40 protein-coding genes and 1 pseudogene are annotated in these 48,743 nt (G+C 64.0%); 30 read left to right on the top strand and 11 right to left on the bottom strand.

Annotated features, from left to right (window positions below; all coding sequences use genetic code 11):
• Positions 1-10: 10 nt before the first annotated feature.
• The gene (locus tag DK391_RS28805) at positions 11-1,135 is read right to left on the bottom strand and encodes an FUSC family protein (RefSeq protein ID WP_109481409.1); all 1,125 of its coding nucleotides are present in this window, start codon (positions 1,133-1,135) and stop codon (positions 11-13) included.
• Between the two features lie 501 nt (positions 1,136-1,636).
• On the opposite strand from DK391_RS28805, the gene DK391_RS28800 reads away from it, so the two are divergent.
• The 4 genes from DK391_RS28800 (at position 1,637) to DK391_RS28785 (ending at position 7,815) form a co-directional block, all read left to right on the top strand.
• Positions 1,637-3,229 carry an MFS transporter gene (locus tag DK391_RS28800; protein ID WP_109481408.1) on the top strand — a complete coding sequence of 531 codons (1,593 nt, stop codon included), beginning with the start codon at positions 1,637-1,639 and terminating at the stop codon, positions 3,227-3,229.
• 117 nt (positions 3,230-3,346) lie between these two features.
• Positions 3,347-5,032 (top strand): VRR-NUC domain-containing protein, encoded by a 1,686-nt coding sequence (locus DK391_RS28795; protein ID WP_109481407.1) that lies wholly within the window; start codon positions 3,347-3,349, stop codon positions 5,030-5,032.
• Positions 5,029-7,296, top strand: coding sequence for an ATP-dependent DNA helicase (locus DK391_RS28790; RefSeq protein WP_109481406.1), 2,268 nt, complete (start codon positions 5,029-5,031; stop codon positions 7,294-7,296). Before DK391_RS28795 ends, DK391_RS28790 begins: the two co-directional genes overlap by 4 nt.
• Positions 7,297-7,326: 30 nt before the next feature.
• Positions 7,327-7,815, top strand: coding sequence for an SRPBCC family protein (locus DK391_RS28785; RefSeq protein ID WP_109481405.1), 489 nt, complete (start codon positions 7,327-7,329; stop codon positions 7,813-7,815).
• Here DK391_RS28785 and DK391_RS28780 read toward each other — a convergent pair.
• The 4 genes from DK391_RS28780 to DK391_RS28765 form a co-directional block, all read right to left on the bottom strand.
• Positions 7,810-10,338: a mechanosensitive ion channel domain-containing protein gene (locus DK391_RS28780; protein WP_109481404.1), complete on the bottom strand. Its 2,529-nt coding sequence runs from the start codon at positions 10,336-10,338 to the stop codon at positions 7,810-7,812. The genes DK391_RS28785 and DK391_RS28780 overlap by 6 nt on opposite strands.
• Positions 10,339-10,555: 217 nt before the next feature.
• A complete protein-coding gene (locus DK391_RS28775; protein ID WP_109481403.1) occupies positions 10,556-10,897 on the bottom strand; it encodes an NIPSNAP family protein in 342 nt (113 codons plus the stop codon).
• Between the two features lie 87 nt (positions 10,898-10,984).
• Positions 10,985-12,610 (bottom strand): MFS transporter, encoded by a 1,626-nt coding sequence (locus tag DK391_RS28770; RefSeq protein WP_109481402.1) that lies wholly within the window; start codon positions 12,608-12,610, stop codon positions 10,985-10,987.
• Positions 12,611-12,726: 116 nt separating this feature from the next.
• Complete coding sequence (locus DK391_RS28765) at positions 12,727-14,247, bottom strand: sigma-54 dependent transcriptional regulator (protein ID WP_109481401.1); 1,521 nt, start codon at positions 14,245-14,247, stop codon at positions 12,727-12,729.
• Between the two features lie 1,023 nt (positions 14,248-15,270).
• On the opposite strand from DK391_RS28765, the gene DK391_RS28755 reads away from it, so the two are divergent.
• The 21 genes from DK391_RS28755 (at position 15,271) to DK391_RS28660 (ending at position 32,610) form a co-directional block, all read left to right on the top strand.
• Entirely contained in the window at positions 15,271-15,453 is a 183-nt protein-coding gene (locus tag DK391_RS28755) for a Flp family type IVb pilin (RefSeq protein WP_109481399.1), read from the top strand.
• A 58-nt stretch (positions 15,454-15,511) separates the two neighbouring features.
• Positions 15,512-15,694, top strand: coding sequence for a Flp family type IVb pilin (locus DK391_RS28750; RefSeq protein ID WP_109481398.1), 183 nt, complete (start codon positions 15,512-15,514; stop codon positions 15,692-15,694).
• Between the two features lie 126 nt (positions 15,695-15,820).
• Entirely contained in the window at positions 15,821-16,363 is a 543-nt protein-coding gene (locus DK391_RS28745; protein WP_109481397.1) for a prepilin peptidase, read from the top strand.
• A 353-nt stretch (positions 16,364-16,716) separates the two neighbouring features.
• Complete coding sequence (locus DK391_RS28740) at positions 16,717-17,193, top strand: hypothetical protein (protein WP_109481396.1); 477 nt, start codon at positions 16,717-16,719, stop codon at positions 17,191-17,193.
• Positions 17,194-17,258: 65 nt separating this feature from the next.
• A complete protein-coding gene (gene cpaB / locus DK391_RS28735) occupies positions 17,259-18,098 on the top strand; it encodes a Flp pilus assembly protein CpaB (RefSeq protein WP_109481395.1) in 840 nt (279 codons plus the stop codon).
• Positions 18,099-18,239: 141 nt separating this feature from the next.
• Entirely contained in the window at positions 18,240-20,309 is a 2,070-nt protein-coding gene (locus DK391_RS28730; protein ID WP_109481394.1) for a type II and III secretion system protein family protein, read from the top strand.
• A 36-nt stretch (positions 20,310-20,345) separates the two neighbouring features.
• The gene (locus DK391_RS28725; RefSeq protein WP_109481393.1) at positions 20,346-20,633 is read left to right on the top strand and encodes a hypothetical protein; all 288 of its coding nucleotides are present in this window, start codon (positions 20,346-20,348) and stop codon (positions 20,631-20,633) included.
• Between the two features lie 98 nt (positions 20,634-20,731).
• Positions 20,732-21,478 carry an AAA family ATPase gene (locus DK391_RS45430; RefSeq protein ID WP_239482989.1) on the top strand — a complete coding sequence of 249 codons (747 nt, stop codon included), beginning with the start codon at positions 20,732-20,734 and terminating at the stop codon, positions 21,476-21,478.
• Positions 21,475-21,930 (top strand): hypothetical protein, encoded by a 456-nt coding sequence (locus DK391_RS45425; protein ID WP_239482988.1) that lies wholly within the window; start codon positions 21,475-21,477, stop codon positions 21,928-21,930. The genes DK391_RS45430 and DK391_RS45425 overlap by 4 nt, the downstream gene beginning before the upstream one ends.
• A 40-nt stretch (positions 21,931-21,970) precedes the next feature.
• Positions 21,971-23,347, top strand: coding sequence for a CpaF family protein (locus DK391_RS28715; protein WP_109481392.1), 1,377 nt, complete (start codon positions 21,971-21,973; stop codon positions 23,345-23,347).
• Positions 23,348-23,375: 28 nt separating this feature from the next.
• Positions 23,376-24,356: a type II secretion system F family protein gene (locus tag DK391_RS28710; RefSeq protein ID WP_109481391.1), complete on the top strand. Its 981-nt coding sequence runs from the start codon at positions 23,376-23,378 to the stop codon at positions 24,354-24,356.
• A gap of 59 nt (positions 24,357-24,415) precedes the next feature.
• On the top strand, positions 24,416-25,423 hold the full coding sequence (locus tag DK391_RS28705; RefSeq protein WP_109481390.1) for a type II secretion system F family protein: 1,008 nt from the start codon (positions 24,416-24,418) through the stop codon (positions 25,421-25,423).
• Between the two features lie 21 nt (positions 25,424-25,444).
• Positions 25,445-25,987, top strand: coding sequence for a TadE family protein (locus DK391_RS28700; RefSeq protein ID WP_109481389.1), 543 nt, complete (start codon positions 25,445-25,447; stop codon positions 25,985-25,987).
• 1 nt (position 25,988) lies between these two features.
• The gene (locus DK391_RS28695) at positions 25,989-26,633 is read left to right on the top strand and encodes a TadE/TadG family type IV pilus assembly protein (RefSeq protein ID WP_109481388.1); all 645 of its coding nucleotides are present in this window, start codon (positions 25,989-25,991) and stop codon (positions 26,631-26,633) included.
• Between the two features lie 101 nt (positions 26,634-26,734).
• Positions 26,735-28,132, top strand: coding sequence for a VWA domain-containing protein (locus DK391_RS28690; RefSeq protein ID WP_239482987.1), 1,398 nt, complete (start codon positions 26,735-26,737; stop codon positions 28,130-28,132).
• Positions 28,133-28,304: 172 nt separating this feature from the next.
• Positions 28,305-29,582: a patatin-like phospholipase family protein gene (locus DK391_RS28685; protein WP_109481386.1), complete on the top strand. Its 1,278-nt coding sequence runs from the start codon at positions 28,305-28,307 to the stop codon at positions 29,580-29,582.
• A gap of 120 nt (positions 29,583-29,702) precedes the next feature.
• Positions 29,703-30,209 (top strand): nuclear transport factor 2 family protein, encoded by a 507-nt coding sequence (locus DK391_RS28680; protein WP_109481410.1) that lies wholly within the window; start codon positions 29,703-29,705, stop codon positions 30,207-30,209.
• 42 nt (positions 30,210-30,251) lie between these two features.
• Positions 30,252-31,109: a 2OG-Fe(II) oxygenase gene (locus tag DK391_RS28675; protein WP_109481385.1), complete on the top strand. Its 858-nt coding sequence runs from the start codon at positions 30,252-30,254 to the stop codon at positions 31,107-31,109.
• A 156-nt stretch (positions 31,110-31,265) separates the two neighbouring features.
• Positions 31,266-31,475, top strand: coding sequence for a hypothetical protein (locus DK391_RS28670; RefSeq protein WP_109481384.1), 210 nt, complete (start codon positions 31,266-31,268; stop codon positions 31,473-31,475).
• Between the two features lie 78 nt (positions 31,476-31,553).
• Positions 31,554-31,751: a CsbD family protein gene (locus DK391_RS28665; protein WP_109481383.1), complete on the top strand. Its 198-nt coding sequence runs from the start codon at positions 31,554-31,556 to the stop codon at positions 31,749-31,751.
• Positions 31,752-31,971: 220 nt separating this feature from the next.
• Positions 31,972-32,610 carry a biliverdin-producing heme oxygenase gene (locus DK391_RS28660; RefSeq protein ID WP_109481382.1) on the top strand — a complete coding sequence of 213 codons (639 nt, stop codon included), beginning with the start codon at positions 31,972-31,974 and terminating at the stop codon, positions 32,608-32,610.
• Here the strand turns inward: DK391_RS28660 and DK391_RS28655 are convergent.
• On the bottom strand, positions 32,603-33,034 hold the full coding sequence (locus DK391_RS28655) for a response regulator (protein WP_109481381.1): 432 nt from the start codon (positions 33,032-33,034) through the stop codon (positions 32,603-32,605). The two genes, DK391_RS28660 and DK391_RS28655, sit on opposite strands and share 8 nt — an antisense overlap.
• A gap of 402 nt (positions 33,035-33,436) precedes the next feature.
• On the opposite strand from DK391_RS28655, the gene DK391_RS28650 reads away from it, so the two are divergent.
• Positions 33,437-35,071, top strand: a complete 1,635-nt coding sequence (locus DK391_RS28650) for a PAS domain-containing sensor histidine kinase (protein WP_109481380.1) — start codon at positions 33,437-33,439, stop codon at positions 35,069-35,071.
• Between the two features lie 9 nt (positions 35,072-35,080).
• Here DK391_RS28650 and DK391_RS28645 read toward each other — a convergent pair whose 3' ends face one another.
• Together DK391_RS28645 and DK391_RS28640 are read right to left on the bottom strand one after the other, a co-directional pair.
• Positions 35,081-35,515: a response regulator gene (locus tag DK391_RS28645; protein ID WP_109481379.1), complete on the bottom strand. Its 435-nt coding sequence runs from the start codon at positions 35,513-35,515 to the stop codon at positions 35,081-35,083.
• 44 nt (positions 35,516-35,559) lie between these two features.
• On the bottom strand, positions 35,560-38,046 hold the full coding sequence (locus DK391_RS28640) for an ATP-binding protein (RefSeq protein ID WP_239482986.1): 2,487 nt from the start codon (positions 38,044-38,046) through the stop codon (positions 35,560-35,562).
• Between the two features lie 181 nt (positions 38,047-38,227).
• Between DK391_RS28640 and glgX the strand changes: the two genes are divergently transcribed.
• The gene (gene glgX, locus DK391_RS28635) at positions 38,228-40,399 is read left to right on the top strand and encodes a glycogen debranching protein GlgX (RefSeq protein WP_109481378.1); all 2,172 of its coding nucleotides are present in this window, start codon (positions 38,228-38,230) and stop codon (positions 40,397-40,399) included.
• A 120-nt stretch (positions 40,400-40,519) separates the two neighbouring features.
• Here the strand turns inward: glgX and glgA are convergent.
• From glgA to DK391_RS28620, 3 genes and pseudogenes are all read right to left on the bottom strand, one after another.
• Positions 40,520-42,143, bottom strand: a pseudogene (glgA, locus tag DK391_RS28630) (glycogen synthase GlgA).
• 439 nt (positions 42,144-42,582) lie between these two features.
• The gene (locus tag DK391_RS28625; RefSeq protein WP_109481377.1) at positions 42,583-43,170 is read right to left on the bottom strand and encodes a YSC84-related protein; all 588 of its coding nucleotides are present in this window, start codon (positions 43,168-43,170) and stop codon (positions 42,583-42,585) included.
• Between the two features lie 234 nt (positions 43,171-43,404).
• On the bottom strand, positions 43,405-43,848 hold the full coding sequence (locus DK391_RS28620; protein WP_109481376.1) for a response regulator: 444 nt from the start codon (positions 43,846-43,848) through the stop codon (positions 43,405-43,407).
• Between the two features lie 394 nt (positions 43,849-44,242).
• Here DK391_RS28620 and DK391_RS28615 point away from each other — a divergent pair, with 394 nt between their 5' ends.
• From DK391_RS28615 to DK391_RS28605, 3 genes are all read left to right on the top strand, one after another.
• Positions 44,243-45,727, top strand: a complete 1,485-nt coding sequence (locus DK391_RS28615) for an amino acid racemase (protein ID WP_109481375.1) — start codon at positions 44,243-44,245, stop codon at positions 45,725-45,727.
• A gap of 199 nt (positions 45,728-45,926) precedes the next feature.
• Positions 45,927-46,280 carry a hypothetical protein gene (locus DK391_RS28610; protein WP_109481374.1) on the top strand — a complete coding sequence of 118 codons (354 nt, stop codon included), beginning with the start codon at positions 45,927-45,929 and terminating at the stop codon, positions 46,278-46,280.
• A gap of 115 nt (positions 46,281-46,395) precedes the next feature.
• Positions 46,396-48,537: a phospholipase C, phosphocholine-specific gene (locus DK391_RS28605; protein ID WP_109481373.1), complete on the top strand. Its 2,142-nt coding sequence runs from the start codon at positions 46,396-46,398 to the stop codon at positions 48,535-48,537.
• The last annotated feature ends 206 nt before the right edge of the window (positions 48,538-48,743 follow it).

Genomic DNA, 48,743 nt, shown 5'->3' with positions numbered 1-48,743 from the left:
TCCCCACCGCCTACCTCTCCCTAACCCGCAACGGAAAAATAACCATCGCCGCCACCAGCCCCAGCGCACCGCCAATCAGCGTCTCCCACGCACGCGCCGCGAGAAACGGAATCGAGTGAATCCCATTCACCGCCAGCGTGACGACCAGCGTAAACGCGAACGCCCCGCACGCAACGTCATACCGTTCCGGCAGCGCCATCGAATAGACGATCATCGCGAGCGCAGCGGCGAGCCAGATCAGCAGCGGCACGTGTTCGGCAACAGGCAGGCAGATCAGTCCAAGCGGCACACCGATCAGCGTGCCGATAATGCGCCGCCTCACGCGCTGCACGGTGCCCGTCGCCGATCCTGCGACTACATACGTGCAGGCCGTTATCGCCCACACCGATTCCGCGAGATTCAGCCAAGCGTTCAACGCCACCACGACGAGTGCGCCGCACGCAGCCTGCAGGCCCATCACGAATTCAGGCGATGGCCGTCCGGGGACAGGCTCGGGCCCAGGCGACAGGGCGGCCACGACGGCGGGCCGCTCGGCGGGCCCACTCAACAGCCTCGGCACGATCGAGGCCAGCATCGCAATCGCCCCGGCGATGGCCACGGCAGTCAGATCGGCAGGAACGAGATTGGCGCCGTACGCCAGCAGTTGCCCGATGTAGATCTGCGAGCCGAGTCCGCCGCCCGTCACGCCAAAGCGCTTCAGATAGCCGACCAGAAACGCACCCGAGACCAGCACGAGTTCCGGACCTGCATGCCCGAACACAAGCAGCGAGTGCGCAAGACAGATATACATGGCCGCGCCCAACGCAGCCGCCACACACAGCAGCGCAAGATCCCGGCTCGATTCAGGACGCGTCGAGCGCGCCTCCGCCACGCTCGCCCATAGCGCAAAGTTGGCTGCAAGCAGGCCGACCGACGCGTTGCGCGGCAAGCCGTGCGTCACGTCCTGCAAGGTGCCGAGCGCCGATGCGAGGCCGTACGCCGTCACGAGGCGCAGTCCCTTGATACGGCGGTGCGTGCCGGGATCCAGACGCGCCAGCCAGCCGGCCATCAGCGCAAAGGGACGGCTTGCCGTCGCGGCGATGCGCGTGGTGTCGGACGATGGCTCGTGGTCGGCAGGATCAGTGGACGGTTCCATGTGGCGTGCGGTCGAAAGCAGGCAGACGTTCTGTCCAGACAAATCGGACGATACCCGGCGCACGCGCACGAGGCGCGCGCTGCGGGGACGCAATCGCAGATGATGCGTCTATCGCACGATACCTGCTTGACGGGCTGGCAGGCCAATACGCGCGCTCAATTGCACCACAACATAGAGATTGAAGGCGGCGTGCACCGCGGCCACCAGATCGGCGCCGTTCACGCGATCTCTGGCAGACGGGTGGGGCAAGTCACCTGTCGCGCGGCCGATGGTCGCTGGTTTTTGTCCGGAACGGCAAGAAAAGTATAGGCAGGAAAGCGGACTGTGCCGAACGTGCGTGCATCGTGTCGATACGCCGCCGGCAAGAGACATGCCGGTGCGGGTTAGCAAAGCACCTTGCTATTTTCGGGCGCGCGCATCACTCTCGTAACAGTGTCGCGCCCGGCAGAAGCCCGGGACGAAAGCCCGCCACGCGCGGACGCCTTTTGGGTGGAGCAAGCCATGATGTCCGCCATCCCCGATCACGATCCAGGCCGGCAACTGCTGCCGTTCCGCGAGTCGCTGCTCGCGATGCTCGGCATCGCCTTCGTCACGATGCTGGTCGCGCTCGACCAGACCATCGTCGGCACGGCGTTGCCGCGCATCGTGGCGGACCTGAAGGGCTTCGATTTCTACGCTTGGGTCGCGACCTCATACATGCTCGCGTCGGTGATCACGATTCCCATCTTCGGGCGGCTCGGCGATCTGTACGGCCGCAAGCCTTTTCTGATCGCCGCGATCGTGCTGTTCACGCTGGCTTCCGTGCTGTGCGGCCTCGCCAGCAGCATGCTTTTTCTGATTGCCGCGCGCGGTTTGCAAGGCATCGGCGGCGGCATTCTGATCGGCACGGTGTTCGCCACGGTCGCCGATCTGTTCCCCGATCCGAAGCTGCGGCTGCGCTGGCTGGTGTTCGTCACGTCGTCGTTCGGCCTTGCGAATATCGTCGGGCCGACGCTCGGCGGCATGCTCACGCAGATGCAGGGCTGGCGGCTGGTGTTCTTCGTCAACGTGCCGGTCGGCATCGTGTCGCTGATCTTTGTGCAGATGTTTCTGCCGAAGCTGCGTCACCTGAAGGCGAGTGGACCCATTCAGCTCGACTGGCTCGGCGCATTCGTAGTCGCGGTGACGTTCGGCGCGCTGCAACTGCTGATCGAGTTTCTGCCGCGCGAGGGAATCAGCGGCACGACGATGCTGCTGTTCGCCGTCACGATGGTCTGCGGGCTGACGCTGTACTTCTGGGAAAAGCGTATGGGCTACCCGGTCGTTCCCGTCGACGTGCTGCTCGCCCGCAAGCTCGCGGCGCTGTTCGCGATGTCGGTACTCGGCGGCTTTGCGCTGTTTTCGATGGTGTTCTACGTGCCGCTGCTGTTCCAGGGCGGCTACGCGATGTCGCCCCACGAGTCGGGCATGCTGATCACGCCGCTGCTGCTCGGCACGTCGGTGGGCAGCGTGGTGAACAACCGTATCGTCACGCGCATGCGGCGCGCGAACGGCTTGATGTATATCGGCTTCGCGTTGTTCGTGATCGGCTGCGTGTCGCTGGTGTCGTTCAAGGGCCACGAGCCGCACGCGGTGTGGATGGCGTGCATGGGCGTGAGCGGACTCGGGCTGGGCCTCGTGGCGACCAATCTGACCATCTGCTCGCAACAGATCGTCGCACGCGATCATCTCGGCGCAGTGACGGCGCTGATGCAATCGCTGCGGATTTTTGGCGGCATGCTCGGCACGGCGATCACGGGCGCGCTGCTCGGACATCTCTACACGCAAGGCGTGACGCGCTCGCTCGATTCGTATCAGGCGACGCAATGGCTCAAGTCGTTCGCCAGCCCCGACGTGCTGGTCGATCGCGCGGAGCAGTCGGCCTTGATCGAGCATCTGGTGGCGGCCGGCCATTCCGGCGATCCGATGATGCACATGGCGCGCGAGGCGCTGGTCGCGTCGATTCACATCGGACTGTCCGTCGCGGCGCTGGCTGCGCTGATCGGGCTGTGCCTCGCGTGGTTCGTGCCGGCCGTGCAGGTGACTTATCCCGACACGGAAGTGCGTAGCGTGTAGCGCGTGTGCGCGTTCTGTCTCGGCGGGCGGCCTGGTTTTGCTATGATGGCTGTATAAATATACAGCCTTCCTGTGTCCATGGCCGTGCCGACCGACGCTCCCGATCCGTTCTAGTACCTGTCGAATTTCGAGCGCGCGCTCGCGTGGATCGCCGAACGTTACGACGATCTGCTCAGCAGCAGCGAGCGCGATTTTCTCGATGCTTTCCTGCGCGACGGCGCCCGTCTGCCCAAAGCGTCGCGCGCGCTGCTCGTGCGCATGCTGATGCGCAAAGGCACGCTGTTTCGCACGGCGCGGCTTGCGTATGCGGAAATCGGTTGTCCTGCCGCGGCCGCTGCGCCGCTTGCCGCGCTCGGCTGGGTTGACGCGGACGCGGAAGTCTCGCTCGACGAACTGTTCGCGCTTGCCACACGCCCCGAACTGCAACGCGCATTCGCCGCGACGCCTGCTTTCAAGGGCTTGCGTAAACCCGACTGGCTGGAAGCGCTGCGCGCGGCGGATGCTGCGCACGCCCAGCCAAAGCGTTATGTCGATTGGGATGCGCAAGCCGGCGAAAGCGCCGTGCGCGTACTCGTTGCACCGCTGTGCGAGCGTTTGCGGCTGATGTTCTTCGGCAATCTGTATCAGGACTGGTCCGAGTTCGTGCTCGCCGATCTGGGCGTGTATCAGTACGAACGCGTGGCGTTCGCCCCATCGTCGCGGGCGTTTCAGCAGCGCGAAGATGTCGACTGTTATCTTGCGTTGCATGCGTGCCGCGAACTGCTCGAACTGACGGACGGCGAAGCGCTCGACCCGCTGCTCGAAGCCGTCGATGCTATCGATACGCAGCACAACGCGTGGCTGGCCTTGCGCCGCGCGAAGCTGCTGTTCGCCATCGGCTATCAGGCCGAGCGGCGACACGACTGGGACGCGGCCTTGCGAATCTATGAACGTTGCACATGGCCGGGCGCGCGCCATCGTCGCATGCGCGTGCTGGAGCGCGCGGGCCGCGATGCGCAAGCGCTCGAACTGGCCATGCAGGCTGCCGTCGCGCCCGAAAGCGAAGAGGAACAGCAGCGTATTGCGCGCATGCTGCCGCGCCTGCAAAGGCGGCTCGGTGGTGCTGTGCGCAAGCCCGAGTCCGCACGCGCCGCACAGCGCGGCATGATCGAATTGCTGCGCCCGCTCGATCCGATCGCCGTCGAATACGCGGTGCGCGACCATCTGTCGACGGATGACGCGCCCGTGCATTACGTCGAGAACGCGCTGATCAATTCGCTGTTCGGCCTGCTGTGCTGGGAGCCCGTTTTCGAGGCCGTGCCGGGCGCATTCTTTCACCCGTTCCAGCGCGGTCCCGCCGATCTGCACGCGCCCGATTTCCGCGTGCGCCGCGCCGCGCAGTTCGACATGTGCTTCGCGCAACTGGACAGCGACGCGTACCGCGAGACGATTCTGCGCCACTTCGAAACCAAAGCCGGGCTGCAATCGCCATTCGTGTTCTGGGGCATGCTCACGCGCGAACTGCTGACGCTCGCGCTCGACTGTCTGCCCGCCGCACATCTGAAACTGTGGTTCGAGCGGCTGCTCGCCGATATCCGCACGAACCGCTCCGGCTTGCCCGATCTGATCCGCTTCTGGCCGCACGAACGGCGCTATGAACTGATCGAAGTGAAAGGGCCGGGCGACCGGCTGCAGGACAACCAGATCCGCTGGCTCGCGTACTGCGTGCAGCACGGCATGCCTGTGCGCGTGCTCGACGTGCGCTGGACCGAGCGCGACGGCGCAGCACATGTCGATGATCTGACGGACACGGAGGCGGCATGAGCTACATCGTCGCCGTGCGCACGCTGTGCGAATTCACCGCGCGGCGCGGCGATCTCGATCTGCGCTTCACGCCCGCGCCGTCGGCGCTCGAAGGCATTGCCGGGCATCAGGTGGTGACGGGGCGCCGCGCGTCCGGCTACGAAACGGAAATCACGCTGACGGGCACACACGGCAACCTCACAGTGCGTGGACGTGCAGACGGCTATGATCCGGCGCTGAACCGGCTCGAAGAGATCAAGACGCATCGCGGCGATCTCGACCGGATGCCCGCGAACCATCGCACGTTGCATTGGGCGCAGGCACGCGTGTATGGACATTTGCTGTGCGAGACACGCGCGCTCGATGCGTTGACCGTCGCGCTGGTGTACTTCGACATCGCTTCACAAAAAGAAACGGTGCTGACGGAACAGCATACGGCGGCATCGTTGCGCGCATTCTTCGAAGACCAGTGCGAGCGCTTCGTTGCATGGGCCGCGCGCGAAGCAGCGCATCGCGACACACGCAACGCCGCGTTGAACGCGCTGCGTTTCCCCTACGGCGAGTTTCGCAGCGGACAGCGCGAGCTTTCCGTGGCCGTGTTTCGCGCGGCACGCGATGGACGCTGTCTGATGGCGCAGGCGCCGACGGGTATCGGCAAGACGCTCGGCACGATTTTTCCGCTGCTCAAGGCGTGCGGGGCGGATCATCTCGACCGCGTGTGCTTCCTGACGGCCAAAACGCCGGGCCGCGCGCTGGCGCTCGATGCCATCGAATCCCTGCATCGCAGCGACACGCCGCTGCCGTTGCGTACGCTCGAACTCGTCGCGCGCGACAAGGCGTGCGAGCATCCCGACAAATCCTGCGATGGCGAATCGTGTCCCTTGGCGCGCGGCTTTTACGACCGCTTGCCTGCCGCACGCGATACGGCATTGCAGACGCGCACGCTCGATCGCGCGACCGTGCGCGAGGCGGCGCTCGCGCACGACATCTGTCCGTACTATCTGGCGCAGGAAATGGCGCGCTGGTGCGACGTCGTGATCGGCGACTACAACTACTACTTCGATAGCAGCGCGATGCTGTACGCGCTCACGCAGATGAATGGCTGGCGCGTCGCCGTGCTCGCCGACGAAGCGCACAATCTGCCCGACCGCGCCCGCCGCATGTATAGCGCGACGCTCGATCAGCACGCGTTTCGCGGCGTGCGTCTTGTTGCGCCCGCAGCGCTGAAAAAGCCATTCGACCGGCTGAATCGCGAATGGAATGCGCTGAACCGCGAGCGCAATACGGCGTATGAAGTGCTGCCCGCCGTGCCGCCAAAGTTTCAGTCCGCGCTGCAGAACCTGCTTGCCGCAATCGGCGATCAGCTTGCCGAGATGCCGCATTCCGTCGATGAAAACGCATTGCGATTCTATTTCGACGCGCTGCATCTGATGTCGCTGGTCGAGCAGTTCGGCGATCATTCCATCGTCGATGTCACAGTCGCTGCGCAACATGGCGCATCACGCGCGAAGGCTTCGACCGATATCTGCGTGCGCAACGTGATTCCCGCACCGTTTCTCAAGCCGCGTTACGCCGCTGCGCGCGCGACCATCGTGTTTTCCGGCACGCTCAGTCCGCAGCATTTCTATCGCGACATGCTCGGCTTGCCCTTCGACACCGGCTGGCTCGATGTCGAAGGACCGTTCCGCGCCGAGCAACTGGACGTGCATGTCGCGCATCATGTGTCGACGCGCTGGCGCGACCGCGAGCGTTCGCTGGAGCCGATCGTCGATCTCATCGCGCGGCAGTACGCGGAACGGCCCGGCAACTATCTCGGCTTTCTGAGCAGCTTCGACTATCTGCAACGCGTCGCGGGTTCGATGCGTGAGCGGCATCCGCATGTGCCTGTCTGGACCCAGGAGCCGCGCATGGACGAAGCGGCGCGTGACGCGTTCCTCGCGCGCTTCGCGTTGGATGGCAAGGGCGTAGGTTTCGCGGTGCTGGGCGGCGCGTTTTCGGAAGGCATCGATCTGGTCGGCGAACGGCTGATCGGCGCATTCATCGCGACGCTCGGCTTGCCGCAGATGAACGACGTCAACGAACAGATGCGCCGCACGCTCGATACGCAGTTCGGCAATGGTTACGATTACGCGTATCTGTTCCCCGGCATGCAGAAGGTGGTGCAGGCGGCAGGGCGCGTGATCCGTACCGAGCAGGACGCGGGTGTCGTGCATCTGATCGACGACCGTTATCAGCGCGCAGAGGTGAGACGGTTGTTGCCGCGCTGGTGGAAAGTGCAGACCTGATAGCGAGCAGGGCAGAACGGGAGACACCTCATGCCCGCAGACGAATACCGCTTCACGACGATCTGGCGGATCGACGCGCCCCTGCAAGCCGTGTGGGATGCGATCCACGACCCGGCGCGCTGGCCGCAATGGTGGACCTGCGTCGAGCGTGTGATCGAAGTGGAGCCAGGTGGAAGCGACGGCGTCGGCGCGCTGCATCGCTATACGTGGAAGGGGCGCTTGCCGTATCGCGTGGCGTTCGATATGCGCGTGACCCGCGTCGAGCCGCTGGTGCTGCTAGAGGGCGAGGCGGGCGGCGATGTCGAGGGAACGGGGCGCTGGCAGTTCTCAACGCAGGGCGAAGCGACTGTGGTGCGCTACGAATGGCGCGTGCGCACGAAGCGCGGCTGGATGAATCTGCTCGCGCCGCTCGCGCGCCCGTTCTTCAAATGGAATCACGATTACGTGATGCAGCAGGGCGGCGAAGCGCTGGCCCGTCTGCTCGACGCGCAACTCCTTGGCGTCGAGCATTCATCATGAGTCCAGTTGCCGCGTCGCTTTCGTCGATGGCTTCTCTGCAGCTGCGGCGTCCTGCTTGTTCGAAGGGCGCGGCGGCCCTTCGAGTTCGTCGTCCACGGAATCGCCGGTGCCAGCCGAGGGGGTGACGGGAATCAGCATGCTGCGCTGAGGATTGGCAATCTCGATGCCCTTCGCGCGGAACGAATCGAAGATGCGCCGGTTGAACTCACGCTGCACCGGCCAGCGCGACGAATCGCGGCATTGAATCTGCCCGGCGAGCGTCACGGCGGCGCCATCCACGGCAGCGACGCCCCAGAAGCTGAAATCCGACAGGATGCCGTCCTTGAAATGCTCGTCTTCGCGCAGCGCGGCGCCAATGTCCTTGAGCGTCGCAATGGCGAGATCGACGTCCTGGCCGAACGCGATGCTGACCCGCACGGCCGCATTGCCGAGACCACGGTTCGTGTTGTTCACGGTCGATACCGAACTGAACGGCACGGTGTACAGCGAACCGTCGCCGCCGCGCAGGCGCACGGTGCGGATCGACAGATATTCGACCGTGCCCGACACGCCTGCGAGCGTCACCCAGTCGCCGACCTGCATCGCGTTTTCCATCAGCAGGAAGATGCCCGTGATGAAGTCCTGCACCAGTTTTTGCGAGCCAAAACCGAGCGCGACGCCGAAGATACTCGCGCTCGCCAGCAGCGGCGCCGTGTTCACGCCCAGTTCGCTCAGGCCGGTCATCACCACGACCAGCGCGATCACCACGAACAGCGCGGAACGCAGCATCGGCACCAGCGTGCGCAGCCGCGCGGCACGCATCAGGTCGCCGCTGCGTGTCCATTGCGCAAGGCGTTTTTCGACGGCGACATTCGCAATCTCCCACACCACCAGCGCGAGCACCGCCGACACGCCAATCGTCACGAGCGCCGACGTCAGCCGGTGACCGATCGCGCCGGGCCGGAAGAATTGCCAAACATCGAAGCCCCACACCTGCAGCAGCACCAGCGCGGTGACGAGCACCACCAGCGTTGAGATCGCGCGCCGGATCAACGGATAGTAGCGGTACGCATGCTGATGGATCAGCGAACGCTCCTCGCCTTCATCGACGTGAAAGAGCCGGCCGAGCGCGCCGAACAACACGATCGACACCACCCGCGCCGCCACCAGCACAGCCAGCGACAGGCCGCCCAGATGCAGCAGCGTGCGATAGCCGTTGTGGACGTCGAGCGCCCACACGAACCACAGCGCCATCACGATGAACACGGCCACCCACGCCCACATGTCGATCAGGCCGTGCGCAAGGATGGTCACGGAACGCTGGCTGGCGCTCTCCGCTGTCTTGTTGAGAGTGCGCTCGCGCAGCAGCGCCGAAACGGGCGCGCGGCATTGCAGGATCATGATGGACACCATCACGTGTCCGACCAGCGCGAGCAGCTTCACGAGCGGCAGGTGCGCCGCATCGCTCAGGCCGAGCGCGGTGGCGATCTCGATCAGCGCGCCGCCCGCGCCGATCACGCTGACCACGCGGATCACCCAGCGCTGCATGAACAGCGCCCAGCTGTCGGGCAGCCGCAGTAGCCGCAGTCCCGGTGCGTCCGGCTGCAGGAAGAAGCCCGCTGCGATCACGATGGCGCGACAGATCATGTACAGATCGATCAGGCCGTCGAGCGCCATATCCGGCACGGTGCCGTCGCGGGTGAAGGCCGACATCAGCGCGCTGGCGGCGGCGACGAACACCACCAGCGGCAGCATGCGCAACAGCAGTTGCAGCGCGGCGCTCGGCAGGCGCTGGAGCGTGGTCCAGTGATGCTCCGCCTGGCGCTGGCTGCGCGCTTCCTTTTGCTGGCTGTCGACATTGGGCGCGGCAGCATCGGCAGCCGCCGATGACGCGGGTGGCGTCGACATCGACGACGCAGCCGCTTCATGTGCCAGTTCGTGCGCCTGCTCGTGCGCTTCCCGTGCCTCACGCGCCTGGCGACGCGCGATGATGGCCGCACGCGCCCGGCGCAGCAATCTGCGCGTGAGCCATTCGAGCGCGATGGCGGGCAGCAGTGTGCCGATCAACGCGAGCAGTACGCCGAACACTTTGGCGCGCTCGTGCGGATCCGAGAGTTGCACGTTCCACCAGTAGCGTGCCGACGACGTATCGAGCAACACCGCGACCGAGCGCTTGAGCGACATCCCGCCCACCGTGATCCAGTGCGCGCCCTGGCGCACCAGTTGGGACGCGAGCCCATTCGATTTGAACGCGGCCGCCACGCTAGCGCCGGATGCGGGTTCGGCGGCTGCCGTGGCGGAGGCGGCGGACGCGGGCGTATCGGGTGTCGCGAGCACGCCGGCGGCGGCGATGGCCGTCAGAGTGTCTTCGATCTGCGCCCGCTTTTTGGGGTCGTTCAGCACCTGCAACGCCTGGCGCGCCTGATCGGGTGTCAGCGTGACGGTGGTGGCGGACGCGCCGGACGCACTGGTCGTGGCCGTCACGGCGGAGAAGGCTGGCGCGCAGAAAAGCGCGAGCAGACAGATAACTAAAAATTTGCGCATGTAGGGCCGGTGACCGACGGCGATGCGCGTACAGCGGGACGCGATGCGATGCCGGAAGCCACCTCGTTTCGACTGAGTAAAATTAAGCGACCCCGGCGAAGCGCAATTAGTTCCGCAATACGTGAAAATCGAAGATTCCACGCGCATCTGAGCGTGCGATGCGCGCTTTTTCGTGTGTTTTTGTGCTAGATGACAATGAAATGACGCGGCTTTCGCGTTATACGTCAAGCGGGCGCGCGGGCTTGCCGAGCGTGCCGTCCACCACTTCCGTGAAGGTCCGTTCTTCGCGCAGGATAAATCGCTGCTCCTGCGCCGTACGGAAGTTCGCCACCGACGCCGGATCGGTGCGCAGCCGCGCACGATACGCCTCGTACGCCGCGAGGCTGTCGAACGCGATCAGCCCCCACGCGATGTCGTTGGTCCCTTCGTGCGGCAGGAAATAGCCGAGCAGATGGCCGCCGCAGCGCGGAATGATGTCGCCCCAGTTCTGCGCGTATTGCCGGAACGCGTCGCGCTGGAACGGATCGATCTGGTAGCGGATAAAGCAGGTGATCGTCATGGCAATTTCCGTCGTCGTTGGATGGATGACGGTCAGTATCGGCGCACCGTTGCATGCGATGTTTCAGGCTGACAGGAAATGTCGATGTCACGGGTTCGGAGCCGGGCGCTGGCGTGAGCCGATCATCGCCGCTGCGCAGGCTGCGCCGAGCAGCGCGCAGGCTGCCGACACCAGTGCGACGGCACGCAGCCCCGCATCGAGTGCATCGGCTTGCGCGGCGACGATCTCGCTGGGCACGGCATGCGTGCCCGCCATGATGTCAGGCGCGAGCAGTTGTCCCGCGCGATGCAGATCGGCGGGAATGTGCAACTGCTCGAGCCGCGTCGACAGCGCCGCATCGTGCGACCACACGAACACGATGCCGAGCACGGCGATAGCCAGCAGGCTAGCGATCCGCGCGACGGCGTTATTGATGCCCGACGCGACACCCGTGCGCGCGGCCGTCACGGACATCATCACGGTTGTGGAAAGCGGCGCTACCGTGATGGTCATGCCGAGGCCGAGCACGGCCAGGCCGGGGAAGAAGCTGGTCCAGTAACGGGTCTGGTCGAAATCGAGCCATCCGGGCAGCACGATCAGCATGAAGCCGGCGGCGGCGATCGCGGGGCCGACCGTCAGCAGCATGCGCGGACCCCAGCGCGACGACAGGCCGCCCGTGAAGCGCGACAGCACGCCGATCACGACCGGCACGGGCAACAGGGCAGCGCCCGCTTCCGTCGCCGAATAGCCGTGCGCGCGAATCAGCGTGTAAGGCAGGAAGAACATGGCCCCGCTCATGCCGAAATAGACGAGCAGGGTGACGAGGTTTGCGCCGCTGAAATCTCGCGAATGAAACACATCGAGCGGCATCATCGGATCGTGGCTGCGTGCCTCGATGACGAAGAACACGCCGCACAGGATCAGCCCGCCGACGATGCTGCCGATCACGACGGTGTCGGCGAAACCGTCGGACGAGGCGAGTGTCAGGCCGTAGGTCAACAGGCCAAGCCCCAGCGCCGCCGCCAGTGCGCCCGTCCAGTCGAGGCGCTGCAACGTCACGCTGTCCCGGCTGTCGGGCACGGACGACAGCGCCAGCGCCACCGTGATCGCCGCGATCGGCACGTTGAGGTAGAAAATCGCCCGCCACGAGACCGCGTCGCCCAGCCAGCCGCCCACGACCGGCCCGCACGCCGAGGTGCTCGCGCCGATGCCCGCCCACGCGCCGATGGCGTGGCCGCGTGCAGGATCGTCGAACACCGAGCCGATGATCGCAAGGCTGCTCGGCACCAGCAGCGCGGCGCCCGCACCTTGCACGGCGCGCGCGGCGATCAGGGCGCGTGGCCCAGGCGCAAGCCCGCACGCTGCCGACGCCACCGTGAACAGCACGATGCCCGCGATGAACACCGTGCGCCGTCCGAGCCGGTCTCCCATCGCGCCACCGATCAGCACAAGCGACGCCAGCAACAGCAGATACGCGCTGCCCACCCATTGCATCTCCGCGACGCTCGCGCCGAGTTCGGTCTGGATGGCAGGCAACGCGACGTTGACGACGGAGCTGTCGATGAACGCCATGCTCGATCCGAGGATCGTCGCGGCGAGCGCTAACCGTTTGCGGCGGCAGGGAAGGTGGGCCAGAGGATGCGCGCGGATCGCGAGATCGTCGCACGGGCTCGCCTGAGCGGGAAAGGCGTGCGGTTTGTCACCTGAAGCGGCGGGAGAAGCGTAGTCCGGCATGACGGGTGTCCACTCCATTGCGAAGCAATCGACAATGCAATGGACACCTCAGGCGGCCAGCCGTTCAGCATGAGCCGCGCGGCACCGAAGCAATGGTGTGATGCAGAAAACGAAACTCAGCCCGCCGATGCTGTCGCGACGCTGCGGGCCCTGTGCGAGCCCGCGTCGCTGTCGTCGCCATCGTCGCCGCTGCTGCCACCCGACGGACCCTCGGCGCCACCGTCCGCACTGCCTTCCGTACGGCCTTCGTTGTTTCCGCGACGCATGGTGCGCATGCTGTTCGCGTCCGGCGTCATCCGGTTCGCGTTCATCAGCCGGTAGAGCGTCGCGCGCGACACACCGAGATCGGCGGCCGCGCCCGACAGATTGTGGCCGTGCCGGCGCAACGCTTCTTCGATGGCTTCGATTTCCGCCTGGGTGCGGATTTCGGCCAGCGTCTTCGTGCGCGCGCCCGTCACTTCCGGCAAGCCGAGATCGGTTTCCGTGATGAAGCGGCCTTCCGCCATCACGACGGCACGGCGCACGCAGTTGATCAGTTCACGCACGTTGCCGGGCCAGTCGTAGTTCGACAGCGCCACCACGGCGCCGCTCGAGAAACCGCGAATCTTGTGCGTGCCGTCCTGGCGATACATGCTCAGCGCGTAGTCGGCGAGCAGGCGGATGTCGCTGCCGCGTTCGCGCAGCGGCGGCTCTTCCAGCCGCAGCACGCACAGCCGGTGATACAGGTCGGCCCGGAACCGTCCGTCCTTCACGGCGGCTTCGAGGTTCACGTGCGTCGCTGAGATCACGCGCACGTCGACCTTGATGGGCGTGTTGCCGCCCAGCCGTTCGATGGTGCCTTCCTGCAGGAAGCGCAGCAGCACGGCCTGGCATTCGTGCGGCATGTCGCCGATTTCATCGAGGAACAGCGTGCCGTTGTTCGCATGCTCGATACGGCCGATCTTGCGCTGCAGCGCGCCCGTGAACGCGCCGCGTTCGTGGCCGAACAGTTCGGCCTGCAACAGGGTTGGCGGAATCGCCGCGCAATTGATCGCGACGAATTCCTGCTGGGCGCGGGTCGAGCCGTCGTGCACGGCGCGTGCCGTCAGTTCCTTGCCCGTGCCCGATTCGCCTGCGATGAAAACGGGCGCATCCGTCTGCGCGCACTTGTCGATGCGGCGATACAGCTTTTGCATCGGCTCGCAGTGCCCGACCATGCCAGGCGCACCGAGCGACGGCTGTGGCCGGAAGCTCGCGCGCCGCAGGTTCGACAGGCCATGCGCGTGGCCGAGCGCGAAGATCAGCCGGTCGTTCAGGCAAGGCGCCGTGACGAAGTCGAAGCAGTAATCGAGGATGAAGCGGCTGGTGAGTTCGTCGGTAGCCTGGCCCGGCGCGATCTGCGCGATCCAGTTGGCTTCGCCATGCCGCATGCAGGCTTCGAGCGCCGATAGCTGCTGCTGCGTGACGTCGTCGGGCAGCGTGACGAGACCGACCTTGATGTCGCCGCGATCGAGCAGCTTCTCCGCTGCCGCGGTGTTTCGGGCGTGCACGACCTGCCATCCGGCGGCGCCGAGAAAGGCGGCCAGTGCTTCGTCGGGCGTCGATGCGACACAAAGCACGGTGCGGTCGGAAGCGCCGGTTGTGCTAGAGGAATTCATGTTACCCCCGGTGTTGGACGTTGCCCTCGTGCATGACGCTAATGATGCGACAAGGCCAGTGATCCTTGTACTACGGCAGAACAGTCTGGTCTTTTGAGGGTCCGTCTATGCGAACCCAAGTCTTTTTCGTGTTTTTTTACATGCGGGTCATGTGTGCCGCAATATCGCGCAAACGTTGCGCCGTACACATGCTTCGCAACGCGAACTTATCGTCGCACGAAATGCACCATAAAAACAAAGATAAATGAAAACGACAGCTGCGTTATATAAGCGTAAATCTGGATGCGTTGAGCCACTGAAGCAATTTGTACCGGTGCCTTAAACGTTTGCTTCTCGCGATACGAAGCATTTTCCTGCCGGGCCGATGCAACGCGTTGACGCTTGCCACGCAAGGCTGAGGCGCTTTTGCCAGGATGCAGCGGCGACCGTCTCAAGTCTGCGACACATCTGACGATCGGTACTTCCGTCCCCACTACGCCCTCCGCTTGCCGGTAGTTCTGACCGGAGGCCCGCATTCATCGGGCTTTTGCGCCCGATGGCAGGGATTTTCTACGGCATGCCGATGCTTGTGCGGCCCGTCGAACGTATGCCCGCCGATTCGATTTGACGTTTCGCGTTCGCAACATCGCCGGCCTGGCGCCCCTCGAAATTCGCATGACAAAACACCGCGATCACGGTGCGACAAGGGTTTGAGGGTGCATGGCACACCCGTTGCGATATGGCAGTCACGACGAAAACGTTGCTGCCGGAAAGCAAGGCCAAAGGAAGTCTCCGTCAGCAACACAGAACTTCGCAGTCGCGGCCAGGGTTAGCCAATGCGACTGTGGGGGCGGCGGAGCCAATGGGGGGCGGACGTCGGTAGAAAGTGGCGCGAATGGTTCGTACGGTGTACGGCCATTCGCGACCATGACGCCACCTTCAGCAGCGCCAGCCGGTTGTACCCGCCTATAAGGGCGGTTTTGCCAGGCCAAAGCGCATGGGGCGCAGCGGCGATGTGACATCTCATTCTCTACGGGGGAAACCATGAAGAACGCAATCAACCAGTTTCTGCGCGAAGAAGACGGCGTATCGGCAATCGAATACGGTCTGCTGGCCGGGCTGATCGCAGTGGCGATCATCACGACGGTCACGACGATCGGCACGAACCTGAATACCGTCTTCGGCTACATCAAGACGAAGCTCGCCGGCATCGCCGCACCGACCTGAAATCGGCTGCATCCCTTTCGCATTGTTCGCAGTGGTCAGACTCATCACAGGAGAAAACATGAATCGCAAGATCCAGCAGTTCCTGCGCGAAGAAGACGGCGTGTCGGCAATCGAATACGGCCTGCTTGCCGGGCTGATCGCCGTCGCGATCATCACGACGGTGACCGCGATCGGCACCAACCTGAACACGGTCATGGGTTACATCAAGGACAAGCTGGCGGGCGTCGCCGCGCCGACCTGATCCTGACCCTGTCGCGTTCGGGACGCCCTGACCGCCGCCTGGCCTCGACTGGCTGTAGCGCGAGGCAGGCAGCGGCAACCAGGGATGCTGAAACGAATGATGTTGTTTTAACCAGCGGAGCTTTCGATGAACGGTGTGCCTTTTCCGGTGGGTCCCTGTGTGGTGGCGCTGGTCGTGATGGCAGCGATCTACGACATTCACGCACGGCGCATTCCGAACTGGCTGGTCGTCATCGGTCTGGTCGTGGGACTGGCCGTTCAGAGCGCGCTGCACGGCGCAATGGATGGGCTGCAGTTGTGGGTGGGCGGCGCCCTGGCGGGCGGCGCCGTGCTCCTTCCCGGCTATCTGCTGAGGATGATGGGCGCGGGCGACGTGAAGCTGATGGCAGCCGTCGGCTGTTTCTGCGGGGCGAGCGGCGCATTCGAAACCGCGCTGGTGGTGTGCATGGTCGGGGGTGTATGGGCGCTAGTCGAGATGCTGCGGCATAAGCAGATGCGCGCCGGGCTGCACAACATGGCGGCCGTGTTGATGGACGTGTCGATGCCGTCGGGCGATGCGATCCGCGACAACGAGACAGGCAAGAGAACCAGACGGGCAACGACGGGCACGCTGCCGTACGGCGTGGCCATCGCGATCGGCACGACGCTGACGCTGATTGCGAGCGTGTGACGAAGCAACAGAACGATAGACGAACCAGCAGTACCGATAAGACACGAACACCAGATTTGTTACGGGGAAGTAGCAGCGAGCGGGGCCAGGCAGTAAATCAGGGCAGGGCGATAACGACAAGAAGGCAGTAACAGGACGTCAATAACAGCAGTGCATAACAAACGGGTGAACGGCGGCCAACAGCCGTAGCTCGATAACACGCAGCAAATGACGCAGCGGTGGTGGCAGGGGAAAAAGCAGTGAGCCTTCGCAGAAGGGCTAAAGAAGCAATGCCAGGAACGGGGTGTGGACACGGGGTTGTTCACCTGGAGAAAGAGCCTTCGCAGGAAGGCCGGCCAGATACGGGGGAAGTGATGAAGACGAACGATTCAGGCCGCTCGACGGCCAACAGGCAGGAACTTCGGGGGAGCCGCTCCGCATCGGCGGATCACGGCAGCGGCAACGAGGCCGGCAGCATGAACCGGCCGCGCCGCACGGAGGCCGCGTCTACAGCGTACGCCATGTACTACGTGGACGCGGCGCCGGCATTGCGCCACTCGGCCAACCCGGCAATCCATCTGCGCCAGCAGGCCGTGCTTGCACTCGCAGGCCGGCGCCATCGCGAACGCGAACTGCTTGCGCTGCTCGACGAACTGGTCATCGCACAGTGGGTGGCGAAGCGCGACGCGCAACGCCGCGCGCAAGAGGCGCAGCAACCGCGCCTTGCCCTGCAGCTGCCGATGCCGACGCCGCAACGCGCAGCCTGGGCGGAAGCAGCAGACGAAGACGACGCCAGCAGCCCGCGCGATCGCAACTATCGCGGCTACGGCGACTTCGATCTGCCGGACTGACCCTCTCATTCCCGAAACACGATCCCTAGAGCGCCGTCATCGACGGCGCGAGTCAGGAGAACGACATGAAGAACGCTCGCGCGTTGATGATGTTGCTCGTCGCGACGGCGGCCGGTCTTGCCGCCGTGGTGTTCGCGTCGCGCTGGATGGTGCAGCAGTCGTCGACCACGACGACCAAGGTCGTGATCGCCTCGGCCGACATGAGTCTCGGCCAGCGCGTCTCGCCCGACATGCTGAAAGTGTCCGACTGGCCCGCCGGCAGCGTGCCCGCCGGCACCTTCAACGACGTGAAGAAGCTCGAAGGCCGCGTGCTCAAGACGAGTCTCGCGCGCGGCGAACCGGTGCTCGAGGCGAAGCTCTCGCCCGTCGGCACGGTGGGCGGTCTGTCGGCGGTGATCAACGAAGGCAAGCGCGCAATCACGGTGCGTGTGAACGACGTGATCGGTGTGGCGGGCTTCGCGCTGCCGGGTAACTACGTCGACATCCTCGTCAATACCGAGAAGGACAACCGCGACGGCGCCATCGCGGGGCGCGACCAGAACATCTCCAAGATCGTGCTCGAAAAGATTCTCGTGCTCGCTGTCGCGCAGGAAGCCGGCCGCGACGAAACCAAGCCGAAAGTGGTCGACGCCGTGACGCTCGAAGTCACGCCGGAACAGGCGGAAAAGATCGACCTCGCGCGCAGCATCGGTTCGCTGTCGCTGGTGTTGCGCAACCAGGTCGATCCGCAGGACGCGACCACGGCAGGCGCGACCAAGGCATCGCTGCTGAAGATTCCCGTCGCCGCGCCGCCTGCACCCGCCGCACCCGCGCCGAAGCCAGTCGTGCGCAAGGTGGCGGCACGCGCACCGTCGAACTGCGTGAGCGTGATCGACGGATCGCAGGCCAGACAGGAATGCTTTTGAGCAGCAGATCGACCAGCCAGACCAGCCGGTAATCACACATATGCAGGCCAGAACCGCGCGATAGCCGCCAGCCGTGACGAGACCAGACAACGGCGCTAAATACGGTCAACGCGGACAACACGGGCAATACGGGGGAAGCACATGAATGCCACAGAGAACCAGCGCGCGCGTGCCAGGCGTGAGCGCGACACGACGCAGGGACAACGCAGCGTCCGCCACGCGCGTCTGAAGCAGGCAGGCGCCTGCGGGCTGATCGGTGCAGCGCTGTGGGCGCTGCCCGCCGCGCAGGCGGTGAGCCAGGAAGCCGGCCAGGTGCCGCTGCCGATGAACATGGCGTCGAACGGCGGTGCCGTGCATCTGACCATCGGCATGAGCGGCACGGCGCCGATGGCTGCCGCCGGCGGCATGGCGGCAGCACAAGGCGGCCGCGGCCCGAACTGCACGGGCACGATCGCCGATCATCAAAGCGTGACGATTCCCGTCGGCAAGTCGACGATGGTCAACATCCGCGAATCGGTGAAGACGCGCACGGTCGGCAATCCGTCGATCGTGCAGGCGATGCTCGTATCGCCGCAAACACTCTATCTGCTCGGCACGGATGTCGGCACCACCAACATGATCGTGCAGGGCCGCAGCGGTTCGTGCACGATCATCGACGTGGCCGTGGGCGCCGATCCCGGCGGCCTGCAACAGACGCTCGCCGTGCTGATGCCGGAAGAATCGGGCGTGCAGGTCAAGGCCGCCGCCGACACGCTGGTGCTGACAGGCACCGTGTCCGACTCCGTGATGGCCGAGCGCATCGTCGAACTGGCGCGCGCCTATGTGGCGCGCTCGGCGACGCCCGTGCCCGTCGCCGCGCCTGCCAATGGGGCGGGCGCACAGGGCGGCGCGATGATTCCCGCCGTGCTGAAGACAGCGGGCGCATCGGGTAACGGCAACAACGAACGCATCATCAACATGATGCATGTGGCCGCGCCGCAGCAGGTGATGCTCGAAGTGAAGGTGGCCGAAGTATCGAAGACGCTCATCGACCAGCTCGGCATGTCGGCCAACATTCAGGGCAGCGCGGGCAGCTGGACCTTCGGCTTGCTGGCCGATTTCCTGTCGGGCGGTCTGGGCGCCATCGGCGGCGCGAAGTCGGGCAGAAATCCCATCAACATCAACTTCGACGCACAGAAGACCGACCAGCTCGTCAAGGTGCTCGCCGAGCCGAACCTGATGGCGATCAGCGGCCAGGAAGCGAGCTTCCTCGCGGGCGGCAAGGTGTTCATCCCGGTGCCGCAAAGCAACGGCGCGGCAGGCTCGACCATCATCCTGCAGGAAGAAACCTTCGGTGTCGGCCTGACCTTCACGCCGACCGTGCTCGATAACGGCCGTATCAACCTCAAGGTGTCGCCGGAAGTGTCGGAACTGTCGCCGACGGGTGTCGCCGTGACGGCAGGCACTGTCAGCACGACGGCCGTGCTGCCGCTCATCACCACACGCCGCGCGTCGACCACGCTGCAGGTCTATGACGGCCAGAGCTTCGCGATCGGCGGCCTGATGAAGAGCAACGTGACGGGCACGCTCAAGGGTCTGCCCGGCCTCGGCGAAGTGCCTGTGCTCGGCGCACTGTTCCGCAGCACCAACTTCCAGGAAGACAAGACGGAACTGGTGTTCGTGGTGACACCGCGTCTCGCCAAGCCGCTGCCGCAGAACTATCCGCTGCCGACCGATCACTTCGGCAAGGTCACGGAAGCCGGCGTGTACTTCACGGGCAACATGGAAGGCACGAAGCCGCAGCCTGCACCCGCGATGCCGTCGACAGGCGCTGCGATTCCGTCGCCGATGCCGGTGAAGGGCGGTGCGATCGCGACGACTGGCGGCGCGGCTCCCGTGGTGCTGACACCCGTGATCACGTCGCAAGGCACGACCACGCCGCAACCGGTGCCGGCGCCCGAACGTACGCAGCCGGCAGCAGATGCCGTCCGCGCTCCTGCCACGCAGCGCTCGCCGGAGAACAGCAACGGCGGCGACGGCAGCGATGGCCTCGCGCCCGTCACCCGCAACGAACCAGCCGACGCGACCGTGCATGCCGCTGCCGTGCAGACGGCCAGCGTGAGCGCGCAGCCCATCGCAGCGCAAGCCGTGCCTGATGCAAAAGCTGCAGCGGCGGCAACGACAGCGACGCAGCAGGCCCGCGAAGCCAACGATGAACACCGCACGCAGTAAGCGCGACGCGCATCCGACGAACTCCTGGAGACTGACATGAAAACCATCCAGACATTGATCCGCGCGTCGCTGTGTGCGGCGGCGAGCCTGACGCTCGGCGGCTGCCTGACCTCGACGCCGCACTGGGACGAGACCTTCGGCAGTTCCGTGTCGCAGCTCAAGGAAATGCAGACGCTGAACCCGAACGCGGGCATGAACACCGACCCGGTGGCAGGCGTCGACGGCAATACGGCTTCGGCGATCCAGAAGAACTACGCGAAGTCGTTCACGGCGCCGCCGCCGCCCATCAACGTGTTCGCGGTCGGCTTGCCCGGCTCGAACTGAAGCACTTAACCGAAGCACGCGCGGGCCGTCCTGCCGCGCGCCTGCATAACGCCACACACGACGTACGCTAACCCAAGCCCCGCACGCGGAGACTGACCATGATCGACATCCTCCTCATCTCATCAAGCCCGGACCGCTCGCACCTGATCGAGCAACTGCTTGAGGGGTGCGGCGTTGCGCATCGGGTGCGGACCGCGCACGGCACCGTGCGGCAACTGCGCTCGCACGCGGCGGCCATCAAGACGGCGGATCTGCTGATCGTCGACGACATCGATCTGGAACCTGCCGATATGGCGTCGATCGAGGAAGCCGTCGCGCACGTGCCGCAACTGAACACCATGCTGGTCACGCCCACGCCTGCCACCGCGCTGCTGATGGCCGCGATGCGCGCCGGCGTGCGCCACGTGCTGCCGTGGCCGCTCGATGCGCAGGCGTTCGCCGCCGAGCTGTCGCACGTTTGGGGCAAGAAGACAGCGGGTGCGCGCCGCGAAGGCCGCATCGTGTCGCTGACGTCGTGCAAGGGCGGCACGGGCACCACCTTCGTTGCGATGAATCTCGCGCACGCGCTCGCCACCGAGCGCGGCAAGCGCGTGCTGCTGGTCGATGCGAACCAGCAGTTCGCCGACGCGAGCCTGCTGGTGTCCGACCAGACGCCCGCCGCGACACTCGCCGATCTATGCTCGCAGATCGACCGGCTCGACAACGCCTTCTTCGACGCCTGCGTGATGCACGTGAACGACAACCTCGACGTGCTGGCAGGCGCAGGCGACCCGATCCGCGCAGGCGATCTGCGCCCCGCGCAACTCGACCGCGTGCTGGCGCTCGCACGCAATACGACGCGGTGATCGTCGATCTCGGCCTCGGCATCAATCCGCTCGCGATCCACGTGCTGGACCAGAGCGACCGCATCTGCATGTTGGTGCGTCAGAGCGTGCTGTATCTGCGCGCAGGCCGTCGCATGCTCGACATCTTTAACGAGCTTGGCTACGCGACGGGCAAGGTCAGCGTGCTGGTGAACCAGTTCGACAAGCACGCGCCCGTCAATCTGCAGGCATTCGAGCAGAGCTTCGGCATGAGCGTCGCGCATCGTTTCGCACGCGACGACAAGCACGCGGGCGCAGCGCTCGATCAGGGTCTGCCCATCATGAGCGTGGCCAAGGGCAGCGCGCTCGCGCACGACATCGTGGACTTCGCGCACTCGCTGTGGCCTGCGCCGAAGCAGGAAAAGAAGAGCGGCCTCGCGCGTCTCTTTGCGGGCAAGCCGCGTGAAGTCCCGCAACTGAAGACCAACCATTGACGCGGCGCACGCCATACAACGGGAACCGGGGAGCGACATCATGTCATTGCGCGATCAACTGAAACTGCAAAGCGGGCTGATGCCGTCGGATGCGGTGACGTCGGCGGCAGCGGCCAACACGGCCGAAAGCATCGCCGCGCGCCGCGCGTATCAGCAGCTGAAAATGAGCGTGCACGAAAAGATCATCGATCGCGTCGAACTCGACAAGCTGCAACGCCTTACGCCCGAACAGACGAAGCGCGAACTCGCGCAACTGGTCGAGCGGATCGTCGATGAAGACAAGATTCCGATGAACGAACTCGAACGCCGCCGTCTCGCGCAGGACGTGCACGACGAAATGTTCGGCCTCGGCCCGCTCGAACCGCTGCTCGCCGATCCGACCATCTCGGACATTCTCGTCAACACGTCGCAGCACGTGTATGTGGAGCGGCGCGGCAAGCTGGAGCAGACCGACATCACGTTCTTCGACGACGCGCATCTGATGAAGATCATCGAACGCATCGTGTCGCGCGTTGGACGGCGCATCGACGAATCGACGCCGATGGTCGATGCGCGCCTGCCCGACGGCTCGCGCGTGAACGCGATCATTCCGCCTTCCGCGATCGACGGGCCGCTGGTGTCGATCCGGCGCTTCGCGGTGAATCCGCTGAAAGTGGACGACATGGTCAAGAATCAGAGCTTCACGCCCGCAATGGCGCAACTGCTCGAAGCGCTCATCAAGGCCAAGCTCAACGTGCTGATTTCGGGCGGCACGGGCAGCGGCAAGACGACCATGCTGAACCTGCTGTCGGGCTTCATTCCGAATGACGAACGCATCGTCACGATCGAAGATGCGGCTGAACTGCAACTGCGCCAGGAGCACGTGCTGCGCCTCGAAACGCGTCCGCCCAATATCGAAGGCAAGGGCGAAATCTCGCAGCGCTCGCTGGTGAAGAACGCGCTGCGGATGCGTCCCGACCGCATCGTGCTCGGCGAAGTGCGCGGCGCGGAAGCGCTCGACATGCTGCACGCGATGAACACGGGCCACGAAGGATCGATGGCGACACTGCACGCCAACACGCCGCGCGACGCGTTGACACGCCTCGAAAACATGGTCGGCATGGCGGGCCTGACGATGCCGATCAAGGCGATGCGTCAGCAGATCGCCTCGGCCATCACGGTGGTCGTGCAGGCTTCGCGTCTGACGGACGGCCGCCGCAAGCTGATGAGCATCCAGGAAATCACCGGGATGGAAGGCGAGATCATCAACATGCAGGAGATTTTTACGTTCAAGCGCACGGGTGTGGCCGAAGACGGCACGGTCAAGGGTTACTTCTGTGCGACGGGCGTGCGGCCCAAGTTCGCCGACCGGCTCGCCGCGTTCGGTCTCGCGTTGCCGGATCAGATGTTCGATCCGTCGCGGCGCTTCGAAGTCTGACGCGCGTACTGGATCTCTGGAGACCGACATGGATACGACACTGCTGGCGTTTGCGGTACTCGGCTTCGTCGCCATCGTGCTGCTGATCGAGAGCGTGTATCTGTACTGGAACAGCCGGCATGGTCCCGTCGTCAAGCGCACGGACGCCCGTATTCGCGCGATGTCGGCGGGCGGTCATGTGAATGCCGAGCAGATGTCGATTCTCAAGCAGCGCCTGCTGAGCGAATCGCCGACGCTCACGCGCATGCTGCTGCGCATGCCGCGTGTGCATACGCTCGATCTGTATCTGCAGCAGTCGGGGCTGACGTGGTCGGTGGGGCGCTTTGTCGGCTATTCGGCCGTGTTCGCGGTGGCGGGGCTGGTGTTCGGCTTCGGCGCGATGCATCTGCCGCTCGCCATTGCGGCGGCCGTGGCGGGCGCCGCTGCGCTGCTGCCGCTCGTGTATCTGCGTGGCAAGCGCGCGAAGCGCATCGTGGCGCTCGAACGTCAGTTGCCCGATGCTGCCGATCTGATCGCCCGCGCGCTGCGCGCCGGCCATTCGTTTCCGGCCGCGCTCGGCATGGTCGGCGATGAACTGCCGCAGCCGCTCGGCGGCGAGTTCCGCATCGCCTTCGACGAGATTAACTACGGCGTGTCGATGAACGACGCGCTGATGAACCTCGTCAGCCGCGTGCCCGTCGACGATGTGCGCTACTTCGTGATCGCCGTGCTGATCCAGCGCGAAGCGGGCGGCAACCTCGCGGAGATTCTCGGCAATATCGCCGGCATCATCCGTGACCGGCTCAAGCTGCTCGCCAAGGTACGCGTGCTGTCGGCGGAAGGGCGGCTGTCTGCGTGGATTCTGGGGTTGCTGCCGTTCATCGTGATCGCCGCGCTGTCGGTGCTGAATCCCGACTACTGCAAGGTGTTCTGGGAAGACCCGACGGGCCAGAAGATCGCGGGCATTGGGCTGGCCATGATGTTCTTCGGCATTTTGTGGCTGCGCAGGACGGTGCGTATCCGCGTATAGCGGCGGATCGGGCGGCGAGTCAGCACCAACGATAACGAACGAAAGATAACGGGGAAATCATGGAAACCGAACAGATTGCCGTACTGGCCGCGATGTTCGTGATCGTGTTCGGCGCAGCGTGGAAGGCGATGGCGCTGCTGCGTCCCGATCCGTTGAAGCGGCGCATCGACGGCATCGCGGCTTCGTCGGCGGCGGGCAACATGGGTGCTATGGGTGCCGTGGGTTCGATGAATGGCGCAGCAGGCGGCGCGATGGGCGCCCAGGATGACGATAGTTCGTCATGGATGGACACGGTGACGAAAGTCTCGCACCGCGTCGCGAAGCTGTCGCTGCCGAAGGAAGATTGGGACAAGTCCGCACTGCGGCGGCGTTTCGCCAACGCGGGCATGCGCAGCGACACGGCGCCCGCGATCTACTTCGCCGCGAAGACGCTGCTCGCGCTGGTGCTGCCTGCGTTCGCGCTGGTCGGCATGACGCTGTTCGCCGGACCGGACGCGCAGAAATTCCTGCTGATGGCCGTGCTGGTGATGGCGGCACTCGGCTTCTATCTGCCGAACGTGGTGTTGAACCGGCTGATCGAACGCCGTCAGCGCAGCCTGTTCGAAGACCTGCCCGACGCACTCGATCTGATGACCGTCTGCGTGGAAGCGGGCCTCGGGCTCGACGCGGCGATGCAGCGCGTGGCCGAGGAAATCGGCGTCAAGAGCCATGCGCTGAAGGATGAGTTCGAACTGGTGTTGCTGGAATTGCGCGCCGGCGCGGGCCGCGACAAGGCGCTGCGTAATCTGGCGCTGCGCACGGGTGTCGAGGACATCGACACGCTGACGTCGATGCTGATCCAGGCCGACCGCTTCGGCACCAGCGTGGGCGATTCGCTGCGCGTGTTCATCGACGCGCTGCGCACCAAGCGCCGCCTGCGCGCCGAAGAACAGGCCGCGAAGATCGCACTGCAGCTGCTGTTTCCGCTGATGTTCTGCATTTTCCCGACGCTGAGCATGGTGCTGATCGGGCCCGCCGCGATGCAGGTCGCGCGGCAACTGCTGCCGACCATGGGCGGCATGCACTGAACCCACTGCGGGAGAGACACGATGACACCCACGCGTTCTCATCTGCGCACGCTGCGTGCGAGCCGTGCGCGCAGCGCGAAACCTGCGCGCGGACGCCGCCGGCAATGGGGCGTGGCGACGCTCGAATTCGCCTTCATCGCACCCGTGCTGTTCTTTCTGCTGTGCATGATCATGGATCTCGGGCTTGCGATGTGGGTCAACCTGACCATGCAATACGCGGTGCGCGAAGGCGCGCGCTATGCGGTCACGGGGCAGACCAACCTCGACCCGAACCAGTCGAGCCCGCAACGTTATCTGGCCGTGATCCAGGAGATCAAGGACCAGTCGATGGGCCTGTACAACCTCGTGAACCCGAGCTACGTGATCACCGTCAATAGCGGCACGTCGCAGACCTATTCGACCAGTTCGAGCTATTCGACCAATATGTTCGGCAATCCCGGCGATATCGTCGTGCTGCAGATCAACTGCGCGTGGCCGATGATCACGCCGATGATCCGCTCGTTCTTTCCCGGCGGCTTCTTCAACTTCAGCGTCGCCGCGACCATGCGCAACGAGGGCTACTGAGATGAAGACGAGACCACGGCTCGCATCTTGCCGCAAGACGCGCAGAAAGACACGCGGCATCGTCAGTGTGGAGTTCGCCTTGCTGCTGCCGCTGCTGCTCGGCATCGCGCTGCCGCTCTACGATGTCGCGCGCAATATCCAGGCGCAGATGATCCTGATCAACGTGAGCCGCGAGGGCGCGAACCTGTCGTCGCGCGCGGCCTCCACGTTTCCGATGCAGACCATCATGAGTTCGCTCGCAGCCACCACGCCGCCGCTGAACATGGCCGCGAACGGCATGATCTACATCACGGAATTCATGGGTTCGCAAGGCTGCGACTCGAACGGCAACAACTGCACGGGCACCGTGGTCGCGCAGTGGAAGTGGACGGGCGGCAGCGACGGCGGGGCGGCCAGCAAGATCTGGAACTGCACCACGGCAGGCACGACGTGGGCGACCGACGGCAGCGGCGCATGCAATGGCATCGGCGGCAAGACGCCCGCGCAGGCGGTCACGCTGTTGCAGGGCAAGCTGTCGGACGGACAGATCGCGTATGCCGTCGAAGCCTTTTATGTGCAGACGCCGCTGATCGGCGGGATCAACCTGGGCAACGGCATCTCGACGCCCGCGCTGTCGCCGAACCTGTATGCGATGAGTGTGTTCTGAAGCGTGACAACAAAGCAGACGACAAAAAGCCGGGAAGCACGGGGGAAGCAATGACGTCATTCAAAAGACGCGCACGCGCGCGCAGGCGCCAGCGAGGTTCCGTGAGCATACTCGTCGCGGTGTCGCTGATCGCGCTGCTGGGCATTGCGGGCCTCGCGATCGACGCCGGGCTGGGCTACATGGTGAAGGCGCGGCTCGATTCGGCGGTGGATGGCGCGCTGATCGCAGCGGGGCAAGCCGTCACGCGCGGTTCGACCCAGTCCGACCAGATCACCAATGCGACCACGGCGGCCAATGCATTCTTCGCGGCAAATTATCCGCAAGGCTATCTCGGCTCGACGGCCACGCTCAGCGCGCCCGCGATCACTATCAACCAGGGCACGGTGACGATCAATCTCGCCGCGCAGGCAACCGTGCCGCTCACGCTGATGCAGATTCAGGGCTTCAAGCTGCTCAACGTCGCGACCACGGGCCAGGCAATCCGGCGCGATCTGGACATGTCGTTCGTGATCGACGTGACGAGTTCGATGAGCGATACGACCACGCAAGCCGCCGTGCGCTCGGGTTCGGTGTCGTTCCTCAATAACTTCAATACGTCGACCGACCGCGTTTCGCTGATGCACTTCGCGACGGGCACGGTGGTGGACGTACCGTTCAAGACCGACCAGAGCCGCGGCTTCGATCGCACGACGATGACGAGCAAGATCAACGGCTATAGCTTCGGCGGCAACACCAACTCCGTCGAGGGATTGTGGAACGCGAAATATCAGCTCGACCATGTCATCACGCAACCATCCAGCCTGCGCGTGATCGTGTTCTTCTCGGACGGCGCGCCGAACAGCTTCGCAGCGAAGTTTCCGATCGCGAGCGGTTTCACCTGCACGAACAATTCGAACACGGTCATGTCGAGCGACGATCCGCCTTCCAGTGCGTCGGGTGCCAATCCTTACCGAAGCAACCCGGGCGGCATGGCTGATCTGACGAAGCAGAGCGCAAACCTGACGGGCGGGTGCTACGACGCCAATGCGATCAACATTGCGAATCTGCCGGCGAATTACGACATCCACTCTGCAATCGATCCGACCTCGGTGATTCCCATCGTCACGACGTCGCCGCGCGTGGTAACGAACCAGATGCCCACCATCGACACCACGAACAGCAAGTCGGTTCAGGCCGGCAACTTTACCAACGTCCAGCTCAAGTACAAGATCGTCAACCGTGCATCGCGCAATTTGCTGGAGGCGATGGCTGCGAAGGCGCGTGCCGAAGGCATCTTTGTTTTCGCGCTCGGTTATGGACCTTATCTGACGGTGCCCAAGGGACCGGACGGCGAACTCGGCCAGGACATTCTCAAATGCATCGCCAATGTCGCCGATGGCCCGAGCCGCTGCTACAACCCGGCGCAACCGGTTGGCGTGTATTGCTATGCCGCCACGCTCGATGCCATCAAGCCGTGCTACGCGCAGCTGGCTTCGGCCATTCTGCGGATCGCGAAGTAGCGGGCATGCGTCGAACCGTGACGCCGCCGTGACAGGCGCGCGTGCCGGGATGGCACCGCCTGGGCTCGCGACCTGAAGTGCGCGTGCAATAAAGGTGCGCTATCGTGTGACTGCCCGCGGCACCCGCTGCGGGCCGCCAGATAAACGCTTCGTTTCTCGACGGAGACGCACGATGGTCAAGAAAACCGCGGAGCATGCGCCAGCGAAGCCCTCTGCACGGGCGTCGCGCGCTTCCACGCGGCCACAGGAGAGCGGGGAAGCACCGCGCCCGTCTTCTCATCCGGAAATCGACGCGCAGGTCGTGCTTGTGCTGCAAGGCGGCGGCGCGCTGGGCGCCTATCAGGCGGGTGTGTTCGAAGCGCTGCACGATGCCGGCATCGAACCGGACTGGGTGATCGGCACGTCGATCGGTGCGATCAACGGCGCGATCATCGCGGGCAATCCGCCCGAACACCGGATGGAACGACTGCGTGCCTTCTGGGAGCGCGTGGCGTGGTCAGGTCCGCGCGCGCCGGACTGGTTTGCGGCGTGCGCGCCCGCCTGCGCGGCGCTCGGCCTGCCTGCCTATTTCGCCACGGCATGGGCCGCGTGGATTCCCGGCTACGAGCAATGGCTGCGCAACCTGTCGATCATGGCGCAAGGCTTGCCCGCCTTCTTCACGCCGCGCGCCGACGCGTGGCTTGCGCTGCAAACGCCCGTCGGCATCGAGCAGGCGGCGTTCTATCACACCGCGCCGCTGCGCGAGACGCTTGCGTCGCTGATCGACTTCGATTTCCTGAATCGCAGACAGACGCGGCTCACGGTCGGCACGGTGGGCGTGGGCAGCGGACAGATGCGCTATTTCACCAATCGCGACGAGCCGCTCGACGTCGGGCATGTGATGGCATCGGCGGCGTTCCCGCCGGGCTTCCCGTCCGTGCGCATCGACGGCGAAGCGTACTGGGATGGCGGCATCTATTCGAACACGCCGCTCGAAGCGGTGCTCGACGACCGGCCTCGCCATAGTTCGGTGATCTTCACGGTGCAACTGTGGCCCGCGCATGGCAAGGAACCCGCGTCGATCCAGCAGGCCATGAGCCGTCAGCGCGACATTCAGTATTCGAGCCGTGCCGAAAGCCATCTCGAACGGCAGCGTCAGATTCACCGGCTGCGGCATGTGATCCGCGAGCTTGGCACGCATCTGCCGGAAGATCAGCGCGAGACGGCCGCCGTCAAGGAACTGCTAGGCTGGGGCTGCGGCACGACGATGCAGGTGATCGAACTCGATGCACCCGATTTCGGACAGGACGATCTGCACAAGGACATCGACTTTTCGAAGGAGGGCATCCGGCGGCGCTGGGACGCGGGTTACGCCGATGCGCAACGGATGATCGGGCGCGCGCCGTGGCGGGAAGAACCGGACCCGATGGAAGGTATCGCGATTCACCGCTCGGACCCGGAAGCGGCCTGAACGCGCCGGCAGCGGCTCAGCCAAGGCACGTAAGACCGCGACACATCTGAACGATTGCGCAACTGCGTGAGCGTGTTGTACCTTGACTGCATGCACAAAAACGGCGACCACAAGACCGACATGACTCATCCCAATGCAGCATTGATAGAACGGTTTTACGAAGCATTCCAGCGGCGCGACGTCGAGGCGATGGCGGCGTGCTACGCACCCGACGTGACGTTCGGCGCCCCTGTATTCGTCGAACTGCACGGCGGCGAAGTGACCGACATGTGGCGCATGCTGGTGTCGCGTGCGCAGGAGTTTTCGCTGGCCTTCAGCCGCGTCACGGCCGACGACCAGACGGGTAGCGCACATTGGGTCGCCAGTTATGTGTTCAGCCAGACGGGCCGGACGGTGATCAACCCGATCGATGCGCGGTTCGTGTTTCGCGACGGTCTGATCGTCGAGCATCGCGACCGTTTCGAGCTGTGGCGCTGGTCCAGTCAGGCGTTGGGTGCGAAGGGCGCGCTGCTCGGCTGGACGCCTTTCGTGCAGAACGCGATCCGCGCGCAGGCACGGCGCGGCCTGGGCGCGTGGCGCGCGAAGACGGGCGGAGGGGAGCATCGACTCGCGCTGGGCCGGACCTGACCGGGGTCCCGTCCAGCGCGACAACGAAGTAGCGGGGGTGTGATGCGCGAGATGGATGCGGCATGGCAGGAGTGGCTCGCCACCAATGTGAGCCGGGGATGCACGCCGGAATCGATGGTCGAGGCGATGGTGCAGGCCGGCTTCGAAATGGTCGCGGCGCAGGAACTGGTGCGCCGCGCCGCGTCGGAAACGGGCGCGGTGGCCGCCGTGGTCGCATCGCCGGAAGACGAAACGCGCGCCTATCACTACGACGCCTGTCCCGTCGCGGACGGCAACATCGTGCGCGCCCACGACCGCGATGTAAAAGTGCGGGTGCGCTTCGACCGCCCGCAGGTGATCGCCTTCGACGATGTGCTGTCCGGCGAAGAGTGCGGCGAACTGATCGAACGTGCACGGCACCGTTTGAAACGCTCGACCACCGTCAATCCCGACAATGGCCGTGAGGACGTGATCCAGCTGCGCACCAGCGAAGGCTTCTGGTTCCAGCGCTGCGAGGACGCGTTCATCGAACGGCTGGACCGGCGCATCTCCGCGCTGATGAACTGGCCGCTGGAGCATGGCGAAGGGCTGCAGATTCTCCACTACACCCAGGGCGGCGAGTACCGTCCGCATTTCGACTATTTCCCGCCCGGACAGAACGGCAGCGTGCTGCACACGGCGCGCGGCGGTCAGCGTGTGGCGACGCTGATCGTCTATCTGAGCGATGTCGATAGCGGCGGCGAAACGGTATTCCCCGACGCAGGGCTGGCCGTGATGGCGAGTCAGGGTGGCGCAATCTATTTCCGCTACATGAACGGGCGGCGCCAACTCGATCCGCTGACGCTGCATGGCGGCGCGCCCGTCACCGGCGGCGAGAAATGGATCATGACGAAATGGATGCGCGAGCGCCCCTACGTCTAGCGCCGAGGCCGGCCCAGCTGCCATGCGCGATGCATGCGGGAATGGCGGGTGCTGTATGACGGCCAGCATGCGCGATTGGGTGGAGCGTCAGTTTTGTACGCAGCGGGCACCGCGCGTATGCCCCTCGGGCAGAAATTACATAACAGGGGACCGACAATGGACAACTATCAACTGGAAAACGAGTTGCAGCATCTGGAGCGTGTGCTCAGCCACATCGCCGCCGAACATCGTTTTCCACTTTCCTACTGGCGTGGCCGGCTCAACGCGGTGCTGGCGGCGCGGCTGGTGCCGTCGCAGCGCACGCGTGCGCGCAAACTCGACGACCTGCTGCGGGTGCTGGAGACACGCGCACCGCAGATCGGCTGAAGACCTCAGGCACAGCGAATGCTCGATTCCCGATGACTGGCGCAACCGTTGCGTCGGCGTAACCAGACGGAGTCAGCCATGAACAAGGATCAAGTGAAGGGTACTGCCGAAAAGGTCAAGGGCAAGATCAACGAGGCTGTCGGCAAGGCCACGGGTAACCGCAGCCAGGAACTGAAGGGCGACCTGCAACAAGGTGCCGGCGAAATGCGCAAGTCGTACGGCGATGCGAAGGAAGCGGCGAAGGACGTCGCACGCGAAGACCGTAAGCATCACTGATGGCAGGTGCACGCGGACGGCCGGGTTGACCGGCCTCGCGAATAGCACCGCGTGTATGCCCTGCAGCAGCACATAGGGAGTGGATAGTCAGACGGGTAAAACCCGCAAGGGCCGCGTCAACGACGCGGCCCGTTTTATTGTGGCGTTGCCGTCGTGCGCAACACGTCTGGCGCACGATCAGTAGAATGAGCGTTCCTTTCATCCCGTACTGGAATCTCGCGTGAGTTTTTCGACTTCTCCGCATGCTCCCGAATCTCTCGATGTACTCGCCGCGTTGCGCGACGCGACGGGCAGCCGCCATGCGCTGATCGATTCGTCGATGCCGCTTTCCGCCGACGCGCCGACGCTCACCGACTACTGCTTGCATCTGCAACTGATTGCGGCGTGGCTCGCGCCGCTGGAAGCATGGCTTGCGCATTTCGACGATGGTCCGCAGCGCGCGTTGTCTTTCGTTGCCCGGATGCCATTGATCGTGCGTGATCTTGACGAGGCGGCGTTGCGTCATCTGGGCGCGCCAGCATTCGAGACACAACGCGACGCCACGCCACTGCCCGCCGCCGATGCCGCTTACCGATGGGGCGTGTGCTACGTGATCGAGGGATCGCAACTCGGCGGCACGGTGCTCTACCGGCGCTTGCGTGATTCACTCGCGCCGCACCCGTTGCGTTATCTGAGCGGCGACGGCGTGCCGCCAGGACCGCGCTGGAAACATTTCATCGAAGCGATGCGCACGCAAGTCGTCACGGTTCACGATATCGCGCGGGCATGCGAAGGCGCGCAGGCTGCCTTCGACCGGCTGCTGGCCCTGTTGCCGGCCGCGGGCACGCTTGCTGGAGCGGGAACGCTGGAAGCTAGTTGAGCGACGGGTTGCCCGTGCCGTGCGGCGGCGCACTGCCGCGTTGCGGACGGCGCAGCAGAAGATCGACATGACCGAGCAAGGTTTCGCGCGCAACCGGTTTGTGCAGCGTGCACTCGCAGTCCAGTCCGTCGGGGATGTCCAGCGACGCGCTCCACAAGATCACGGGCATGCCATCCAGATCGGGATCGCTCTTCAGCGTGCGGCATACCTCGGCGCCATCCATGCCGGGCATCATCAGATCCGTGATGACAAGCGCGGGATGCACGCGCTGCGCGAGTTCGACGCCCTTGCGAGGCTCGAAAGCGGTCAGCACATGAAAGCCTTCCAGTTCGAGCAGAAGTGCCCACGCGATGAGAAGGTCCGGCTCGTCGTCGATAAGCAGGATGGTAGGGAGACGGCTGTCCGATATTGCGTTCGAATCCATGTGGTCAGGCAAAACTTCTGGTCGTGCAGCCGGAAATCGGATGCGGGCGAAATGTCGGCATGAATTGGTTGCAGCACATGCATGAGCCGTGCCAGTCGCGTGGATCGCGCGTTCATGCGTCTTTGCGGGCATTGCCGGACCATCGGGCGCGTCGGTCTATGCCCCGCGTGGTAAGGCATTCGGCCCGTTGGCGCGTAACCTGCATCGCTTCCGTGGCGTGCATGCGTCACGGCCTCGCGAGCGATTGCGTTTCGCAAAAAGTATCTGCAACGTTGTAAGTTCTGACTGTGTTTGAACGCGCCGGGGAGCCGGTCGCGCAGCGCGCGCGGCGTCGCATGACCGGGCCGTGCGTCTGTCGGACGTTTCCGTACGAACAGTTTCTTTCGGGTAGACTGCGAGTCTATGGACAGACTAACCAGCCAACCGGGCACCAGGAGACCGGTCGACACCACCCAGGTGTTCGAATTGTTGCCGGATGCGTGGCTGATCCTCGATGAGCGCTTCGAAGTCGTATTGGCCAACGCACGCTACTGCGGCATGCAAGGCGTCACGCTAGCCGACATTCGCGGCCGCTCCGTCTACGACATCAACCAGTTTGGTTCGCAATCCCAACGCGACTTGCGGCGCAACTGGCTCGACACGATGCTGCCCGGCCTGGCCCCCGGCGAAACCCGTCTTTCACCGCTGTTGCGCTACGACACGCCCGCACCCGACGACCGCGACGGTGAACTGAGCCCGCGTTACTGGCAGGTGCGCACCTCGATGATCGACCCCGGCGACGGCAGCGCGCCGATGATCGGCATGTGCGTGATGGACGTGACCGACTCGATCGCACTCACCGAGCGCGACCAGCGCGAGCGCGCCAAGCTGCGTTCGCAGGCGCGTTTGCGCCAGGTGCTGGTCGACGAGGCGAACGCCGAACTGCGCGTGCATCGCGAGCAGTTGCGTCAGGCGCTCGCGTTCGCGCATGGCGGCGCATGGGAACTGGACCCGGCGACGGGCATGATCGAAGGTTCGGACCAATGCAAGGTGAATCTCGGCGTCAAGCCGTCGGATACCTTGACGCAAGCCTTGCTGTTTGACGAACTGGTCGATCAGGCCGACCGTGCGCGTGTGAAGGACGCGATGACGCGCGGGCTGGCACAGCGCGAGCACTTCGAAGTGGAGTTTCGCGTCACCTGGCGTGACGGTTCGGTGCACTGGATTTTGCTGCGCGGCCTCGGCCGTTATCTGGCGGACGAGACCCTGAAGTCGATCGTCGGCTTTACGCTCGACATCACTTCGCGCAAGGAAGCCGAACTCGAGCAGCGCGCAATTGCGGAATCGGAAAAGCGTGCACGCGAACACAGCGACGAAGTGGCGCGCGCGATGGACCACTTCGTGACGGCCGTGAGCCACGAACTGCGTTCGCCGCTCGGCGCGATCCTGTCGTGGACCACGCTGCTGCAACGTGCCGCCGATCCTTCACATGCCGCGCGTGCGGCAGGAGTGATCGAACGCAATGCGCACCAGCTTTCGCACATGGTCGACGATCTGCTCGATAGCGGCGCCATTGCGACGGGCAAGCTGTCGGTGAGCCTGCGGCCCGTCGATCTCGGCGCGCTGGCCGGCAACGTCGCGGAAGATATCCGCATGACGGCGGAAACGAAAGGGCTGCGCTTTATCGTGGGCGAACTCGCGCCGTGCGTCGTGATGGCCGACGAAAGCCGCATGAAGCAGATCGCGTGGAATCTGCTGTCGAACGCCGTGAAGTTCTGCGCGCAGGGCGAGGTCGAGCTTGGCGTGACGGTGAAGGGCCAGCAGGCCGAACTGAGCGTGCGCGATACGGGTTGCGGCATCGAGCCGGATGCGCTCGCGCGGATTTTCGAGCGCTTCGAGCAGATCAATCCTGCCAGCGGCGGCCGTGTGGCGGGCCTCGGCCTCGGGCTATGGCTCGTCAAGCATCTCGTCGATCTGCATCAGGGCACGGTTACGGCCGAGAGTGCCGGCAGCGGGCAGGGCGCGACGTTCCGCGTGCTGCTGCCGTTGTATCGCTAGGCGAGTTCGTCAGCGATACGGCGGCGGCTCGTTGAGCACGGCCCAGAACATGCCGAGATCGTTGATCGCGGCCATGAAGTCGTCGAACTCGACGGGCTTTACCACGTAAGCGTTCACGCCAAGGTCATAGCTGCGCAGCAGGTCTTTCTCTTCCCGCGACGACGTGAGCATCACCACCGGGATGCGCTTGAGCTTGTCGTCGCCGCGCACATGCCGCAGCACTTCGTGCCCATCGATTTTCGGCAGTTTCTTGTCGAGCAGAATGACGGCGGGATTCTCGTCCTTGCGATCCGCGTACTGGCCTTCGCGGCGCAGATAGTCGAGCGCTTCGGCACCGTCGCGAATCGATACGACAGGATTCGCCAGACGCGTCTTTTCCAGCGCGATGAGCGTCAACTCGATGTCGTTGACATTGTCTTCCACCAGCAGGATGGGTCTAAGCACGCGTAGTTCCTCTTGATCCTCTTGCTATTTTTTGCATAAGCGCGTCAGGTGCGCGTGGTGTTGTCCGCACCGTCTGCGCTTCGGGTTTCCAGTCCCGATTCCGGGTTCGACTCGGCATTGATCTCCGCGTTGACTTCCTTCGGCACGGGCCTGAACGGCTGCCCTGGCGACAGCGCCGCGAGCCGCGCAACGGCCGCCGTGGCGCTTTCGTCGCGCGCGGCCGTGTCGGGCGTGAAGGTCAACGGCAGCGAAAAATAGACGGTCGCGCCTTTGTCCAGTTCCCCTTCGGCCCACGTCGTACCGCCATGCCGCTCGACGATACGTCGTACGCTTGCAAGTCCGATGCCTGTTCCTTCGAATTCTTCCGCGCGATGCAGCCGCTGGAATACGCCGAACAGTTTGTCGACATAGCGCATGTCGAAGCCGACGCCGTTGTCGCGCACATACACGACACGCTGTCCCGTCAGTTCGCCTTCGCCGGCCTTGCTCGACACTTCGATGACAGCGGGCGCGCCAGGGTCGTCATGAAGGCGGCTAAATTTTACTGCATTCTCGATCAGGTTCCGCAGCACCACATGCAGCAGCACCGGGTCGGCCATGACGGGTGGCAGATCGCCGATCCGCCAGTCGACGGGACGCTCGCCCGTGTGGCGGCGTTCATCGGCGATCAGCGTTTGCACCAGCGCGTGCAGATCGACGCTTTGCGGGCGCAGTGCGGCGCGGCCCATCTGCGAGAACGCGAGCAGATCGTCGACGAGCTTGCCGCCGAAACGCGCCGCACCGATGATTCGCTCGACGAAGTGCCGGCCGCGCTCCGACAGCTTTGCACTGTCCATTTCGCGCAGCAGATCGGCGAAGCCGACAATGTGCCGCAACGGCGCGCGCAGATCGTGCGAGACCGTATAGGAAAAGCCTTCGAGTTCTTCGTTTGCGCGGCCAAGTTCGAGCGCCAGTTGCGCCAGTTCTTCCGCGCGCCGCAGCACGATGCCGAGCAACGCCGTGCGGAACTCGATGGCGATTTCGAGCTCTGCCTGGCGCCACGGCAGCGAACGTCCGCGCACGGTTTCCGTCCACGTGTCGAAGCTCTCGCGCGGCGACAGCGACGCGGACAGCGAAGACAGTTTCGCGCGCGGATCGCCCGCCCATTTGAGCGTGCGTACAACCTCCGTGCGAAACCAGATCACGTAATTGCGGAACAGCTTCGAGATGGATAGCGCGAGCATGCCCGCATACTCGGGATGCGCCGGGCGCGACCATGCTTGCGCGAGATCGTCGGTGGAATAGATGTCGTCGCTTTGCGTATCGAGCCACGCGACCAGTTGCTCGATGGTCGCTTCGTCGGGCGCATTGCCGACGGGTACGATGCGCCCGTCGAACACGATGGCGGCGCCCGTCGAATTGGTCAGCGCGAGCAGTTCGCGCGGATCGTTGGCGAGTGCGTCGATGAAATGATCGGTGTTCGCCATCGTGGCGAGCAGATGCGACTGGCGGCGGCGCAGTTCGAGCCGGTGTTCGGCTTCGGCGTGATCTTCCTTCGCTTCGACCTGCAGCGACAGCACCTGCGCGATGTGCTCGCAGGCGGTACGCACTTCGAACGGCGGCACGCGTGCGCTGGCGTGATGGCACGAGATCAAGCCCCACAGCTTGCCGCGCACGACGATCGACATCGACATCGACGACCACGTGCCCATGTTCTTCATGTACTGCACATGCACGGGCGATACGCTGCGCAGCGACGCGTACGTGAGATCAGTCGGCGCGTGCGTGACGGGATTCAGTGCGGGCACCAGCGGCGCGGGCGCGTAGTCCGCGTCGGCGATCAGCCGGATACGGTTGCGCACATAGAGCGCACGCGCTTGCGGCGGAATGTCGGAGCCGGGAAAGCGTTGATCCATGTACGACGGATAGCCTTCGTCGAGCGCCTCGGCGATCACGTGGCCATTGCCTTCGTCATCGAAGTCATAGACGAGCGTGCGCCCGTAGCCCGTGATGCGCTGCACTTCCTGCGCCGCGAGCGCGGCGAGGTCGGCCACGCTCTGCACTTCCTGCAGGCGGTTGATGAAGGTGCGCACCAGCGGGTACATCGACGAAAACACATCGGCGGTGCCGCGCGCCGGTTCGAGTTCGACGAACGCGATGCCCTGATGGCGATGCACGACGATGGCAAGCGGCGAACGAGGCGCATCGCGCTGCGCCGGGTTGCGTGGATCGTCGATGGAACCGACATAGAGCGGCACGCCTTGCGTATCGAGCGATGCAAGTGCTGCGATGGCCAGCGCTGCCGCATCGCCGAGCACAGTGGATAACGGTTTGCCGAGCACGTCGTCGAGCGGCGTTGGCACGAGCGACGCGACGTTCGCGCTGGCTTGCATGACGATGCCGTCATCCGTCACGCAGAACAGAAAGCCATGTGGCTGGATGCCGCCGGGAATATGGATCGGCTCGCTTGCGCAATCGGTGATCGCGCGCGCCACGTCATCGGGTTGCGCCATGCTGGTGTGCGGTTCGTTGACGCCCGGTGCGTTCGACATGCTTTCTCCATGTGACGGTCATGCCATTCTCGCATACGCGTTGCACCTTCCGTGCTCGCGTATCAGGCACATCGATTGCTAAAGCTACGCGTCATTGCGTCTGCATAACGCCTGCATAACCAACGCGCCCAGCCTGTCCAGCACATCCCGCGCCCACTTCCATTGCTTGAGGAACCCGACCATGCCATTCGATTCCCGCATCTCCGAAGGTTTGCCATTTCCACTCGGCGCGACCTGGGACGGCAAGGGCGTCAACTTTGCACTGTTCTCCGCGAATGCGACCAAGGTCGAGTTATGTCTGTTCGACGCAGAGGGCAAGCAGGAACTCGAACGCATCGAACTGCCCGAATACACCGACGAAGTCTGGCACGTGCATGTCGCGGGACTGAAGCCGGGCGCCGTGTACGGCTATCGCGTGCATGGGCCGTACGAGCCTGAAGCGGGGCATCGCTTCAATCCGAACAAGCTGCTGCTCGATCCGTATGCGAAGGCGCAGGTCGGCTCATTGCGCTGGGATCCGTCGCTGTTCGGCTATACGCTCGAAAAGGAAGACGATCTCAGCTTCGATGAACGCGACAGCGCGCCTTTCATGCCCAAGAGCCAGGTGGTCGATCAGACCTTCAACTGGACCCATCCGACTCGTATCCGCGTGCCATGGGACCGCACCATCGTCTACGAGACGCACGTGCGCGGCTATACGAAGCTGCATCCCGAGGTGCCCGAGAAATTGCGCGGCACCTTCGACGGCCTCGCGCAAAAGGCCGTGATCGACCATATCAAACGCATTGGCGCGACCACCATCGAACTGTTGCCGATCCATTCGTTCGTCAACGATCAGACGCTGCTCGACAAGGGACTGACGAACTACTGGGGCTACAACACCATCGGTTTTTTTGCGGCCGATCCGCGTTATTTCGCGCGCGGCCCTGGCGTGATCGAGGAGTTCAAGGAGATGATCGACCGGCTGCACGATGCCGGTCTCGAAGTGATTCTCGACGTGGTGTACAACCACACGGCAGAAGGCAACGAACGTGGCCCGACGCTATCGTTTCGCGGCATCGACAACGCGTCGTACTACCGGCTGATGCCCGACGAGGCCCGCTATTACATCAACGATACAGGCACGGGCAATACGCTGAACCTGTCGCATCCACGCGTGCTGCAGATGGTCACCGACAGCCTGCGTTACTGGGTGACGGAGATGAACGTCGATGGCTTCCGCTTCGATCTCGCCACCATTCTCGGCCGCGAGCCGTATGGCTTCGACGAAGGCGGCGGCTTTCTCGACAGCTGCCGGCAAGACCCGATCATCTCCAGCGTGAAGCTGATCGCGGAGCCGTGGGATTGCGGGCCGGGCGGCTATCAGGTGGGCGGCTTTCCGCCCGGCTGGGCCGAATGGAACGACCGCTTCCGCGACACGATCCGTTCGTTCTGGAAGGGCGATGAAGCGAGCTCCGCCGATCTCGCGACACGCCTCACGGGATCGGGCGATTTCTTCAACCGGCGTGGGCGGCGTCCGTGGGCGTGCGTCAATTTCATCACCGCGCACGACGGCTTCACGCTCAATGATCTGGTCTCGTACAACGATCGCCACAACGCGGCCAATGGCGAAGACAACAAAGACGGACACAGCGATAACCGCTCGTGGAATTGCGGCGCCGAAGGCCCGACCGACGACGCCGAAATCATCGAATTGCGCGAACGCCAGAAGCGCAATCTGCTGGCGACGCTGCTGTTTTCACAAGGCACGCCGATGCTGCTCGCAGGCGATGAATTCGGCCGCACGCAGGCGGGCAACAACAACGCGTATTGCCAGGACAACGAGATCAGCTGGGTGGACTGGAAGGGTATCGACGATAACGGCCGTGCACTGAGCGCCTTCGTGCGCAAGCTGACGACCTTGCGCCACGCGCTGCCCGTGCTGCGGCGCAATCGCTTCCTGACGGGCGAGATGCGCGAGGATATCGGCGTGAAGGACGTGAAGTGGCTGAGTCCTGCCGGTGTCGAACTGACGGATGAGCAGTGGGCCGATCCTGCCATGCGCTGCTTTGGCCTCGTGATCGACGGGCGCGCGCAGGCGAGCGGCATCCGTCGGCCCGCTTCCGATGCGACGTTGCTGCTGGTCATCAATGCGTATCACGATGTCGTCGACTTCACGTTGCCGGAGATACCGGGCAGCGATCAGTGGAGTTGCATGATCGACACGAACGCGCCGGAGCGCGACGAACTGCCGGATTTCGAATCGGGAGACGTGTATCAGGTAACGGGCCGCTCGCTGCTGCTGTTCGCGCTGCATGCGAAGGGCGAGACGCAGCGGATCTTCCAGCGGCTCGAAGAGCGGCTGACGGAATGATGGTGGTGTAGCGGGCCTGAGAGGAAGCAGCGGTAGGGAAGGAAAAACGGACCTCTTCGCGAGAAGAGGTCCGTTTTTATGTGCAGTGTTGTGCAGTGTAGATGCGGTGCTACGTGGTCCTCATGCGCTGCGCGCCACCGTTTCCTGCGATGCCGCGCCGTTGCTCCACCCCGTTTGCCCATTGACCGTCGCGCCACCCGCGCTTGCGCGGCGCTGTGCCGAAGCCGCTGCGATCCGCTCCACATCGACGCGCGGTTGCGCCGGGCGTGCGTCCGTCAACGTGCTGTAAAGCTTCAGATACGCCTGCACCGGCTTGTTCCAGCCGAAGTCGCAGCGCATCGCATTGCGTTGAAGTGCGTGCCACGACGAAGGCCGCATGAACGCATCGAGCGCGCGTTGCAGGGCGAAGGCGACATCGTCGGGTGCTTCGCCGTCGAACAGGAAGCCGGTCGCGCCATCTTCCGGCAAGCCGAGTTCGGGCGAACGTTCAGGCGTGTAATCGACGATCGTATCGCGCAGTCCGCCGACGCGCGACGCAACGGGAATGGTGCCGTAGCGCAGCGCGTAAAGCTGCGTGAGCCCGCATGGCTCGAAGCGGCTGCCGTGCAGCAGGATGTCCGCGCCCGCGTGCAGCCGGTGCGCACGCTGCTCGTCATAACCGATGAACACGCCGACGCGCTGCGGCCATGCAGCGGCCAGATCGCGCATCGCGGCTTCCAGGTAGGCTTCGCCCTTGCCGAGTATCGCCACCTGCAAACGGGGATGACGCGCGAGCAGGGACGGCAGCGCTTCGACCACGACGTCCGCGAGCTTCTGCGACGTCAGGCGGCTGCCGATTGCCCCCAGCGGCGCGAAGGGATCGACGGTGAGGCCGAAAATCTGCTGCAGCTCGCGCTTGCAGGCCTGCTTGCCGCGCACGTCGTCGGCGGAATAGGGGCGGGCGATCAGCGGATCGGCGGCGGGGTTCCAGGTGTCGCCGTCGATGCCGTTGGTGATGCCCGACAGCTTGTGCGAGCACGCCTGCAGCACGCCTTCCATCAGATGCCCGAAGCGCGGCGTGAGAATTTCGCGCATAGTTTTCGCTGACGGTCACGACCTGGTGCGCGTGCACGATGCCTGCCTTCATCATGCTGAGCGCGCCATAAAACTCGACGCTGCGCGGATCGGTCAGCGCGGGCGCGAGCAGTTCGGGCGGCACGCCCATCCAGCTGCCGAGCGCGAGCGGATAGTTGCCCTGGAACGCCAGGTTGTGCACGGTGAACACGCTTTTGGCGGCCACGCCTGCGGCTTTCATCAGCAGCGGCGTGAGGCCCGTGTGCCAGTCGTGCGCATGCACGATGTCGGGCTTCTGCACGCCGCGCACGCCACGCGCGATACGCGTCGCTGCGGCAGCAAGCGAGGCGAAGCGGATCGCGTTGTCGAGATAGTCGCGGCCCTGCTCGTCCTGATAGAGGTTGTCGCGCTTGAACAGATGATCCATCTGCAGCAGCAAAACGGGCACGCCCGTGTCGGGCATGTGTCCGCGCAGCAGCCGCGCGTCGCCGCCCGGCAGCCCGCCGATGCGGCAGATAGGCGTCACGCCGACGGCGCGTTCGAGCGCCGACGGATACGCCGGCAGCAGAATGGTCGAATCGACACCTGCATCGCGCAGCGCGGCGGCGTACGCACTCACCATGTCGCCCAGGCCGCCGGACTTCGCCAGCGGCACCGCCTCGGAGGCGACGAGAAGGACGTTCAGCGTCAAGGTAATGACTCCTGGTGAAAGAGTGGATCGAGAGAGACGCTTGAAAAGCCACCGTCGATGACCGAGGCGATCCGCAAGCGGAGCGGCTGGGTGCGAGGCGTGGGACGGATGGCTTCGATGAACAGCAAGCGCTGTGCCAAAGGCGTGTGCGAGCGCGAGGCCGCTGTGATGCGGCTTGCCGGTTTCTTCAGATCTTTAGGCCAGGCATGGCGGCTGTGCATGAAGCACTGTAGAGGATGAAATGCGTCAACTTGGTGAATGTATGCGTGCTCGAAGCCGGCTACGGCAGAATGTAAAACGCGCTGCAATGGCAGCGCGTTTTACATGGATACTGCAGAACGGCACGGGTGTGCCGCCGCAGTGACGCTCGCGTAACGCTGCACGAGGCGCATTGCACGCCGCGTGCAGGTGGCCCCGTCGCTCAGGTCGCTTCGGTCGCTCAGATATCGAGCCGCGAAATCTTCGCGCCTTCGAGCGACACACCCGCCATCAGGCCGGCGTTGGTCAGCACGAACGCCTGCACCGGCTTGGTCGCCGTGGTCGTATCGATGTTGCCGTTCGCGCCCACCTTCACGACTGCGACCGTCGCATCGCCGCCGACCGACCAGCCATTGCTGTTGCGGAACTGGTCGAGCGCGTCCTGCGTCATGAACAGGAACACCACGCCCTTCGACTGCGCGCCGATCTGCAGGCCGAACGAGCCTGCCGCCGTGCTGTAGTAACCCGTCGTTTGCCCGCCAACGCGCAGTGCGCCTTGACCATATTGACCGCCGATCCAGAAACCGGCCTGCACGACGGACGGGAAGACCAGCACGCCGCGCGCTTTGGCAACCAGCTCGCGCGAGCCGTGCACTGTCGTATAGAGGCGCGACAGTGTTTCGTCGGCGCTCGAATCGATCGCGCGGCGCTTGTCCGCGTTGCTCGCGTTCGTGCTGGAGTGTTCACCCGTCATCGTGCAGCCCGAGAGGACCATGCCACCCGCAGCAAGTGCGGCACTGGCGCTCAGTATGAATTTTCTTCTATGCATCATCGTTCTCCTGTTCATCATCGTGTGGTCCGTCGGCCAGCCCCTCCCTTGGGTGCTTCGCCGCTGCCGCGTGGGGCGTCATCCCTTGCGCGACAAGGACTGACCATGCGACAGCAGTTCGCGTGCCTGCCCGGCTCCGACCATGCGTGGCGGGCGCGCGCGACGTGCGAACCATCCTTCGCGGTATGGTGGCGCGAGGTTGGCATGAATGTGCATGTACGTTTTACAAACGTGCTATGCACTGGCTGACGTAGCGCGCTTGAGCAGTTCGAGCAGGCGTTGCGGCGTCAGCGGTTTTGCGCAGTGCGCGTCGAATCCCGCTTCGCGTGCCCGTTCGCGGTCGCGTTGCGACGCGTAGCCGGTGCACGCGATCAGCAACATATGTGACGTGGCTTCAGAGGCGCGCAGGCGGCGCGCGAGTTCGAGGCCGTCGACGCCCGGCATCGCAATGTCGAGCACGACGGCAAACGGCTGCCATGCGGCGGCCAGCTCGCAGACATCTTCGGCATGGTGCATCGCGCGGCATTCGAAGCCGTTGGCGAACAGCAGCAACTGCAATGCATCGGCGGCGTCGGCGTAATCGTCGACGACCAGCACGCGCCGGTTGTCCGTCATATGCGCGCCGATGGGACGCCATTGCAACTCGTCGTCGTTGTCATGCCGGTCTTTGGTCGCCATTGCAGGAGGTCGCCGTGTCTGCGTTTTTGTGTGGCTGCGTTTCACCCAAGGCTGCAATTGCAGCAAGGCTTGGACCCGAGCTCCCGGCGCTCCCGCATGCAATCTGTCACGTTGTGCTTCGTTGCGAATTGCATCAATTGCCGTTAATTAACAATTTGCGGGTATCTCAGGGTTAACCAGTGAAAGGGATGTAATACCGGACTGCTAAAGACGATGAATAAGCCTAATCCGTTGTTTAAGCGGTGAATTTCCGTTTTATTCATGCGACATAAACACAGATTCGGATTTATATTCTGATCGGCGCTGCAATACGGGATTCGATGCAAAGCGCCGGCGGCTCGCATGGCAGTGCTGCCGGAATTCGCGCTTCCAATAAGACAGCAAGCGAGGGACTATGAATACATCGTCTGTGAGCGGGCGGCGCGCCCTCGGCGTGGCTGGTGGCCTGGCGCGTCTTGCGGCCGTGGATGTGCTGCGCAAGGTGCACGAGGCGAATGCCGCGGCGCGAACCTTTCAGCCACTGGATATTGCCATCGAGCGCATGACGGATGGCGAGCGTGGCATGCCGATGTCTTATATCGCCGGTTCTGCGCATCACAAACTGCGCGTATTCGACACGATTCGGCATTTCGAGCAGCGCGGCATGCCTGCAGTTGCGCTGCCATGTTTCGAGAGTCACCTGTTTATTGACGAATTGCAGCAAAACACGGCAATCGTGATCGTCGATATGATTGCCGCATTGTTTACGCATATTCGCCAGCGTTTTCCGCAGGCCCGGCGCGTTGGTGTGCTGACATCGCCGGCATTGTGCGAGAGCCGTCTGTTCGAGCAGTACGGCGCGCGCGCCGGGCTAGATGTGCTGACCACCGACGCAAAAGAACTGCGTGACGCGTGTGCGACGCTGGCGGCGCAGGGCGTCGATGTGCTGCTGCCGGGCAGTACCGATAGCGCGCTGTCGCTGCGGCGGCTCGGCGCACAGGCGGTGCCTGTCGTCGACAGCTTTGCGGTGTATGCACAGCATCTGCTGTCCGCCGGGCAGCGCAAGCCCGTGCGCCACATCAAGCTGGGCGTGGTAGGCGGCGTCGGCCCGGCGGCAACCGTCGATTTCCTCCACAAGGTGGTGCGCAACACGCCCGCCGCGCGCGATCAGGATCACATCAAGATTCTCGTCGAACAGAATCCGCAGATTCCCGACCGCACCGATCGCCTGACGGGCAACGGCGTGGACCCGACGCTCGCGCTCTACGCGACCTGCAAGAAGCTCGAAGACGGCGGCGCCGATCTGATTGCGATTCCCTGCAATACCGCGCACGCGTTCATCGAGCCCATCGAAGCGCGTCTGAACGTGCCTGTCGTCAACATGATGAACGTGACGGCGGATTATCTGCGCAGCACGTTTCCGGCTGTTGACCGCATTGGCCTGCTCGCCACGGATGGCACGATCGCAAGCGGTGTCTATCGCACGGCGCTCGAGGCGCGCGGCATGACCCAGGTACTGCCGCCGCTGGAAATGCAGATGCGCGTGATGCGCGCGATCTATGGCGCATGCGGCGTGAAGGCGGGGTTCACGGGCGGGGAGTGCATGGACGACATCATCGCGGCTGTCGAAAGCCTGTTGCAGCAACAGGTCGACGTGATCCTGCTGGCCTGCACCGAACTGCCGTTGCTGTTTCCGCAGGCGGCCAGCGTGACGCGTAATGGCCGTACTGCACATCTGGTCGATCCGACGGATGTGCTTGCCCGCTGCTGCGTCGAGTTCGCGCGCGGCAAGCCGCTCGCGAAACGGGAAACCGCACAGCGCAAGAAGTGGCCGGTCGGAAATGCCGCTTTTGCACCTCGCGAGACTGGTAATGCAGCACTTAATGCCGAATTGCTTTAAAGGCGTTTTATCGAATGACTTCTGTGTTTCTTTTTGCTTTCTGATTGCTTTCCGTTAAAGAAATTTCCAAATATTTCTTTTTCCTGGCAAACGTTTCACAATAATTTCTTCATTCGACTTCAGACTGCGTTTCCAGCGACGGCAGGCCTTTTCCGGCAAGCCGTTATGGGTCGAAGTGCGCTGGAATCGGGATGCTCGAATGAACGGTCTTCCTCTCTCTACATTGCGTGCAGGCGCAATCGTTGCGCTTGCATCGTTCGCGCTTGCCGCATGCGGCGCGGACGATGGCAACACCTTCAGCAACACCGCGCCTGCAGCACCACAAGCCAATAGCCATGCGCCTTCCGCGCCCGATGCGGTGGCGCCACCGTTGCCGTCCGCATCGGCGGGCAGCGCAGCGAATGCATTCAACACACCCGCCAGCAATAGCGTGAATGACGCGGCGAACGCGCAGGACAACGTCGCGATCTATAGCGCGCAGGCGAGCCTTGCCGCCGACAGCCAGCAGGTCTCGCCCGTGCTTCGCTATGCGCCGGGCGATCAAAGCCATTGAAGTGCGATTCAGGCAATAAAGAAACACAGGAACAAAGAAATAAAGAAACGCGCGTGAATACGCGCGGTTATTCCCTTGTGAAATTCTTTCCCCCCGAGAAGAAGGCAACAACATCATGACATCCAATAGCCGTCGCCGTTTTCTAAAGACTGCTGCAACGTCCGCAGGCGCCGCCGCCGCCGCGACGATGCTGCCGGAATCGATCCGCAATGCGCTGGCCGTCCCCGCCAATTCGCGCACCGGTTCGATCCGTGACGTCGAGCACATTGTCGTGTTCATGCAGGAGAACCGTTCGTTCGATCATTACCTCGGTCATATGCGCGGCGTGCGCGGCTATAACGACCGCTTCCCGATCCCGCTGCCCAACGGCAAGCCTGTGTGGTTCCAGCCGTCACAGGCCGATGCGACCAAGCCTGTGCTGCCGTTCCACCTGAACACGCAGACTACCAGCGCGCAATGCGTCGGCGATCTGGATCACTCGTGGTACAAGACGCACGGCGCGATCGACGGCGGCCGCTATGATCAGTGGCCCGCGAACAAGACCGACATGACGATGGGCTATCACCTGCGCTCGGACATTCCGTTCCATTACGCGCTGGCCGATGCCTTCACGGTGTGCGATGCGTACTTCTGCTCGCTGCCGGGACCGACGCACCCGAACCGTTCGTATCTGATGACGGGCATGGTCGATCCGACGGGCACGATGGGCGGTCCGCTGCTCGACAACAACGACTTCGTGGATGGCGACGTGCCGCCGAAGTATCAGTTGCTGTCGTGGACCACGTATCCCGAGCGGCTGGAGGCGGCCGGGATCTCGTGGCAGATCTATCAGCAGGGCACGGATGGCTCGGATCCGCTGAACGGCAACTACGGCACGAACATCCTGCAGAACTTCTCGAACTTCATCAACGCGCAGCCGGGTTCGTCGCTGTTCCAGCGTGCGCAGACGGTGCGCACCATCGACGATCTGAAGGCCGACGTGCAGGCTAACCGTCTGCCGCAGGTGTCGTGGCTGTGCCCGCCCGCAGCGTATTCGGAGCATCCGAAGTACACGCCGGCTTATGGCGCCGAATACACGTCGCAGATTCTCGATGCGCTGACATCGAATCCGGACGTGTGGAGCAAAACGGTGTTGTTCATCATGTACGACGAGAACGACGGTTTCTTCGATCACGTCGTGCCGCCGCAAGTGCCGACTTCACGCGCGCAGGGTTTGTCGACGGTGACGACGGACGGCGAGATTCACAACGTGATCAACCCGTCGGGCCGTGGTGGCACGTATACGGTCGACAACCTGCCGTATGGACTCGGGCCGCGCGTGCCGATGACGATCGTATCGCCGTGGACCAAGGGCGGCTTTGTGTGCTCGCAGGTGTTCGATCATACGTCGGTGATCCGCTTCATCGAAGCGCGTTTTGGCGTGCAGGAGCCGAACATCACGGCATGGCGCCGCGCGGTGTGCGGCGACCTGACGACGGCATTCGATTTCCGCACGCCGGATGCGAAGATGCCGCCGCTGCCGGACACGAGCAACTATAAGAGCATGGCCGACAATCAGTGCGCGACGCAGCCCGCGCCGACTGTGCCGACCGTGCCGGTTCCCGTCGATCCGCAGGAAACGGGCATCCGCTTCGCGCGTGCGTTGCCGTATGAGTTGCACGTGAACGGCAAGGTCGATGAGAAGGCGAACTCGTTGACGATCGAAATTGGCAACACAGGCGATCAGGGCGCGCACTTCTATGTGTACTCGACCAATCGCACGGATGGTCCGTGGCGTTACACGGTTGAAGCGGGCAAGTCGTTGAAGGACGTGTTCAATCTGTCTTCGACGAATGGCGTGTATGCGTTCACCGTGTATGGGCCGAATGGGTTCGTGCGGCGATTTGCGGGTAATGCGCTGGGTGTGGCTGCCAATGTGGCCGGTCACAATCGCAAGCCGGCGATGCCTGAAGTGAAGACGCATTACGACGTTGGCAATGGCAACGTGTATCTCAAGTTCACCAATCATGGTGATGCGGTTGCGCGGCTTTCTGTGGTCGATAATGCGTATGGCGCGCATCCGCGGCCTGTGATTGTGCCGGCGGGTGCTTCTGTCGAAGAGGCATGGGTGTTGTCGGCTAGTCATCACTGGTATGACCTGACGGTCAGCGATAACGATGATGCGGTGTTTCAGCGACGTGTCGCTGGGCATGTTGAGACTGGCAAAGTGAGTATTAGCGATCCGGCGGCTGTTGTGCCTGTGATGACTTTGTCCTGAGTTTTTTTGCTGTTTGGATGGCGCAAATTTGACCCTGAGGTGGGAAGCCATTTCAGGGTTTTTTTTTGTCTGCGACGGCGTTTGGGGTGGTTTTTTGGGTGGCATCCGCTTTTTGTTAGTGGTCTGCCAGGGTTGCCCCTGTGCGGGGCGGCACCTACTTTTCTTTGCCGCGGCAAAGAAAAGTAGGCAAAAGAAAGCCGCTGAAC

This window comes from Paraburkholderia sp. C35, from assembly GCF_003121405.1.
Classification (GTDB): Bacteria; Pseudomonadota; Gammaproteobacteria; order Burkholderiales; family Burkholderiaceae; genus Paraburkholderia.
Note: the sequence above shows the minus strand (reverse complement) of the source record. Positions and strands in the feature narration are given on the sequence as shown.

What these genes read in the sequence shown, in the direction of transcription:
- DK391_RS28805 (WP_109481409.1), bottom strand. Translation starts at nt 1,135, where the DNA reads ATGGAACCGTCCACTGATCCTGCCGACCACGAGCCATCGTCCGACACC.
- DK391_RS28800 (WP_109481408.1), top strand. Translation starts at nt 1,637, where the DNA reads ATGATGTCCGCCATCCCCGATCACGATCCAGGCCGGCAACTGCTGCCG.
- DK391_RS28790 (WP_109481406.1), top strand. Translation starts at nt 5,029, where the DNA reads ATGAGCTACATCGTCGCCGTGCGCACGCTGTGCGAATTCACCGCGCGG.
- DK391_RS28785 (WP_109481405.1), top strand. Translation starts at nt 7,327, where the DNA reads ATGCCCGCAGACGAATACCGCTTCACGACGATCTGGCGGATCGACGCG.
- DK391_RS28780 (WP_109481404.1), bottom strand. Translation starts at nt 10,338, where the DNA reads ATGCGCAAATTTTTAGTTATCTGTCTGCTCGCGCTTTTCTGCGCGCCA.
- DK391_RS28775 (WP_109481403.1), bottom strand. Translation starts at nt 10,897, where the DNA reads ATGACGATCACCTGCTTTATCCGCTACCAGATCGATCCGTTCCAGCGC.
- DK391_RS28770 (WP_109481402.1), bottom strand. Translation starts at nt 12,610, where the DNA reads ATGCCGGACTACGCTTCTCCCGCCGCTTCAGGTGACAAACCGCACGCC.
- DK391_RS28765 (WP_109481401.1), bottom strand. Translation starts at nt 14,247, where the DNA reads ATGAATTCCTCTAGCACAACCGGCGCTTCCGACCGCACCGTGCTTTGT.
- DK391_RS28755 (WP_109481399.1), top strand. Translation starts at nt 15,271, where the DNA reads ATGAAGAACGCAATCAACCAGTTTCTGCGCGAAGAAGACGGCGTATCG.
- DK391_RS28750 (WP_109481398.1), top strand. Translation starts at nt 15,512, where the DNA reads ATGAATCGCAAGATCCAGCAGTTCCTGCGCGAAGAAGACGGCGTGTCG.
- DK391_RS28745 (WP_109481397.1), top strand. Translation starts at nt 15,821, where the DNA reads ATGAACGGTGTGCCTTTTCCGGTGGGTCCCTGTGTGGTGGCGCTGGTC.
- DK391_RS28740 (WP_109481396.1), top strand. Translation starts at nt 16,717, where the DNA reads ATGAAGACGAACGATTCAGGCCGCTCGACGGCCAACAGGCAGGAACTT.
- cpaB (WP_109481395.1), top strand. Translation starts at nt 17,259, where the DNA reads ATGAAGAACGCTCGCGCGTTGATGATGTTGCTCGTCGCGACGGCGGCC.
- DK391_RS28730 (WP_109481394.1), top strand. Translation starts at nt 18,240, where the DNA reads ATGAATGCCACAGAGAACCAGCGCGCGCGTGCCAGGCGTGAGCGCGAC.
- DK391_RS28725 (WP_109481393.1), top strand. Translation starts at nt 20,346, where the DNA reads ATGAAAACCATCCAGACATTGATCCGCGCGTCGCTGTGTGCGGCGGCG.
- DK391_RS45430 (WP_239482989.1), top strand. Translation starts at nt 20,732, where the DNA reads ATGATCGACATCCTCCTCATCTCATCAAGCCCGGACCGCTCGCACCTG.
- DK391_RS28715 (WP_109481392.1), top strand. Translation starts at nt 21,971, where the DNA reads ATGTCATTGCGCGATCAACTGAAACTGCAAAGCGGGCTGATGCCGTCG.
- DK391_RS28710 (WP_109481391.1), top strand. Translation starts at nt 23,376, where the DNA reads ATGGATACGACACTGCTGGCGTTTGCGGTACTCGGCTTCGTCGCCATC.
- DK391_RS28705 (WP_109481390.1), top strand. Translation starts at nt 24,416, where the DNA reads ATGGAAACCGAACAGATTGCCGTACTGGCCGCGATGTTCGTGATCGTG.
- DK391_RS28700 (WP_109481389.1), top strand. Translation starts at nt 25,445, where the DNA reads ATGACACCCACGCGTTCTCATCTGCGCACGCTGCGTGCGAGCCGTGCG.
- DK391_RS28695 (WP_109481388.1), top strand. Translation starts at nt 25,989, where the DNA reads ATGAAGACGAGACCACGGCTCGCATCTTGCCGCAAGACGCGCAGAAAG.
- DK391_RS28685 (WP_109481386.1), top strand. Translation starts at nt 28,305, where the DNA reads ATGGTCAAGAAAACCGCGGAGCATGCGCCAGCGAAGCCCTCTGCACGG.
- DK391_RS28680 (WP_109481410.1), top strand. Translation starts at nt 29,703, where the DNA reads ATGACTCATCCCAATGCAGCATTGATAGAACGGTTTTACGAAGCATTC.
- DK391_RS28675 (WP_109481385.1), top strand. Translation starts at nt 30,252, where the DNA reads ATGCGCGAGATGGATGCGGCATGGCAGGAGTGGCTCGCCACCAATGTG.
- DK391_RS28670 (WP_109481384.1), top strand. Translation starts at nt 31,266, where the DNA reads ATGGACAACTATCAACTGGAAAACGAGTTGCAGCATCTGGAGCGTGTG.
- DK391_RS28665 (WP_109481383.1), top strand. Translation starts at nt 31,554, where the DNA reads ATGAACAAGGATCAAGTGAAGGGTACTGCCGAAAAGGTCAAGGGCAAG.
- DK391_RS28655 (WP_109481381.1), bottom strand. Translation starts at nt 33,034, where the DNA reads ATGGATTCGAACGCAATATCGGACAGCCGTCTCCCTACCATCCTGCTT.
- DK391_RS28650 (WP_109481380.1), top strand. Translation starts at nt 33,437, where the DNA reads ATGGACAGACTAACCAGCCAACCGGGCACCAGGAGACCGGTCGACACC.
- DK391_RS28640 (WP_239482986.1), bottom strand. Translation starts at nt 38,046, where the DNA reads ATGTCGAACGCACCGGGCGTCAACGAACCGCACACCAGCATGGCGCAA.
- glgX (WP_109481378.1), top strand. Translation starts at nt 38,228, where the DNA reads ATGCCATTCGATTCCCGCATCTCCGAAGGTTTGCCATTTCCACTCGGC.
- DK391_RS28625 (WP_109481377.1), bottom strand. Translation starts at nt 43,170, where the DNA reads ATGCATAGAAGAAAATTCATACTGAGCGCCAGTGCCGCACTTGCTGCG.
- DK391_RS28620 (WP_109481376.1), bottom strand. Translation starts at nt 43,848, where the DNA reads ATGGCGACCAAAGACCGGCATGACAACGACGACGAGTTGCAATGGCGT.
- DK391_RS28615 (WP_109481375.1), top strand. Translation starts at nt 44,243, where the DNA reads ATGAATACATCGTCTGTGAGCGGGCGGCGCGCCCTCGGCGTGGCTGGT.
- DK391_RS28610 (WP_109481374.1), top strand. Translation starts at nt 45,927, where the DNA reads ATGAACGGTCTTCCTCTCTCTACATTGCGTGCAGGCGCAATCGTTGCG.
- DK391_RS28605 (WP_109481373.1), top strand. Translation starts at nt 46,396, where the DNA reads ATGACATCCAATAGCCGTCGCCGTTTTCTAAAGACTGCTGCAACGTCC.